This is a genomic window from Synechococcus sp. KORDI-100 (assembly GCF_000737535.1).
GTDB lineage: Bacteria > Cyanobacteriota > Cyanobacteriia > PCC-6307 > Cyanobiaceae > Parasynechococcus.
This window is the reverse complement of record NZ_CP006269.1, coordinates 453,683-511,353: the sequence shown is the minus strand read 5'-3', so window position 1 is coordinate 511,353 and position 57,671 is coordinate 453,683. Positions and strand designations below refer to the sequence as shown.

The following is a 57,671-nucleotide window of genomic DNA, read 5'->3' as shown; positions in this document are numbered from 1 at the left end:
CGGTTCGATCGAGGTGGTGCTCACCTCCTCGATGAAACCGTCATTGCGGTAGAGCAGCTCCCCATGGTCGGCGGAGTACCACTCATGGGCACGGCGATGGATGTGCAGGGTGTGGTTGAGGAAATCAGTCTCCACAAGGCTGGATCGGCAGTGAGCACTCAGGCTGCGGATCTTGCGGTGGCTCATCTTGCTCGCTGTGAGGCTGGCCACGACGCCGTTGCTGAACCCAAGTGTCGCGTTGACATAGTCGATCGGCCCCTCAGCGCTTCGACCGCCGGCAGCCGCAAGCCGTACGACAGGCGCCTGAGCCAGCTCCAGGACGAGGTCGATGTCGTGAATCATGAGATCAAGCACGACGGAAACATCATTGGCCCGGTCGGCATGGGGACTGTGGCGGCGCCCCTCCAACACCACGACCTCCTCGTTGGCCACCACCTTGATGAGCTCTCGGAAGGCTGGATTGAAGCGCTCGATATGGCCGACCTGCAGCAGGCGACCGGCCCGATTTGAGGCGTCAATCAATGCGGCTGCCTCATCCTGGCTCGCGGCGATCGGCTTCTCGATCAGGACATGCAGGCCTGCATCGAGACATTCCATGCCGACCTGATGGTGAAGCAAGGTCGGCACCGCAATGCAGACCGCCTCCACCTCCTGGAGCATCTCCCGGTAACTGGAAAACCAGTGACAACCGAACTGCTCACGGGCGAGGCAGCCCCTCTGCTCATCCGGATCTGCCACGCCCACAAGGTCGGCATCCTTCAGCAGGCTGAGCACACGGGCGTGATGCCAACCCATGTTGCCGATCCCGATCACCCCGACCTTGACTGGAACCATGGGGTCGGGGGACATCAGATCACCATGGTGGATGAGGGCAAGATTAAGGGTGATCAGCCCTGGGGCTCCTCCTCCGCCGGAAGCACGAGACGAACCCGCTCGATGCGTGGCCCCTGCATGGCTGTGATCTCGAACTGAAGGCCGTTGAACCGCAACGCTTCACCGGGGGATGGAATGTGCTGGAGGCGTTCCAGCAGAAAGCCAGCCAGCGTGTGGTGGTCATCCGCTTCCGGCAGGTCGAGATTGAGCTGGCGGTTGAGCTCGAAAATCTCAAAATCACCGTCCACCATCCAGACATCGGCCTGCCCGTCCTCCTGCTCTAGGACAGGCTCATCGGAATCTTCCTGCAACTCATCGCCAACGATCTCCTCTGTGAGATCAGCTGCCGTCACAAGCCCTTCCGTGCCTCCGTGTTCATCAACAACCAGCAGCAGGGGATGACCACTGCGGATCAGTGGCATCAACTCCGCCAACGTGCTGGTTTCCAGAACCCGAACGGCGGGCTGGAGATACGGCTCCAATGGAGAATCGGCACGCAGCCTGCCGAGAGCGATCGGTTCCGCCAACTGGCGAAGGTCCAGGAGGCCGCGGACGTCATCAAGTGACTGGCCGATCACAGGAAAACGAGCGTGACGGGTCTGGTGCACGGCTTCCATCAACTGGGCAAAACGCACATCAACCGGCAAGGTCACCATGCCGGAGCGGGGAACCATCACCTCACGCACCTGGGTGTCCCTCAGAGCGAAGACACCCTCGAGAATGTTGCGCTCATCGGGAAACAAGCCGGTCACACGACCGGATTCAATCAACGTTTCAAGTTCCCCCGCTGACAAGGCAGGCACCAGCGAATCCCACTGCGGTGTCAGTCCCACCAGCTTCAGCAGAAAGGCTGCAAATCCCTCCAGCAGATTGAGCAGGGGACTGAGTGCCCGCATCACGGCCTCCAGAAGCGGAGCGAGACGCAACGCCGCAGGCTCAGGCCGATTCAGCACCCAGGCCTTCGGCATCAGACCCGCCAGCAAGCTGGCAGCCAGCACGATCACAAGAAACAAACCGGTGTCCAGCCAGGCGGCTCCGGGAGTGCCATCAGGCCACAGCTGGCGTCCCAGTCCGCGACTGACCCAACCGATCGCGACCAGGGCCAGCGTGGCTCCCAACTGCGACAGCATCAGTGCCCTGCGCAACCGTCGCTGCAGCCGCTGAACAGCCTGAGCACCATTCAGGCCCTCTTCCACCAGCACCTCGACGCGACTGGGGCGCAATCGCAACAAGGCCACTTCGCCGGCAGCAAAGAAGGCCGGCAAAAGCAGCAGCAAAACCAGCAGCGGCAGCCTCATCGCAGACACGGGATGGGGGTCGCGAGGATCGAACTCGCCTTAGGCGAATTATGAGTTCGCTGCATTCACCAGATTGCTAGACCCCCAGGTCAAAACACAGAAGCGTCGTGTCCCTTCCGAAGTGTTACCACAACGGCTGCAGAGGCGATGGTTCATCGAGATCAAGGATCTCGAAATCAGTTTGCTGCCCCTCCATGGCCAGGCTTGAGTCGAAGCCATTCGGCAGATCCATTGTTCGCCAGGGTTGTACTGGGCTCTGCTCCTCGATCAACGCCTCGATGGTGTTCCCGGCGGCAGTCGCGTCCCAGATGACAGCCTGCTCCGGAAAACCGAAGCCCATCAAACGATTGCCCTCCGGCCCCCCGACCGCGATTCCCATGAGATCGGTGAATTGGTGAACCATGTCGAGACCACGGGCATACGGTGCCCTCCAAGTGAAGAAGCGCCGGTTGATCAACTCACGGGTGGTTTCCACGCTTTCGCAGGTGGTGACCTGCACCGGGGATCGGATCTCCGCTGAGCGATCGGGCGCTTCCAGGGTGGTTGTGCAGATCACAGGGCCTGCGGCGGCAGGCGCAGCAAGCAGCGCAATGGCGAACAGCGTCCTGGGGATCACGGTGCTTGGCCCTTCTGCACGCAAACTAAGAAGGGTTGTTAACCGCCGCCAGCCCCATGCCCACCATGCCGCTCACGCCTGAGGAGCAGCGACAGACGCTGCTGCGGCATTTGGCTCGTGCGGCCTACCGACGGGGCCAGTTCACCCTGGCGTCGGGACGGCAGAGCGAGCACTACGTGAATTGCAAACCGGTCAGCCTCAGCGGCAGCGGTCTTGCGTTGGTGAGTTCCGCCATGCTCCCGCTCGTGGAACAGGAATCGGTTGCGGTGGCAGGGCTCACCCTTGGCGCTGATCCACTGGTCAGTGGTGTTGCGATCACAGCTGCGGCAGCAGGACGATCCCTCGATGCCCTGATCGTGAGAAAGCAGGCCAAGGGCCACGGAACCGGCGCCTGGCTGGAGGGACCGTTGCCGGAATCAGGGGCTCTGGTGACGGTTCTTGAGGATGTGGTGACCACAGGTGGCTCGTCGCTGAAAGCCGTGAATCAGCTCAGGGAAGCCGGCTACAGGGTCCAGCGGGTGGTCACCATCGTGGACCGGGAGGAAGGGGGCGCGACCGCGATGCAAGCGGCGGGTCTTGATCTGGTCAGCCTGTTTCTGCTGTCGGAGGTGGCGGCCTGTGCGATGGAACTGACGTCATGACCACAACGCCTCCCCTGACCACCTTTCGCTGGGACGCCGAATTCCCCCTGCTGCGGCTGGAAGGATCCGGTGCCGAATCGTTCCTTCAGGGACAGACCAGCGCTGACATGAGCAGTTGCAAGGACGATCTGATGCACAGCTGCTGGCTCACGGCCAGTGGACGACTCAGAGCTCTCCTGGAAATCCGCTTCGATGAGAGCGGTGCGGACGTGATGGTGCTGGCCGGTGATGCCGACAGCGTTCGGCAGGGATTTGACCAGGTGATCTTTCCGGCCGACCGGGTTCGCTTGCTGACACGGGAACCGCAACGGCGCCTTCAGGTCCTCTCCAACGCGACGTCCTCCGAGGTGATCTGGCATGACACCTCCGGTTCATTGCCCGAACCCTGGGACCAACGTCCACCAGCGGATGCCGAGGCTCTGGAACGTTGGCGCCTGAAACAGGGTTGGCCCAGCGGCGACGGGGAACTCTCCGGTGAGACCAATCCCTTTGAACTCGGCTTAAGCCACTGGGTGAGCCTCAGCAAAGGCTGCTACCTCGGTCAGGAGACCATGGCCAAACTGGCAAGCACGGGTGGTGTGAAGCAACAGCTCCGCGTCTGGAGCAGCACAAGCTTGCTTGCCAAAGGCACAATGCTCCAGCGCGATGGAGCGCGGGCCGGACAAATCACCTCGGTGTTGCCGAACCGTGATGCACCCGGCTGCATCGGACTGGCACTGGTACGCCGCCAGCACCTGGACACCACGGTCCTGAACGGACCGGAAGGGGAAGATCTGATCCTGCAGCGGCCCTCAGGATTTCAGGATCCACCACTTGCTGTTGCATCCTGATCTGCCAGCCAGGCCGCGACCGCCCAGGTCGCCAGACAGTCGTCGCGGTTGTACTGCAGGATCCAGCGCAAGGCATGACGACTGCCACGACGCTGAGGGCCTTCACCAAGCCACTGGCGCCACCACAGCAGCGCTCTGGCACCGTCGGCACCCTGCAGGGTCCAACGGAAGCCCCGCCAGCTTGCAACAGCTTTGAGTCCGTAACTGCTGAGCGGCAATCGCCAGACACGACGGATGCGGGCATGGACATCGATCAGTCGTCTCTGCAGAAGCCTCAGCTGATCGTCCGGCAACGACTGACGCTGGGCCATCCGTCGCAGAGCCAAGGACTCGGTCTCGCCGTAATGAAGAACAGGCCAGTCCCGGTACCGGGTGAGGAGTCGCTCGAGCCGTCGCCAACAACGCGCCTCGCCGTGGTGCTCCAGCACCAGAATCGGGTGATAGCGCGCCCGATCCAGATCCCAGCGACTATCACTGCAACGCGGCACGCGCACAAAGCCATGCAGGAAATCATGGCGCGCGTCCGGATCCGATTCGATGTCGTAGAGAAGGATCCCCGGTGCCTGGATCAGTTCGGGCAGGGCAGGGCTTGCGGAGAGACGGGTCACTCGGTTGTCCCGCTGGGATCTGGCCTGCAGGACAAGAGCCCGCGCCACCTCGCCGTGCTGGTCGCCGAACCGCTCCATCCGCGATGCCAACCAATCCGGATCAGCTCCCGCAAGATCCGCCAGACCATGGACACCGAGCTCGATCAGCATCTCCCGTCGCTTCGCTCCGATTCCACTGACTTCACTGAGATGGCCCTGTGCAGAGGCCTCGGCACCGCAAACCCCTCGCCAGCAACAGAGCGTGCACTTGCGGCGGTCGGCAGCCAAGGCCGGCGGATTCGGACGCTGCAGGTCGTGGGCGAGCCTGCGCAGGGAATCAGTGAGTTGACGCTTCAACCCCGTCGTGAATGGAACGCGATCACGTTCGAGACGACGCCCACCTCCTCCCACAACAAGGAGTTCAGGGACTGGTGCCTGCTGCTCTGATTCCAGCAGCTGGGCGCTCAGTGCCAGCGGCAGCTGATGCTCACGGGTGAGGCGTCGCCCCTGGCGAGCGAGGACCGGTTGATACGCAAACCGGCCCCAGCGGCTCTGACCCTGCACTTTCAACAACAGCGGTGGATGAGCTTCCAAGGCCTCGCCGGCCGGCCCCTGTCCTTTCAGCCGCAGACCCACAACCCCTGGCGCGCCATCCCGGCAGGCCGCATCACCATGGCCCGGACGTTGGGGCAGCAGGGCTACAAAGCACCGTTGCTGATCATCGAGCTGCAAATTGCGGTGCGCCGTCCATTGGCGATCGGCTGGATCCGCATGACGATCAAGCCATGCCTTGCGTCGACACCGCAGCCAGCTGCGCAGCAACCGATCGTTGAGGACGTTGGCGGCAGGCGGGGTGTCACCCATTGGGCGACCCTAAGGCGACCAGCTGCTAGATCCTGGTCACTGCCAGTGAACCCATGTCCTCGGCCCCATTGTCTCTGGAGCCAACCCCGATTCGTTTCGGCACCGATGGCTGGCGTGGCGTGCTGGGTGTGGACATCACGGTGGAGCGGTTGCTGCCGGTGGCAGCGGCCGCTGCCCAGGAACTGGCCTACAGCGCTCCGGAAGGACTCAACAGCCGCACCGTTGTGATCGGGTACGACCGACGGTTCCTTGCTCCCGAACTCGCTGAAGCGATTGCAGCGGCGGTGCGGGGCTGCGAACTCGATCCTCTTCTGACGGAAACGCCGGTGCCAACACCGGCATGCAGCTGGACGGTGGTGGAACGCAAAGCCCTTGGTGCCCTGGTGATCACAGCGAGCCACAACCCGCCTGAATGGCTTGGGCTCAAGATCAAAGGTCCCTTCGGTGGCTCCGTGGAGGGGGAGTTCACCGCTGCCGTCGAAAAGCGCCTGGCCGCGGGCGGGATCACACCGCCAATGCAGCACCAGGTGGATCTTTTCGATGGACGCGGCGAGCACCTTGATGGTCTGAGACGAAAACTGGATGTTCCAGCTCTGGTGAAGGGCCTGAAGGCCATGAACCTCAAGGTGATCGTCGATCCGATGCATGGATCCGCTGCGGGCTGCGTCACGGAACTGCTCGGTGCAGGCTCGCAAGGGCTGGTGGAGGAGATCCGCAGCGATCGCGATCCAATGTTCGGCGGCCATCCCCCGGAGCCTCTGGAGCGTTATCTGAAGACCTTGATCGACAGCGTCAAGGCGGCCGCCTCTGCGGGACGTCCGGCCGTTGGACTCGTGTTCGATGGCGATGGAGATCGCATCGCCGCCGTGGATGAATCCGGTCGGTTCTGCAGCACCCAGTTGTTGATGCCGCTGCTGATCGATCATCTGGCAGGAGCCCGCGGCCTGCCCGGCTCGGTCGTGAAGACCGTCAGTGGATCAGACCTGATGCGCCTTGTGGCGGAGGGTCATGGGCGTGAGGTGATCGAACTTCCCGTGGGGTTCAAGTACATCGCTGCCGAGATGCTCGCTGGAGACGTGCTGATCGGCGGCGAGGAATCAGGCGGTGTCGGCTTTGGAATGCACCTGCCGGAGCGCGATGCCCTCTTCGCAGCCCTGCTGGTTCTTGAGGCTCTGGTGGAGGGAGGCCAGGCCCTCGGCGCACGACTCGATGCGCTGAAGCAACGCCATGGCGGGGCCAGTCACTACGACCGCCTCGATCTTCGGCTCGCCGATATGGAGGCACGCCGCCGTCTGGAGGGGTTGCTGGCGGATTCGCCACCCGATGAGGTCGCTGGCTTGCCGGTTCAGGAGGTCATCAGCACCGATGGCGTGAAATTGCGCTTGGGGCCGAGTCACTGGCTGATGTTGCGCTTCTCAGGCACGGAACCCCTGCTGCGCCTGTACTGCGAAGGACCGGATCCAGAACGCGTCGCCACGGTGTTGAGCTGGGCTCGCGACCTCGCGGAAACCACATGAGCAAGGACAAACGCATCCTGGTGATCGCCAGCGGAAACCAGGGAAAGATCCGCGAATTCCAGGGGTTGCTCGCCGATCTGCCTGTGACCGTTGAGGCTCAGCCCGATGGTCTTGACGTTGACGAGACTGGCGAGACCTTTCAGGCCAACGCGCGTATCAAAGCGCAAGCTGTCGCCCGTCTCACCGGCCATTGGGCCCTCGCAGACGACTCGGGGTTGAGCGTGACAGCCCTGCAGGGAGCACCTGGAGTGCACTCGTCCCGCTATGCGCCGACCGATGCAGAGCGAATCGCGAAATTGCTGGCGGCCATGGACGGACTTCAGGAGCGATCAGCCGAGTTTCGAGCTGCTCTTTGCATCGCAGCCCCCGATGGAAACGTTCTGCTGGAGGTGGAGGGTTGCTGCGAGGGGCAAATCACCCGAGAACCACGTGGCAACGGCGGTTTCGGGTATGACCCGATCTTTGAAGTCAGCAAGACAAGGAGGACATTTGCGGAGATGCCTCCGGCGGAGAAGAAGCATTACGGCCATCGCGGTCGGGCCTTCGCATTGCTCAAAAACCCCCTGCAGGACCTGATAAAGGCCAGCTGACCCGCTGAAGGTGCTTTCTGTCACGAACCGCTGACTTAACAATCTGTTACGTTCTGGCCTTCCGCTGACGAGGTCCATGGCCATTGCCATGACCACGGGTTACAGCGCGCAGACCGAAGGCGCTCTCCTCTGCATCGAAGCCGCCTCCGACTGGGCCTTGACTTGTGTTGATCACCTAGCTGCTCAGAGCAGTCATCTTCTGATCGATTACGGAGCCGCCGATGGAGGCACCGCTGTGGGGCTCTGGAATCAGGTGCTGGATCGCCTCCACGCCCACCAGCCGAACGCCCATTTGACGCTGATCGGCAACGACCTGCCGAGCAACGACAACGTTGCTCTTGCCGAGAATCTTGCCCTGCAGATCCCGCGGCCACCGCAACCGACTGTGCTGGTGAGTGCCCGTAGTTTTTACGAACCATCGGTGGCACCAAACAGCGTCAGCTTCGGTTTTTCCGCCACGGCGATGCACTGGTTGAGTGCTTCGCCAGGCCCTCTGAACAATCACATCCATGTGCTGGCTTCAGGCAACGCAGAGGCCCTGCAACGCTTTCAGGCCCAGGCCATGCAGGACTGGAACCGAATCCTTGAACTTCGCAGCCGAGAACTGCAGCTAGGCGGACGCCTGCTCACTGTGAATCTTTCCCGAGATGATGCTGGGCGCTATCTCGGCCACAACGGCGGCCAGACACGGCATGTGCTGGACCAATTGCACTTGATCTGGCGCGACCTTGCCGAGGACGGCCTGATCAGTGAAGAGCAATACCGCAACGGCACCGTTCTGAACTTCTACAAGTCGCCTGAAGAATTCATGGCGCCGCTGAAGGACGAAACATCAGCCGCTTATCGCAACGGTCTGCGACTGGTGGATGAACGCACGGTTTACGTGCCATGCCCTTACCGCCAGCGCTGGAACAACAACGGTGATACCGCCAGCTTTGCTGCAGCTCTGATGGCCACGATCCGAAGCTGGAGCCGCCACAGCTTTGCAAGTGCTGCCGGAGATGCGGCTGCGGACATGGTCTTCGCACGGCTGCAGCAGCGCATCGCCGAGGCCCCCAGCGAGTGGAGTCTGGATTACGTCGAACACCACCAGATGATGGAGAAAGTCGCCTGATGACGACAACCATCCATCCCGCGCCGAGCGTTTCGGTGCTGGCCGAACACGTCTCCAAACACCTGTCTGTGTTCATCGTGGGCGAAGAAGCCAGCCCCAAACGGCCGGCGAACGGTGGCCTGCGTTTGCTTGATTACGTGAGCGACTCGGCCTGTCTCGCTGATGGAGAACGACTAGCCGGGCTGATGACCCACAAGCACGATCTTTACGGCACGGGTTTTGCCGGTGGAAAAATCGTGGCGAGAGCCTCGGAGCCAGCAGCTGTGAAGGATGAGCTGATCGGCATCACCGCCGAATTGCTCCAATCTCTTAACGGCGCCATGATCACAGGCTGCGACCTCAACACCAGTGTTGAGGACATGGCAAGACTGACAGCGCTCACTCCCCATGTGCTGGCTGCCGTTGGCAGCTCGGTTGACGCCAGTGCCGCGACAGCTCACGGCACCCTGGGCGCTGTGGAAGCCGTGCTGAAGAGACAGTTGAAGCACGCCAAACCGGGTCGCGCTCTCGTCCATGGCTGCGGTGCGGTCGGCAGCACCGTTGCCAGAAGCCTGGTGGAGCAGGGTTGGACCGTGCTGACCGTGGATTTGAACCATGAACGGGCTGCCATTCCTGGCGCAATACCCCTTGACGACGGTTCCTCCTGGTGGGAGTTGGAGGTCGATCTGCTATTGCCGTGCTCGATTTCCGGTCTGATCACAGCCGAGATGACGAGAGCCATGCGCACATCAGCCGTGGTGCCGGCCGCCAATGCCCCGTTCAAGCACCCGCAACTGGCGGAGGATCTGCGTCAACGCGGGGTCCAAGTCCTGCCTGACCCCCTGGTGAATGCCGGTGCCGTCATCGCCGATTCAATCGAACGGTTCTCGCCGGAGGCCTGGAAGGACGCTGGACCCGACGAGGTGTACGCGTTCGTGCGACGCGAAGTACGTGATAGAGCCATGAACTTCCTGGAGCAGCGGAAACAGGGAATCTCCGTCAGCGAAGCCCTCCTGCTGGTGGCCGCAGAACGATCCAACGACCCGATCGGGCTCAGTTTCGGAGAGCTTCCATGAGCACTCCTTCAAACCTGCCTCGGACAACCTCCCCTCCATCACAGGCCAGCGTTGTCATCGTCGGTGGGGGAATGGCCGGTCTCAGCTGTGCCGCTGCCCTGGCTCGGCATGGCATCAGTGATGTTGTGCTTCTCGAAGCCAAAACCCTCGCCCACGCAGGCGCCAGCAGCTTCGGCGAAACCCGGATGTTCCGGGAGATGTACTCCGATCCCGTGCTCTGCCGTCTGGCTCAGGAGGCCAATCGGCTCTGGGGCGAGGAAGAGGTTCAGGCGGCTGAACCTCTGCGCGAAACCCATGGACTTCTGTTCTACGGCGAGAGCTGGGATGAGGAAACCATCGAGGGGTCGATTCCCGGGGCTCGCCGGGTAATGGACGACCAGGGCATCCCCTATGAAGCACTCCGCTCAGAGGAGATCCGAGCTCGTTTTCCCCTGAAGCCGAAACCAACCTTCACCGGATTATTCGAGCCCACGGCCGGTGCCGTGCGCAGTGACAGAGTGATCGCCCACTGGACACGAACCGCTCGAAACGCAGGCCACCAGCTCATCGAGCACTGCCCTGTGGCCGGCATCGATGCCGATGGAGCCGGTGTCAGTCTCGAGAACGGGCATCACATCAGCGCCGATCAGGTGGTGGTGACCAGTGGCATCTGGAGTCAGCTGTTGCTGGCACCGCTCGGACTGGCCCCGAAACTGGAGGTCTGGCCGATGCTCTGGGCCCACTACACCGTCGATCCAGCGCTGGCTAATCGCTACCCGCAATGGTTCTGCTTCCAGCAGCAACGTGGCGACGACGGCGGCTTGTATTACGGCTTCCCGGTACTCAGCCACACAGACGACGGACGACCGCGAATCAAAGCCGGGATCGACTGGGCGCCGAAAGAGCTCCGTGTTGCCGAGCCCAATGCGATGACGACCGAGCCACCGGCTCGGCTGGTGGAACTGCTTGATGCCTTTCTCTTCAACGAGGTGGACGGCATTCAAGAGCGAGTCGACACCGTGATCAGTCCGTACTCGATGACGAGCGATGTGAATTTCATCCTCGATCGACTGACACCGAATCTGAGCCTGTTTGCCGGCGGTTCCGGTCAGGCCTTCAAGTTCGCCCCCTTGATCGGCGACTCCCTGGCGCGACTCGCCTGCGGAGACCAGCCCGCTGTTGATCTGTCCTGCTGGAGCCACCAACGCGACGCCGTTCGCGCCTGACCCTTCATCCCCCAACCAATGTCTGAGATCCCCGCGAGCCAAGGCTCCTGGTGGCGACAGTCGCCCCTCTGGGTTGGCGCCATTCCCTTACTGATCTTTCTGCTGGTTTCGGCCATCGATCTGGCCCTGGCCAAGCAGTTCACCGACAACGGCAAAGCGGTCGTCAGTGATGCCCTGGGTGGGATCTGGCAGTGGATGGTGGTGCTGCTGTTTCTGATCGCGCTGATCCTGGCCATCAGCCCGCTCGGCAGCCTCCGCCTTGGAGGGGAGAACGCCAAACCGAGCCTCAAATTCTTCGATTGGTGCGCGGTGCTGATCTGCACCCTGCTGGCTGGAGGTGGCGTGTTCTGGTCGGCGGCCGAACCGCTGTATCACTTTCAGACTCCATCACCGGTGTTCGAAGGGGTCGAAGCCAGCACAGCGGCAGCGGTGGATCCCGCCCTGGCGGTGAGTTTTCTGCACTGGGGGTTTCTCGCCTGGGCCCTCGTGGCCACAACGACAACGATCACCTTTTCGATCCTGGAACAACGCGGCGAACCCCTGCGTCCCCGAACCCTGCTGGTCAACATCGTGCCGCGACGCTGGGTGGATGGCCCGCTTGGTGATTTGGCGGATGGATTATCCGTGGTGGCAGCGATCGCCGGCACCGTTGGACCCCTCGGCTTTCTCTCCCTGCAGCTCAGCAACGCCGCGGGACAACTGCCCTGGCTTTCCGACAGTGCCGGCCTGCAATCTCTGGTGGTGGTGCTGCTGACGGCCGTCTTCTCGACGTCCACGGTCAGCGGCATTCAGAAGGGAATCAAGTGGCTCTCCGAGCTCAACGTCTGGCTCACCCTCGCCATGGCCGCGGGCCTGTTGCTGCTGGGCCCGGGCCTGTGGCTGATCCAGCACTTCTTCAGCGGTTTTCTCACGTATCTGATTCATCTGCCGCAGATGGCCCTCACCCCCAATGCAATTCCTGACAACTGGGTGAACGGCTGGACGGTCTTCTACTGGGGATGGTTCCTCGGCTATGCGCCGCTGATGGGGCTCTTCACCGCCGGCGTCAGCCGAGGCCGCAGCATTCGTGAACTGGTGCTGGCCGTGGCGATCCTCTGCCCGATCGTGACCAACCTCTGGTTCACCCTGCTCGGGGGAACAGGCCTGCACCTGGAACTGGCGGGAGGGGGCATCAGTGACGCCCTGGCACAGAACGGAGCCGCCGCCGCACTGCTGGCCATCCTCAGACAATTGCCCCTTGCTGGACTGCTGATCCCCATTGGTTTGGTCCTGGTAGTGCTGTTCATGTGCACCAGCGCCGACTCGATGAGTTACGCCGCGGCGATGGTGGTGAGCGGCCGCAATGAGCCGCCGGCACTGCTGCGGTTGTTCTGGGCGCTGATGATCGGCAGTCTCACTCTGGTGCTGCTGCGCATCGGCACGGGCCTGGGAGACAGCACCTCCATCGATGCATTGCAGGCCTTCATCGTGATTACAGCGGTGCCTGTCACACCCTTGGTGCTGGCAACTCTCTGGACAGCACCGAGGCTGGCCTGGAGCGAATCACGCCGGAACCGAGCCCAACAAAACCCGACAGATTGAGGATTGCCGTTCGCTCATCGATTTCTCAGGATTACGATGAGATCAAAACGCGCAGGAAGCAACAGCTTCGATGCATAGAACGTTTAATAAGCCAATAAAGACATACAACCTTGGACCTGTTCAATCGCTCTCAGATGACATAACGGGAAAAGTCCTGTTTGGCCATCCCCCTAGCTGCCTGTGCTGCCGCACACTTCCGGATGCAGATATCAAGAAACTTGGCGAAGTCGTTGCTGGCAATCAAAACAATGAACGCCTGTCTGCAGGATCTGCAGGCTCCAATGTCACGCTGGCAACCTATCTAAGATCGGGATTTTGGACTGATTTCAGCACCACGTCTAGAAAGTTCAACCTGACATCTACAGGTACATATGCGAAAAATGGCGTTATCACATACAACACATCAGGAAATAACTTTGATGGTAACGGAATATCTTCTGCAAGAGCAGAGCTCGTCGATGAAGCCTTCAAAATTTTCGAAGATGCTTTAAACATTAATTTCCAAAGCACAACAGATACAGACGCTGATTTTCGTTTTGGTGATTGGGCTTCAGGCGCCTATGCATCGTCAAGCCGATCATCTGGGAACATCAATTATGTGAATATCAATGTTTCTTCAAGCTGGCATAGTGGACTCAGTGGTTTTGGCAACTACACGTTTCAGACAATTCTGCATGAAATCGGTCATGGCCTCGGGCTAGGCCATCAAGGCGATTACAACGGCTCCGCCAGTTACAGCAGCGACGCTAAATACGCCAACGACTCATGGCAGACCACCATGATGTCGTACTTCTCACAAAGCGAGAACACATCAATTACTGCAAGTTATGCCTTTCTCAGTTCACCCATGGCGGTGGACTGGATTTCACTCGATGACTTGTATGGGTCGCAGGGTTACAGCATCAGCAATGCCTTCAGTGGCGACACGACTTATGGATACAACACCAACATCAGTTCATCCACAAGTGAAATATTTTCGGAACTGAAAGACTGGATCAGTTCAACAGCTTTCACGATTCTTGATGGCTCCGGAACAGACACGCTTGATTTCAGCGGCTTCAGCAATGACCAGTCGATCGATCTTCGATCAACGGATGAATCAGCATCCAGTCTTTATCCCTCCAACATTGCCGGCGACGTCGGCAACCTCGTCATTGCGGCAGATACGGTCATTGAAAAGGCCATCGGAGGCAGTGGTGCAGACACACTGACGGGTAATTCTGCCAACAACACTCTTGATGGCAGCACCGGCAACGACACCCTCATTGGTGGCGCCGGTGATGACACCTACGTCGTTGATTCCACCTCAGACGTCGTCACCGAATCCTCCTCAGATGGCACTGATCTGATTCAGGCCTCGGTGACCTACACCGCCCCTTCCAACGTTGAACAGCTCACCCTCACGGGCTCCAGCAACATCAACGCCACGGGCAACGCCCTCGACAACACACTTACTGGCAATTCCGGCAACAACTCCATCGATGGCAGCACCGGCGACGACACGCTCATCGGTGGCGCCGGTGATGACACCTACGTCGTTGATTCCACCTCAGACGTTGTCACTGAATCCTCCTCAGAAGGCACCGATCTGATTCAGGCCTCGGTGACCTACACCGCCCCTTCCAACGTCGAACAGCTCACCCTCACGGGCTCCGGCCACATCAACGCCACTGGCAATGCCCTCGCCAACACTCTCATCGGCAACAGCGGCGCCAACCGCCTGATCGGCGGCGATGCCAACGACACGCTCACCGGCGGCACCGGTGCCGATCAGTTCCAGCTCGGTGGCGGCGATGACCTGATCACCGACTTCTCCATTGCAAGCGGCGATGTTGTTGGCATCGAAAACGGCCAGAGTTACTCGATCTCCCAGTCCGGGAGTGATGCGCTGATCAGCGTCGCGTCCGTGGGATCGGTTCTGCTGCAGGGCATCAACGCCGAAGACTTCGATGAGGAGACGCTGATTGTGCGGACCGATGGGTCGGGCAACCCCAGCTCAACCGCGCCAACACTGACATCGGCCACCTACAACGCCTCCTCCGGTGCCCTCGCCGTCACCGGCGCCAATCTCACCGCCAATTCAGGTTCTGATAACGACATCGACGTCTCCAAGCTCACCCTCACTGGAGAAGGCAGCAACACCTACACCCTCACCTCCGCCGACGTTGAACTCACCTCAGCCACCGCCTTCTCCATCACCCTCAACGCCGCTGATCAACTCCAACTCGCTGGTCTGCTCAATAAAGACGGCACCTCCTCCGGCGCCGGCACCACCTACAACATCGCTGCTGCTCTGAACTGGAATCCAGGCGCCAGTTCCTCACCAGCAGACAGCACCGGCAATGCCATCACCGTCTCCAACGTCGCCGCGCCAAGCCTCAGCTCCGCCACCTACGACGATTCCAGCGGTGTTCTTGCCCTCACCGGCAGCAACCTGCCCGCCTACCCCGGCGCAAGCAACGACATCGATGTCTCCAAGCTCACCATCACCGGTGGCTCCGGCAGCACCTACACCCTCACAACTTCCGACGTTGAACTGACATCGGCGACAGCCGCCAGCATCACCCTCAACAGCACCGACCAGAGCAACCTCGATTCCCTGCTCAACAAGAACGGCACCGCCTCAACCCAAGGCACCACCTACAACATCGCCGCTGCTGATGACTGGGCACCAGGCGCTGACAGCAGCACAGACATTGCCGATCTCACCGGTAACGCCATCACCGTCTCCAATAGTCCCGCCCCGACGCCAACGCCCGCTCCGACCCCGGCACCCTCACCCAGTGGTGGCGGTGGCGGCGGCGGTGGCAGTGGTGGTGGTGGTGGAACCCCAACACCGGCACCAAGACCAACACCAGCTCCGGCGCCCACCCAACCGCGAACGCCCCTACCCACGCCGGCACCAGCTCCTGCTCCCACAACAGCTCCGGCTCCCGGGTCCACTCAGCCACCGGGTCCCACCAGGCCACCCACATCCGGGCCCAACACCGACAACAACAACGCAACGGCGAACACCACCAACACCGGCGCGCTCAATCCAAAGCAGATTGCAGCCCTGTCGCTCAATGCCATTGCAAACCTGAGCACTCAGCAGGTGCAAAAGCTGAGCACCGCCAGCATCGGTGCGCTCAAACCAGCGCAGTTATCGAAATTCAAACCCGATGTGATCAGCAGCTTCAGTCAGCAACAGATCGCCAACATCAAACCGAGCACCATCAAGGCTCTCAAGCCCTCTCAGGTCTCAAGCATGGCGACCAGGCTGATCAACGCCATGCAGGGAAAGCAGGTGCGCAAACTGACGCCCAGAACCATCAAAGCCCTGCGACCAAACCAGGTCAGCAAACTCTCCACTCAGTTCGTAGCAGCGATGACCAACAAGCAGCTGCGCAAACTCCCCTCCGACGACCTCACCCCAAAACAGCTCAAAACCTTCCCCACCAAGGCACTCAGCAAACTCACTCCAAAGCAGTTCAAACAGCTCAACATCAAGCAGATCAACGCCTTGCCGGATGACCTTTTAAACAGGCTCAACAACAGGCAACTCAAAGCACTCAATCGTGCCTTGCGTGGAGCCAATGGCTCCAGGCGCCTCACTCAAAACACCCAACGCAGAACGATCGAGCCCCTCGCAGAGCCGATCGTTATCCAAGATCCACGTGAAACCTGGTTCTCAATCACAACAGATCAATCAACACACCAGCGGGATCTGCAGACCAACGATCCTCTCGACCTTCTCGCCCTAAGCAACCCCAACCAGTCCCTTCCCCTCTGATCCATCACTGAGGCAGTAATCCAGCTGCAAACGCAGCGTTTGTGCCCTAGTTACTAACAATTGCTAAACCGTCAGCAAGACTCCCCCAGCGAAAACACGCCAGATGTCGGTGTGATTGAAATGAAAACCTGCTTAGAGTGAATTAAAAGGAAACGTTCTTCTAGTCTTTCGGTGCCCAGAACAAACGACTCGATAGCCACGTCATTGTGGAAATGGAATATCGACCAACTCAATGGAGAAAATATCTTAAGCGAATACAAAAACGCTGCTAATGCTAACGGTTTCCCACCCAATCATTCACCCGCAAGATGTGACTGCTTCTTCTGCCAAAGAGCCAGGGGTGACACACCTGCAAACGAATTCTTCAAAGACCCGCCTCCACGAGATTTAGAGCCCTGGCAATACCCCAACAACAATGACCTGAAGCAATCAGGCAGCAAAATATCAACCAATCCCGCAACGACTAACTTCTACGGAAAAAGCAGCTCAGAGGTTGCAGACTTAACATTCGACAGCCTTGGCTCGCTCAACAGCCCGTACATCGACGGAACATTTGTCGCCGCCAAATGGGGATCGATCGACCCCGATTCAGGAACTACAACGGAGCTTTCCTACTACATCACTCCGGCAGGAGTGACACTGTCAGATGGGAGAACATCTGTTGCGTCAACCGCTGCTGAACGCAGTGCCATCGCCATCGCCAACGCTGCGTTCACGGATGTTGCCAATCTTTCATTTACCGAAACAAGCACTGGCGATACAGATGCGAATTTCAGGTGGAGCTTTGCTACTGGCGGCGGCCTAGGCCGAGCCGACTTTCCTGGCCTTTACGGGAACGTCACGAGCGATGTGATCACCTATAGCAACCAATATTCAGGCGTCTCTGGTGCCATGAATGCTGGTGGGTTTTACTACATCACCCTCCCCCATGAACTCGGCCATGCACTGGGCCTTGCGCACCCTCACAATGGAAGTGGAGCCTGGAATTTCTCCCCTTATAACGGAAACTTTGGCAGCGAACTCTATCCAGGCGTATCAAGCAATGCCTCAACATCAGGTGGAAACAACTACCTGAACTCCACGCCTTACAGCGTGATGACATACAACGATGTGACATCCACACTGGCCACACCAAATTCTCAAAATATTGATAAAAATGTAACGCCGAGATCATATGTGAACTATGGGTACAATGAAGGCTTAGGCCCTTTTGATATTGCCACTCTGCAATATCTGTATGGGCCAAACATCACAAAATCAACAGGGAACACCACTTACTATCTCGATACCAGCACCCTCAACGGCTATAAAACGATTTGGGATAACGGCGGCACAGACACAATCACTGCTGCCAATTCAAGTGCCGCTGTTTATATCGACCTCCGAAGTGCAACCCTGGAGGATGAAGCCGGAGGCGGCGGATATTTATCAAGAGTTGATGATGAATACATCGGATACACCATCGCCTACAACACCACAGGCACCGCAGCTATTGAAAACGCGCTTGGCTCTTCACAAAATGATCGCCTGACAGGAAACAGCAGCGACAACTCCCTATCAGGCGGCACCGGCAACGACACCCTCATTGGTGGCGCCGGTGATGACACCTACGTCGTTGATTCCACCTCAGACGTCGTCACCGAATCCTCCTCAGATGGCACTGATCTGATTCAGGCCTCGGTGACCTACACCGCCCCTTCCAACGTTGAACAGCTCACCCTCACGGGCTCCAGCAACATCAACGCCACGGGCAACGCCCTCGACAACACACTTACTGGCAATTCCGGCAACAACTCCATCGATGGCAGCACCGGCGACGACACGCTCATCGGTGGCGCCGGTGATGACACCTACGTCGTTGATTCCACCTCAGACGTTGTCACTGAATCCTCCTCAGAAGGCACCGATCTGATTCAGGCCTCGGTGACCTACACCGCCCCTTCCAACGTCGAACAGCTCACCCTCACGGGCTCCGGCCACATCAACGCCACTGGCAATGCCCTCGCCAACACTCTCATCGGCAACAGCGGCGCCAACCGCCTGATCGGCGGCGATGCCAACGACACGCTCACCGGCGGCACCGGTGCCGATCAGTTCCAGCTCGGTGGCGGCGATGACCTGATCACCGACTTCTCCATTGCAAGCGGCGATGTTGTTGGCATCGAAAACGGCCAGAGTTACTCGATCTCCCAGTCCGGGAGTGATGCGCTGATCAGCGTCGCGTCCGTGGGATCGGTTCTGCTGCAGGGCATCAACGCCGAAGACTTCGATGAGGAGACGCTGATTGTGCGGACCGATGGGTCGGGCAACCCCAGCTCAACCGCGCCAACACTGACATCGGCCACCTACAACGCCTCCTCCGGTGCCCTCGCCGTCACCGGCGCCAATCTCACCGCCAATTCAGGTTCTGATAACGACATCGACGTCTCCAAGCTCACCCTCACTGGAGAAGGCAGCAACACCTACACCCTCACCTCCGCCGACGTTGAACTCACCTCAGCCACCGCCTTCTCCATCACCCTCAACGCCGCTGATCAACTCCAACTCGCTGGTCTGCTCAATAAAGACGGCACCTCCTCCGGCGCCGGCACCACCTACAACATCGCTGCTGCTCTGAACTGGAATCCAGGCGCCAGTTCCTCACCAGCAGACAGCACCGGCAATGCCATCACCGTCTCCAACGTCGCCGCGCCAAGCCTCAGCTCCGCCACCTACGACGATTCCAGCGGTGTTCTTGCCCTCACCGGCAGCAACCTGCCCGCCTACCCCGGCGCAAGCAACGACATCGATGTCTCCAAGCTCACCATCACCGGTGGCTCCGGCAGCACCTACACCCTCACAACTTCCGACGTTGAACTGACATCGGCGACAGCCGCCAGCATCACCCTCAACAGCACCGACCAGAGCAACCTCGATTCCCTGCTCAACAAGAACGGCACCGCCTCAACCCAAGGCACCACCTACAACATCGCCGCTGCTGATGACTGGGCACCAGGCGCTGACAGCAGCACAGACATTGCCGATCTCACCGGTAACGCCATCACCGTCTCCAATAGTCCCGCCCCGACGCCAACGCCCGCTCCGACCCCGGCACCCTCACCCAGTGGTGGCGGTGGCGGCGGCGGTGGCAGTGGTGGTGGTGGTGGAACCCCAACACCGGCACCAAGACCAACACCAGCTCCGGCGCCCACCCAACCGCGAACGCCCCTACCCACGCCGGCACCAGCTCCTGCTCCCACAACAGCTCCGGCTCCCGGGTCCACTCAGCCACCGGGTCCCACCAGGCCACCCACATCCGGGCCCAACACCGACAACAACAACGCAACGGCGAACACCACCAACACCGGCGCGCTCAATCCAAAGCAGATTGCAGCCCTGTCGCTCAATGCCATTGCAAACCTGAGCACTCAGCAGGTGCAAAAGCTGAGCACCGCCAGCATCGGTGCGCTCAAACCAGCGCAGTTATCGAAATTCAAACCCGATGTGATCAGCAGCTTCAGTCAGCAACAGATCGCCAACATCAAACCGAGCACCATCAAGGCTCTCAAGCCCTCTCAGGTCTCAAGCATGGCGACCAGGCTGATCAACGCCATGCAGGGAAAGCAGGTGCGCAAACTGACGCCCAGAACCATCAAAGCCCTGCGACCAAACCAGGTCAGCAAACTCTCCACTCAGTTCGTAGCAGCGATGACCAACAAGCAGCTGCGCAAACTCCCCTCCGACGACCTCACCCCAAAACAGCTCAAAACCTTCCCCACCAAGGCACTCAGCAAACTCACTCCAAAGCAGTTCAAACAGCTCAACATCAAGCAGATCAACGCCTTGCCGGATGACCTTTTAAACAGGCTCAACAACAGGCAACTCAAAGCACTCAATCGTGCCTTGCGTGGAGCCAATGGCTCCAGGCGCCTCACTCAAAACACCCAACGCAGAACGATCGAGCCCCTCGCAGAGCCGATCGTTATCCAAGATCCACGTGAAACCTGGTTCTCAATCACAACAGATCAATCAACACACCAGCGGGATCTGCAGACCAACGATCCTCTCGACCTTCTCGCCCTAAGCAACCCCAACCAGTCCCTTCCCCTCTGATCCATCACTGAGGCAGTAATCCAGCTGCAAACGCAGCGTTTGCGCAGGTTTTGGTGCTTCTCCGGGTCTGAATCCTGAACGCGCCGTCTCCAGAGGAATCGCACGGGGGCGAACCATCGCATCCGGACGGTTGATCCGCAGCAGACGCACCCGAGACACACCAATCGCTGCAGCCATCGCTTCCGCCTCCGCCGTTCCTCGTCGCAGCGCCGCCACGGTGAGGCGCTGCTGCACAAGCTCGGCATCGCCTGGATCTGCCTGAGAGGTCATTCCCTGAAGACGAACCCCTGCCATACCTCCAACAGCCTCAATCAGCGCGTTGTAATTGCTGCGCTTCACGTCACCGGAGACACCCGTACTGGCTGTGTACCTCCGCTCAGCATCAACCTGGCTGCCTCGCTGATAGGTGGATGGAGCAGGAACAGTCAACGTCCCAACCACCAGGGGCTCCAGGGTGAGGCGCAGACCTTGCAACCGTTTCTGCAGCTGCTGAAGAGCGACTTTTTCACTGGCGCCCTCTGCCATCAGAGCCAGTGAAAACCGAAAACGGACCGCTGGTGTTGTGCTCTGTTCCGCCACCGACAGCTGCAGAACAGTGCCACCACAGGGGGGCTCATCCGCCTGCACCGCTGCAGGAGCAGGCAGGAGAATCGCAGCAATGGAAGCTGTCAGGACAGACAACGCCAAGGCTCGCCGGCGTCGTGACGTTCGAAGGAACAACGCATGGCAGCAGCTGTTTCAGCTGTAGCTCCAGGGAGCTGTCAACTCGCAACTCAGAAATGTCTGAACCCCATTGAGATGTTCACAGATCTGACCAGCTGCCATGCAGACCATGGGGGACCGCCAGAGGGAGCTCAAGCACAGCCACTTCAGAGAGATCGCGGGCGTTGAGGATCACCAGGTCGGACGCATCTCGTGAGCCATTCCAGATCAGATCCAGCACCCAGCCGTCATCCTCAGCATCAGCACCCGGCCTGCGCACCATCAGAGGTTCACTGACGAATCCGCGGGGAGCCGCACTCCAGATCCAGGTTTCACCACTGCTGAGATCCAGCTTCTGGATGGCCTGCAACGGGTCATTACCGGTTTCCCGTTCCGCCACCGCCATCCAGGCATAACGAGCGCTGAGGCCCTGCCGCTCGGGATTCACCATGGCGAACTCGCAAGTGCGCTCGCTGATGCGCTCGCTGTTGACGATCTCGCGGCTGAGATCGAGTCGGCAGCGATGCAGGATTCCTTCAGGGACCTTGTCAAAGTCCACCTCAGCGAAATCCTCATCCGGACCGATCGAGGGAAAGTCGTCGTAGACGATGCTCTCAACGACGACGTGATCGCCATCCTCGAAGGCATTGAGGTGATGGAAGACAAAACCATCGGGAGCCTCAAGGATGCGCGGCTTCTGCCCGGCAAAGCGACCGGAATCGCGCGGAACCAACCAGAACCGACCCTTGCCACCAGGCTGTGAGGCCAGACATTGAGCAGCACCTTTCTCGCCGGTGACGTATGGAATCGGGTTGAAGGCGATGGCGTTCTGCAGGAACACCGCCCAGTTGGGTGTGATGGCGAAGTCGTGCAGAAAGGCAAAGCCGGGAAAGCTGTCGGAGCGGTCATGCAGCAGACGACCGGCCTCCGGACCATCAGTGGCGAACTCCATCAGACGGATCGTGCTGCGGGGCCCGGTCTTGACGCCGAAGGTCACCATGCGAGGACTGCCGTGATGACCAGGGTCGAAGCGGGGATGGGCACTGAAGGCCTCCCCTTTCTTCAAAACGCCATCAAGCCTGGACAGGCCATGGGTTTCCAGGGTGATGGGATCGAGCGCATGGGGTTCAGCGGCCTCCCAGAGCGCCAGAAGCTGATCACCAAGACGCACCACATTGGTGTTGGCGATGTTCTTCAGCCTGAGATCGAAGGCATTGGCCAGTCGACCACCGGGTTTCTGACTGCCGAACACACCTCGGTACAGCACCTTGCCGGCGGCTTCTTCAGCCAGCCAACCGGAGGTGCGCACATAGCGATTGGTGAGGCAGGCACGGCCGGCTTCAAACCGCATGGCCGCGATCATTCCGTCACCATCAAAGGGGTGATGCACGCGCTGGCCCCCTCGCTCAAGGCGTCCTGGACCATTGCGATAGAAGATACCGTTCAGCTCAGCCGGCACGGTGCCGCGAACCGCCGCGAGTGGCACATCCGTGAGCTCCTTCTCCACATTCTGGAAGGCACTGGCCCAGTCGCGACGGTCATAGGAGCGGGCGGGAGCGACGGTCACGGGACAACGATCAACGTCACTCCATCCTCTCGTAACGGACTGTGAAGCGCGCCCCGGTCACCGGAATCAGTTGGCCCCGGCCTGTTCCAGCACGCCCTTGCTGCTTGGGATCGCCCCAGAACGCCTGGGATCGATCTCCGTGGCCATCCTCAGAGCTCTAGAGAAAGCCTTGAAGCAGGCCTCCACGATGTGATGGGAATTCACCCCATCCAGCTGACGGATGTGCAAAGTCAGGCCGCTGTTGTTGACCACAGCAACAAAGAACTCCTTCACCAGCTCAGTGTCGTAGGTGCCGATTTTCTGGGCTGGGATCTTCAGGCCGTAACTGAGATGCGGTCGACCAGAGCAGTCGAGCGCCACCTGCACCAGGGCCTCATCCAACGGCGCGACGAAATGGCCGAAACGATGAATGCCCCGCCGGTCTCCCAGAGCCTGAGCAAGGGCCTGACCAACGGCAATTCCCACATCCTCATTGGTGTGGTGGTCGTCGATAAAGGTATCACCAACGGCCTGAATCTCCAGATCCAGCAGACCGTGACTGCTGATCTGATGAAGCATGTGATCGAGGAACGGCACGCCGGTTGAGGCCTGACAACGGCCGCTGCCATCGAGATCGAGGCGCACCTTCACATCGGTTTCACCGGTGACCCGATGCACGGTTCCACTGCGCATGTCCGTGACTCCGATGACACCACTCAACACATCAATCATCGCGAAACGGGGGAGTGCCGCCAAGCTCTTCGGGTTCTCCTTAAGGGCCTAGGTCACCACCGGGCCGGCATGAGTCCTCTGACTCTGTGCCAGTGGATGATCATCGCCCAGCAGATTGGCCGTGATCAGCTGACAGATCCGATCGAGGGGCAGCGCAAACCTCGGGTCACGGAACGGGTTTTCCAGGAACATGCCGATCCGCTCGGCCATCAACAGCGTCAGGAACGCCAGCCAACCCACAACGGCAGCACTCAGCAGGCCCAGCGCATCCAGCTTGAGAAACACGAGATAGCCATAGACCCAGGTGAGAGCACGGATGCAGATCGTCGATGAGGCCGGCAAGGGCTGACTGCGAATGCGCTCGAGGCCGCCAATGGCTCGGGTCAGCTCCTGCTGCACATGGATGAGGTCGGCTCGTTCGATCGTGTTCAGCTCTTGCTGCTCGACAAGCTCTCGCTGCCGCGAAGCCATGGTCTGCATCACCTGCTGCACCGATGGATCACGCATGCCCAGGGACTCAGCCAGGCTCTGAACGGCTGAAGGAAGGCGCTCGAGACGGCCGTCGCCTGACCGCAGGTTGACATTCACACACCAGATCAGCAGCACCTCCAACTGCAGCAATCGCTGCCGCATCGCGAACGACGAACGTCGCGGCAGCACAGTGGTGAGCAGATCGCGCCAGTTGCGGCTCTCATTCACGAGGGCTCCCCAGAGAATCCTGGCTTCCCACCAGCGGTTGTAGGCCTGGCTGTAGCGGAAACCGAGAAAGAAAGCGAGCAGAAATCCCAGAACCTGCAGCAGGTCCTCCGGCAGCAGCACAGCCGCAATGGTGTCGTGAACAGGAAGGGTCACCAGGCAGACGACGGTGGCAATCAGCAGGGAACGTCGCTCATGGCGCAGCATCTACCAGATCAGCCTGAGAGCGTCCTTGGGGCCTCGAGGCTGAATCACATGCCGGTGATGCAGTAACCGGCATCCACGTAAATCGTTTGTCCGGAAATGCCGCTGGCCAGATCGCTGAGCAGAAAGGCCGCGGTACCGCCCACTTCCATCTGGGTAACGGTGCGACGCAGGGGAGCCTTCTCCTCCACGTTGTGGATCATCTCCAGAATTCCGCCGATGGCGGAACTCGCCAGGGTGCGGATCGGGCCGGCGCTGATGGCGTTCACACGCACCTGCTTCTCCGGGCCGAGCTCAGCAGCGAGGTAACGCACCGATGCCTCAAGCGCTGCTTTGGCCACACCCATCACGTTGTAGTTGGGAATGGCCCGATCGGCTCCCAGATAAGAGAGCGTGATCACACCGGCCTTCTCGCTGAACAACGGCTTGGCATGGGCACAGAGCGGTGCCAGGGAATAGGCGCTGATGTCGAGGGATCGGGAGAAGCCTTCCGCAGTGGTGGCGCTGTAATCGCCGATCAGCTCTTCCTTACCGGCGAATGCCAGACAGTGGACAAGGCCATCGAGAACGCCCCACGTCTCCTTGATCTCCGCGAACACCCCGGCCATCTGCTCGGCGTCCTGGACATTCAGCGGCAGAAACAGGCTGGGCTCGAGCGGCGCAGTGAGCTCACGCACCTTGGCCTCGAAGCGCCCCTTCTCATCCGGTAGGTAGGTGATGCCGAGCTCAGCACCAGCGGCCTTGAGTTGCTGAGCGATGCCCCAGGCGATCGAACGGTTGTTGGCGATGCCGGTGACGAGGATCTTCTTGCCGGTGAGATCGAGCAGCATCAGGCGGACCGAAACGGGTGGGAATCGCGCGATTCTCCCCCATCACTCGCCAAGATCTCGGCACCGTTGCTGCCGAAAGCCGGTGACCACCGCCCCATCAACCCCGATCAGCGGCGATCTGCCTCGAAAGTTCGCCTCACGCGACAACCTCGATCAGCTGCTGGCAGACGTTTTCCCTGAGGCTGAAGGACGCATCAGCCACATCCAGGGTGGACGTCAAGCCGCAGACAAGGCGCTCAAGCGTGTGGATGCCAAGCGCTACGCCAGAAGCCGGAACCACCTCAATGGTGCTGTGACGGGGCTGTCTCCCTACATCCGCCACGGCGTGCTGACGCTGGCTGAGGTGCGAGACGCCGTGTTCCATCGCATCCGCAGCCGTGAAGAGGGCGGCAAATTGATCAACGAACTGGGCTGGCGGGATTTCTGGCAGCGGATGTGGCATGACCTGGGGGATCGCATCCATGAGGACCAGGAAGACTTCAAAACAGGGCATGACGGCGCCAGCTACGCGAGGGAGCTTCCCTCAGACGTTCGTGATGGCTGCACCGGATTGGCCTGCATGGATGGCTTCCGCGACGAACTGGTGAACACCGGCTGGCTGCACAATCACGCCCGCATGTGGCTGGCGGCCTGGTTGGTGCACTGGCGCCGGGTGCACTGGACAGCAGGGGCGAACTGGTTCCTTGAACACCTGCTGGATGGTGATCCCGCCAGCAACCACCTCAGCTGGCAATGGGTCGCTAGCACCTTCAGCCACAAGCCTTATTTCTTCAACAGAGACAACCTGGAGCGGTACAGCGACGGACGCTTCTGCAAGACCTGCCCCAGCGCTGACCACTGCCCCCTTGAGGGAAGCTACGCGCAACTGGAGAACCAGCTGTTTGCGGTGCAAACGAGCGTGCGTGATGTTCCGATGAGACGCTCCGGCAACCGCAGCAGCAGGGCAAAGAGCCACAACAACCGGACGCGAGGCCAGCGATGAATCTCAGTCATCCCATCGTGTGGGTGCACGAGGAAGCTCTTGGCCCCGGCAATCCCGCTCTCGAGGACTGGCCCGACAGCCCGGCTGTGTTCGTGTTCGATCAGGCCTGGATCAAAAATGAACGGATCAGCCGCAAGCGGCTCGGCTTTCTTTACGAGTGTTGTCTGGAGTTGCCCGTCACCATCCGCAAAGGTGATGTAGTGGAGGAAGTGCTGGCCTTTGCCCAGCGCCACGGCGCTGATGGCGTCGTCACCAGTGGAGCTGTTGATCCACGCCTGAATCGAATCGCCGCCGCCATCGATCGGACTGTGCCCCTCTGGATCCTTGATGGCGAGCCCTTTGTCGACTTGCCTCGGCCGCCACGGCTCGGCCGTTTCAGCCGCTACTGGCGCGAGGCGGAACCGGTTGTCTGGGCAGCCTTCTGCAGCTAGGGCTCGGCCTGGCCATCCGTATTGGTGTTCTCCCCCAGCAAGGCTTTCTGGCGTTTCAGTTCCTCGTTTGGATTGGTGAGAAGTTCTGCTCCCTCAAGTGCGGGCAGCTGAACGGGATCCACTTCGGCCTCAGACTTCGGTGGATCGAGCCATTGCCAGCGAGCCTCCGGCGCCCGGGCCGCACACAGCAGCTCAAGCTCCTTCTCCGCTGCCTCCAGAATATTTTGCCGCCGCATCGCCTCGAAAAATTCCTGGCGCGATGCCAGCCCTGAACTGAATGGAGCTGTGCCACGACCATTGAAGAGTCGAGCCGGATCAGGAATCCAACGCGGCTTGCACACCTCGGGATCTGCGGTGTCGGTCTCCAGAAAAATGTGCAGGCCATAGCCATCCGGCTGGCTCACCACGGCCAGTCCGTCATGGGGTGCACTGCGCGGCAGAGGGAACACGCTCCAGGGAGCCGGACTGGGCGTTTTTGCCGCGCAACCGCCGATGAACAGCAACGCCACGAACGCCCAGGCTGACGGTGACTGCCCTGGCATCGGCATGGACATCTCGATCGCTTGCCTGCACGGCCATCCTGATAGGGACTTCCCGTTCCTGCATCGGAACCATGGCGCTGACTCCCTCCACGATGCTTCCGCTGGAGACGGCTCTGCCTGTCTTCTCCCTGCCCACAGCAACAGGTGGTCACCTGGCCAGCAGCGAACTGGATGATCGGCCGGTTCTTCTGATGGTGATCTGCTCACACTGCCCGTTTGTGAAACACATCGAAGCGGAGCTCACACGCCTCGAACAGGACCATGGAAAGACCATTCAGATGGTGGCCTTGAGCAGCAACAGCCTGATCACGCACCCCCAGGATGGTGCCGATCAACTGGCGGATCAGGCCGAACGTCATGGCTGGCGGTTTCCATACCTGATGGATCAGGAGCAGACCCTGGCCAAAGCGCTTCAGGCCGCCTGCACACCAGAGTTTTATCTGTTCTCTCAAGACAAGAACCGTCAGCACGTCCTGCGCTATCGGGGCCAGCTCGATGGCAGCCGACCCGGCAACGACCAACCCCTGAATGGCGCTGACCTGCGCCACGCGATCGACGCCGTCCTCAACGATCGCCACGTCAATCCTCAGCAGATCGCCTCAGTGGGATGCAACGTGAAATGGCATCCCGGCCGGGAGCCGAGCTGGTTCGGCTGAACGACACCGAATGGATCGGATTAAGGTGGCGGCCATGCAGGTGCCTCCTTTCAGCCTCAGCCAGCAGATCAACGATCTGGGCTCAGACCTTGAGCAGGCCGTTTTAGACGTGTTGCGCAGCGGGCAATACATCGGCGGAGCCAAAATTCAGAGTTTTGAGCAAGCGTTTGCCGACAACGTCGGGACCCGTCACGCCGTGGGCTGTAACAGCGGCACCGACGCTCTGATCCTCGCGCTGCGTGCACTCGGCATCGGACCAGGCGATCAAGTGATCACCTGTGCCTTCAGTTTCTTCGCCACTGCGGAAGCGATCAGCTCTGTCGGCGCCGAGCCGGTCTTTGTTGATGCGGACCCCGACACCTACCTGATCAATCTCGATCAGATCGAAGCAGCGATCACGCCAGCCACCAAGGCTCTGATCCCGGTGCACCTGTTCGGTCGACCTGTCGACATGACCAGGGTGATGGCCATCGCTTCCGCCCATGGGCTGCGGGTGATCGAGGACTGTGCCCAGGCCACCGGAGCCACATGGCGGGACCAGGCCGTCGGCAGCTTCGGCGATGTGGGGTGTTTCAGCTTTTTTCCCACCAAGAACCTCGGAGCCGCAGGGGACGCCGGAGCGATCACCACCGATGACGATGGCTTGGCACAGACCATGCGCGAATTGGCCGTGCATGGAATGCCCCAGCGATACCTGCACACTGCACTGGGCTACAACAGCCGCCTCGACGCTCTTCAGGCTGCTGTTCTTAATGTCAAGCTGCCGCTGCTCGGCGAATGGATCGATCAACGCAGAGCACTGGCTGAGCGCTACATGGAGCTCCTGGCGAACCTGCCGGGCATCACCCTCCCCTCCGATGAAGACGGGCACAGCTGGAACCAGTTCGTGGTTCGTGTCAGCAGCTGCACCAAAGGCGAGTCGCTCTGCCAGTCACAATGCAGTACCTCAGCGATCAGCAGCCGTCATGGACTGCCGGACAGCTGTTGCCGCGACTGGTTGAAACAGTGCCTGCAAGATCAGGGTGTCAGCACGATCATCTACTACCCGATTCCCATTCACCGTCAACCCGCTTACGCGCATCTCAACCTTGAAGCGGGATCAATGCCAACGACCGAACGCCTTTGCACCCAGGTGCTGAGTTTGCCGATCTTCCCCGAGTTGAGCGAGCTCGAACAACAGCATGTCGCGTCCGCCCTCCAGCAGTTGCTGAGCGGCAGTGTCCAGGCCACTCAGGCAACGATGGCGGCATAAGGGTCCGGAACTCACTGCCACAACCAGCGGCGCATGGACGTTACGGAGTTGCACGCTGGCATGGTCGACAATCAATCAACACGCTCAGATGTGTTGATTAAAGAAATTCGATTCCAGCATTCCTGAACAGGACGAAGAACCTCATCAAGCTGGACTCACCAGTCACTCATCAAAGATCACTCTGAAAAGTGCAAAGAGTCCGACGAAAGGGACTGTGTTGCGGGACGGCTCATCGGATTCGAACCCACGATTCCAGTGCTCTGAGAGACCGGCTGTCTGTGAGAAATTCATGAACTGATCATGAGAAAGATTCAGCTGTTTAAGGGTTAAACCCTAGACAATCATCACCCGAAAGAAGAGAAAACAACAAGGCACATCAAAAAGACTGGGGGCAAGATATAAAACAATCAAATGTCTTCTTTTGAGAAGCATGCATCGTCATTGATGCATGTCGGCTCACTGAGCGACGCTGTACTCAATGCAAGCCAGACTGCCAACAGAAACATCATCAATAATGACGACGAAACTCAATTAACGGCTGACAGTTCAGAGCTTCGATATCACATCAAAACCTGCGGCTGCCTGGCTTGCCAGAACAAAATCTCGGCCAAGGAGCCCTGGCTCGTAAGCGGGACGACATATCCCAGAGGGAATAAACAATCAGCATCGATCGACCCCTCACTGTTGATCAGCAGCGCTTTCGGAGACATCACAAAGGGATATTTAAACGGCCAGGAAACGTTCAACTATTACATCTTTAACGTGTCAACAAATATTCAGTATCTTGACCAAGAACTTCAGACGATCCAACATCAAGACGATTCGATCCAGTTTATCAATAACATTTTCACTCAGCTTGATCCTCTGATAGACCTTGACTTCAAGGCCACATCCAATCCGGAGGAATCTGATCTCATGATCATCTCCGTTGACGATTGGAAAGCATGGTCAAGCGACACTGTTGGGCAAGTCGTCAACGTCAGCTCTGGATGGCATCTCCTGTGGAAAGACATCGCACAGGATTCCTTGAAGGGGAACGCATCTGGATCGAATGACAGTTTCGATGCCAATACGATCACCCATGAAATTGGTCATGCACTGGGTTTATCCCATCCCAATGAAGATCCTTTCAACAGTCGATGGACAACGGACGATAGCGTCATGTCGTACAACATCAGTCCCGATGGCTGGGACTTTTTCTTCTCAGACGCAGACATTGAAGCCCTTCAAAGAATCTGGGGAAGGGAAGATGACAACTTGCCAACCAATGCACCACCTGCACAAACGGGGAAGAGAGCGATTCTTTCGGAAGGACAGGAAGATTCTGCCTACATCCTGACTGAAGCTGAGTTACTGCAGGGATACTCAGACCCCAACGGAGACGACCTCTCTATTTCAAACCTCTCAGCATCCAATGGAGTGCTGTCAGACAACCGCAATCAATCCTGGACATTCAAACCCGCAAAAAATGTCAATGGAACTGTGAGCCTTTCCTATTCCGTTGAGGATGGCTTTGGGGGTTCTTTAGACGCCAGTCAATCCTTTACGGTTGCTCCTGTCAACGACAAGCCATCGTTAACTGGTAATCGAGCATCTCTCACGGATGGGAAAGAGAACTCGTCAACCATCATCAGAGAAGATGCATTGCTTCAGGGATATTCCGATCCCGATGGGGACCAACTCTTCATCACCAATCTCTCAGTATCAAGCGGTGCGATCGAGCAGACCGGCAATCGGTCGTGGATCTTCACTCCTGACGTCACATTCAACGGCACCATCAGGCTGACTTATGCCGTTGCAGATGGCTACGGAGGATCCATCAACGCCACCAATCGATTCAAGGTTACGCCAATCAAAAAGTCCCCCGCTCGGCGACCGGAAGCACAACTTGCTGGAGGGGCTGATCAGATGGCAAGCCATCATCAAAGTCAACCCATCAAAACCCTTGGATCATTGAATCTGGACAACAGAACAATCATCCAATCAAAAGGCAAGCAATCCAACAGAATCAAAGGAACGAAGAAGAATGATCTGATCTGGGCAGGGAAAGGTTCTGACGTTCTCACAGGAGGAAAAGGAGCAGATCACTTTCTGTTCGCTCAAAAGGATCCATTCGGCAAGCGAGGGGCTGACACAATCAAAGACTTCGACATCAATGAAGGAGACCGACTCTGGCTTGGAGCCAAACGACTTAAGGGGCTTGATTCAGATCCAACATTCGCTACTGCCTCCAAGAAAAAACAACTCAAAAAGCTTGCCAGACAGGACAATGACGTGATCTATTTCGAACCACAAGGACAGCTTATTTACAACCAAAACGGTGAGAACCCTCGATTTGGAAACGGTGGGATGTTTGCCATTCTGGAGAACAAACCCGAGCTGTCGTCAGAAGCCATTCATTTCATCACCGCATAACACTCTTACGAAGACCACCTGCTTTTTCATCATTCAACTGATATTTATGATCCGACCGACAATCATCGTAGATTTGTGAAACAACATTTAAAAAGCTCGAATCTTTGAAAAGAAATCAACCGCTACTGGCGGCGCCAAGGCTCGTGGGCAACGCATGCTGATTGGCCACAGGCTCAGCGAACTCGCTTTACAGCGCGTGAGGCCGAGTCCGCAGCAGCGATCCCTGGGCAGCGTGAAGCGAACAAACCAACCATAGATAGTGTCGTAGAACACCGAAAATAGAATCAAGAATGAGCGGGTTGCGTCCGATTGGTTGATCGATGCGCTCCTGGACACATTGAGGCTAAAAATTTCCGACAATAGACTACGAATCAGCAATCAATTGCCTTTCAGCATCAGTGGAGCTTGCCTCGTACAAGCTGAATATCGCCAGGCATCACTGCCTGCAGAGTTGCAGACAACGCATGGCGACTGAAGTCGAGATGAGATTCCGAAGCCGATAAGCATCGCAGACATCCCCATGTCATTTCCACAACGCGCAGGAGGATCTAATCGCACGCAGGCTTTCTCCATCGATCTATTCGATGACGGAAGTTCGTTGTTATGTGGGATGTTTTTTGGAACCGCGAACTTTGGCGACTCAATCAGCCTTGACTCAACGAACGATGCCGATGGCTTCACAGCAAAACTAAATGCGGACGGTAGCTTTGCCTGGGCAACAAAAGTAGGAGGTAGCAGCTCCGTTCGAGTTTCAGACGTCAATGTCTTGTCTGATGGCAGTTCCATCATGACGGGACTGTGGAGCGGAACGGCCACGTTTGGAGGCACCTCGCTTACGACCAATCCAACGAATTACAACGACGCCTTTGTTGCGAAGCTTGATTCAAACGGAAATTACCTGTGGGTGACACAAGCGGGTGGAACACAGAGTGACGAGCCTGCAGCCATTACAACATTAAGCGATGGCAGCAGCATCATTACAGGTAGCTTCAGCGGAACGGCAACATTCGGCTCTACATCTCTAACATCGACAGGCAATAGAGAGATCTTTATTGCCAAATTAGATGCAGACGGTGATTACGTTTGGGCCACAAAAGCTGGTGGAGGTGGTCACGACCATAGCAAAGACATTATTGCACTATCCGATGGAAGTTCCATCATTACCGGTGATTTTGCTTCAGGAGCAACCTTTGGTTCAGACACACTTCAGGAGCGTGGCAGCAGCAGTGCATTCATTGCCAAGCTCGATGCAGATGGTGATTTTGTCTGGGCAACAAAAGCTGGTGAACAAAATTGTTGTAGCGCCGACAGCGTCTATGGATATGGCGTTGGTGCATTGAGCGATGGCAGTTCACTGATCACGGGTAAGTTCAAAGGTAGTGTCAATTTCGGAAGTAATGCACTCACTAGCGAGGGATCGTCTGATGACATTTTTGTCGCCAAAATCGATGCTAACGGTGATTTTGTCTGGGTTAGCCAAGCCAGTGGCACCAGTGCTGAACTCGGTCAGAGCATAACGACCCTCAGTGATGGCAGCTCCCTGATAAGCGGCCGGTTTCAGGGAACCGCAACGTTTGGAAGTACAACGCTCAGCAGTGCTGGATCAAATGACATTTTTGTTGCCAAATTAGATGCAGATGGTACGTTCTTGTGGGCTACAAAAGCTGGTGGCACTAGTAGTGATTATAGCATCAAATTGGACGCCAAACTTGACGGAAGTTCCATCATCGCTGGTGACATTAATGGAACCGCAAGTTTTGGAAGTTCTGATCTAACAAGTCCAGGGAATAGTGACGCCTTTGTAGCCGCGATGGGTGCCAATGGCAGCTGGACATCATCTCTCGTTTCTCAACCATCACTCACATCGGCTACCTACGACGCCTCCTCCGGTGCCCTCGCCGTCACCGGCGCCAATCTCGCCGCTAATTCAGGTTCTGATAACGACATCGACGTCTCCAAGCTCACCCTCACTGGAGAAGGCAGCAACACCTACACCCTCACCTCAGATGACGTTGAACTCACCTCAGCCACCGCCTTCTCCATCACCCTCAATGCCGCTGATCAACTCCAACTCGCTGGTCTGCTCAATAAAGACGGCACCTCCTCCGGCGCCGGCACCACCTACAACATCGCTGCTGCTCTGAACTGGAATCCAGGCGCCAGTTCCTCACCAGCAGACAGCACCGGCAATGCCATCACCGTCTCCAACGTCGCCGCGCCAAGCCTCAGCTCCGCTACCTACGACGATTCCAGCGGTGTTCTTGCCCTCACCGGCAGCAACCTGCCCGCCTACCCCGGCGCAAGCAACGACATCGATGTCTCCAAGCTCACCATCACCGGTGGCTCCGGCAGCACCTACACCCTCACAACTTCCGACGTTGAACTGACATCGGCGACAGCCGCCAGCATCACCCTCAACAGCACCGACCAGAGCAACCTCGATTCCCTGCTCAACAAGAACGGCACCGCCTCAACCCAAGGCACCACCTACAACATCGCCGCTGCTGATGACTGGGCACCAGGCGCTGACAGCAGCACCGACATCGCCGATCTCACCGGTAATGCCATCACCGTCTCCAATGTTCCGGCGCCATCACCATCGCCATCGCCATCGCCGGGGCCGTCACCGTTTCCAGACCCCTCACCGTCTCCTGTCGCAACTCCAGCTGCAACGCCAACCCCCAAGCCAGCTCCTACGCCAACTCCAACTCCCACTCCATCAGCATCCGCCCAACAGCCGCCAACATCGACGCCGTCGACATCGAAAAATGGCGTCAATCAATTTGAACTAAATACAACCGATAGTGAAAACATTGTTATCAAATCTTCTACGAAGAAGAAACCTAATTCTGAAATATCATCACTTGTCATCACCAACACATCGACAAGCCAGCCTGGTATTGCAACGATTCTACAAAGCTTTAACAATAATACGATTGTCACAGCAACGCTTCCTCCCTCTGTAAGCGTTACTTCTGAGGGGCCTGCGTCGTCACAGTCCCCTAACAATGCAATCTTCACCATCACCAGCTCCACAACAGAGCGCGCCGATCAACCAATGTCCGTGAATTTAAAAGCCGTGGAATCTTACTTGAGCAAGCTACCAGAGACGACAAGATTAAACATTCGAACCATTACTCCACAAAGCAAGTCTGAAGAACTTAATCAACCTATCATTATCACGGGAAATATTGCAGATGATGATGATCCTGAATCTGAAGCTCTTATTCTTGACATGCGTTTACTGCCAACCGGGAACAAGCTACAAATCAAAAACATCGCATTTTCCGTGATCCTTGGAGAGACTTCAATATCAGCTGGCCGAAGGAGCAATTATATAATTGCTGACGAACAAAAACAACAATTTAATCTTGGCAAGGGAGATGACACATTGATCGGAGGAGGCGATGATGACACCATTCGTGGCAACAGTGGCTTCGACGTGCTTGTCGGAGATCCCGGCAACGATTTGATATTTGGTGGATTTCAAAATGACACCCTTAATGGCGGGCTGGGTGCCGACAACCTAAAAGGAGGTTCAGGCGACGATAAACTGAATGGAAAGAAAGGAAAAGATACTCTGATTGGACAAAAAGGTGACGATACGATCAGAGGCAGGCGCGGTAATGACTTACTTTTGGCTAAGGCAAATACTCAATCAACTAGCCCCATTTATGGGAACAATCTTCTCAAAGGTGGTACAGGCGACGATACGCTAAAAGGCGGTAATGGAAACGACAGACTCGGCGGAGGCAGCGGAGACGATGTGTTGATTGCAAGCCAAGGAAATAATACACTTCGGGGACATTCGGGAGCCGATGAATTTATACTTTCAACAGGGAATAATACAGTTTTAGACTTCCGCATCCGCGAGGAAGATCACTTACATATCGAATCTCCTTCTAATATTTTGATTACTCAACACAACAATGATCTGTTGATTTCAACGGAAAATAGCGACCTAAACAGCATCATAAAAAATTTAAAACTTCCCGATCTTTTTTCGTATCAACCTGAATTGTTCAGCTGAGTTCCTATGGATTGCTATCACTTCATCTAATCAATGCGTACAGCTCCTTGAATTTCGCCTGCTGACGCTTGTGATCAATCAAAGGCTCGGGGTAACCACGACGTTCCAGAGCACCGATGTCACCGCTGAGGAGATCCTTCGTGTTCACGTGCTTCAACTCAGGGACCCAGCGGCGGATGTAGTCCCCTTCGGCATCAAATTTGGAGGCCTGGGTGGCAGGGTTGAAAATTCGCAGAGGTTTGGGATCCATGCCGCTGCTCGCGCTCCACTGCCAGCCACCGTTGTTTGCGGCCAAGTCGCCATCCACTTCCAGTTCCATAAAGGCACGCTCGCCCCAGCGCCAGTCGCAGATCAGATCCTTCACCAGGAACGACGCCACGATCATTCGGCAACGGTTGTGCATCCAGCCGCTCTGATTCAGCTGACGCATGGCGGCATCAATGATCGGCATCCCGGTCTGCCCTTCTTTCCAGAAGGCAAACCACTCTTCGTTGTTCTCCCAGGGAAAACGTCGCCACTGTTCGCGGTAAGGACCCTCCGCCAGCTCGGGGAAATGAAAAAGCGCCTGCTGGTAGAACTCACGCCAACCCAGCTCCTGCTCCCAGACCCCGATCGCTGACAACTGCTCATCACTGCGCGCTTGTTCACGGGCCTCACGGGCGGCCACCCAGGCCTGGCGTGGGCTCAGTGTGCCGACGCTTAAAGCCGCACTCAGATACGACGTCCCCACAACGCCTGGAAAGTTGCGATCGGGCTCATAGCGAGAGAGAGCAGCATCGGAGAACGTCTGCAGTTGTTGGGCCGCAGCTGCCTCGCCGGGACGACAGGGGCAGAGATCGGTGCCTTGAAAACCATGGGACTCGCGCAGCGCGACCAGAGGATCGCCCGAGGGCACATGCTCCGGATCCAAATCCAACAGGCCGGAGGGAGCATCAGCGCAGATTGGTTGCCTGGACTGCACCTGAGCGCGCCAGTTCCGCAGGAATGGGCCGTACACCCGGTATGGATCGCCGCCACCGGTCTTGAGCAATTCCGGCGCAATCAGCAACTGGTCCCAGTCCACAACGACCTGGCGACCGTCGGCTTGAAGACGTTTGGCCACCTGGCGATCCCTCTCGCGGGCGTAGGGCTCCACATCGCGGTTCCACAACACTGCTTCCGCGCCGATGCGCTCTGCCACCTTCGGCAACACCGCCACCGGATCACCTTCAAGAATCAGCAGACGACTGCCGGCCTCGCGCCAGCGCTGCCGAAGCTCGATCAGGCTTTCAACCAGAAACCACAGGCGAGCCGGTGCCATTGGCGGCAGATGCTCAGGCGGGGTGATGACCTGAGGATCCAACACGTAAACGCCGGTGACTGCAGGGCTGATGTCCACTGCAGCCGCAAGACCAAGGTTGTCCGCCAGACGCAGATCACGGCGGTGCCAGAACAGAACACGGGGCGTCGTCATGCCAGACCCAGCAGCTGTTTGGCGCGGTACCAGGCCGTGATGCTCTTGCCATCCAGCCATTCATCGCCAGACGCCAGACATGCGTCGAGATCCTCTGGGGTCATCAGCAACACCTCGAGGTCTTCATCGTCATCTCCCGCCGGCGGGTTCTCCAGGGGGGTGAGTTTGCGCGCCAGGAAGCAGTGGATCACCTCATCGGAATACCCAGGGCAGGGCAGCATTGGACCAAGAGCATCCCAACGGGCAGCGCTGTAGCCCGCTTCCTCTCCGAGCTCGCGCTTCATCGAATCCAAAGGGTCCTCACCCTCCTCAAGGGTGCCCGCAGGGAATTCGAGCAACCGCGCCTGCACGGCGAAACGGTATTGGCGCAGCACCACCACCTGGCCGTCATCGGTGATCGGCACAGCCAGGGATGCCCCTGGATGGCGAATGATCCCGAAGGTGCCTTCAACGCCCATCGGCAACTTGATCCGGTTGCGCTCGAAGCGAATCTTGCCCGCATCAAGCGCATCAACGGCATCCAGCAACGCGTAGGGCTCCTGTGACGGCAGCGGCGCCATGGGGAACAGGCTGAAGGGCTACCAGCATGGCGGGTGAGGCCCTTGCATCGCCTCCAACAACGGTTCCAGGACAAAAGTTCTCAGGTGCAACCTCGGATGGGGCAAGACCAGTCGAGCGGTCTCCAACCGCAATTCCCCCCAGAACAGCAGGTCGAGATCCAGGGTTCGTGGCCCCCAGCGCTGTTCCCGCTCACGATCACGGCCGAATTGACGCTCCAGCGCGTGGAGACGCTCCAGAAGCTGTAACGCCCACGCTTCTGAAGGCTGTCTGGCGATGTTGTTCACCAACACCACACCATTGAGATAACAAGGCTGATCCACAGGCCCAACCGGGTCGGTGGTCAGCAATGTTGACCAGTGGAACTGCAACGGCTGATCAGCCCAGGCGATCAGTTGCTCCTCCAGACGTGGACGTACAGCGGCAAGCGTCTCCCGCGGCTCACCAGCTGCACTGGCCTGGTTGGCCCCCAGAGCCACCGCCAACGGTTCCTGCAACGCTGCATCGTCTGCAAGGGGCATCGGCGAGACTGACCGGCACAGTCGGGCTGAACGCGTCCATGGTGGCAAGCGGTGTAGCGGCAACGGACGACCGGGCAACCCGTGCTTTCCCGCTGGCCGCGATCACCGGCCACGGCACCTTGAAACTCGCCCTCCTCCTGGCCGCCGTCGACCCAGGCCTCGGCGGGGTGGTGATCGCCGGTGGGCGCGGGACCGGCAAGTCCGTCCTCGCTCGTGGTCTGCACGCCTTGCTGCCACCGATCGACATCCTGGATGTGACCAGCAGCGTGGGACGCAATCTCGATCCCCAGACGCCCGAGGAATGGGACCCGGCCACCCGTGCACAGATCAGCGGGGAAGCCCCCTCCAAGGTCATCCCGGCGCCCTTTGTTCAGATCCCTCTCGGCAGCACAGAGGATCGCCTGGTGGGCGCCGTTGATGTGGCCGCCTCACTGGCCAGCGGCAGTTCGGTCTTCCAACCGGGCCTGCTGGCCGATGCCCACCGTGGCGTGCTCTATGTCGATGAGCTCAACCTGCTTGACGACGGCATCGTCAACCTGATGCTCGCAGCTGTGGGAAGCGGCGAAAACCGGGTGGAACGGGAGGGACTCAGCCTCAGCCATCCCTGTCGCCCCTTGCTGATTGCGACGTACAACCCGGAGGAAGGCAACGTGCGCGATCACCTCCTCGATCGCTTCGCCATCGCCCTCTCCGCCAACCAGTTGGTAACAACCGAGCAGCGCGTGGAGATCACCAATGCCGTGTTGAACCATGGCCAGTGCAGCCGCACCTTCGCGGAGACCTGGGCGGAGGAGACCGACGCCCTGGCCACCCAGTTGCTGCTCGCGCGCCAATGGCTGCCGGATGTGAAGATCAGTCGCGAGCAGATCCAGTACCTCGTCAACGAAGCCATCCGTGGTGGCGTGGAAGGTCACCGCTCGGAGCTCTACGCCGTGCGGGTCGCTCGCGCCAATGCCGCGCTCAGCGGCCGTGATCGAGTCGAAGCTGACGACCTCCAGGTCGCTGTGGCCCTGGTGATCGCTCCCCGCGCTTCCCAGCTGCCACCTCCGGATCAGCAGATGGAGCCACCCCCACCGCAGGATCAGGAACCCCCTCCACCGCCGGAAGGCGAAACGCCGCCGGAGGACGAGCAGGAGCCGCCGGAGGACCGTGATGACAGCGATGACGAGCCGGACAACGATGAGGAGGACACCCCTGAAGACCAGTCGCCTCCTTCGATCCCGGAGGAATTCATGCTCGACCCCGAGGCCGTGGCCATCGACCCGGACCTGTTGCTGTTCAACGCTGCAAAAAGCAAGAGCGGAAGCAGCGGCAGCCGATCGATGGTGATGAGCGACAGCCGCGGCCGTTACGTCAAACCGATGCTGCCCCGAGGGCCCGTCAGGCGCATTGCCGTGGACGCCACACTGCGGGCCGCCGCACCACACCAGAAGGTGCGCCGCGAACGGCAACCGGAACGGACGGTGATCGTGGAGGAGAGTGACCTGCGAGCGAAGTTGCTGCAGCGCAAGGCCGGAGCGCTGGTGGTGTTCCTGGTGGATGCCAGCGGATCGATGGCACTGAATCGAATGCAAAGCGCCAAGGGTGCTGTGATCCGTCTGCTTACGGAGGCCTACGAAAACAGGGACGAGGTGGCCCTGATCCCGTTCCGCGGTGATCAGGCCGAGGTGCTGCTGCCTCCCACGCGCTCGATCACCGCCGCCCGCAGGCGCCTGGAGTCGATGCCCTGTGGTGGCGGCTCACCGCTGGCCCATGGCCTGACCCAGGCGGCCCGCGTCGGCGCCAATGCACTGGCCACAGGAGATCTCAGCCAGGTGGTTGTCGTGGCGATCACCGATGGGCGCGGCAACGTTCCACTCAGCACCTCCCTGGGTCAGCCGGAGCTGGAGGGCGAGGACAAACCCGACCTCAAGCAGGAAGTTCTGGATGTCGCGAGGCGCTACCGCATGCTGGGCATCAAATTGCTGGTGATTGACACAGAGCGGAAATTCATCGGCAGCGGTATGGGCAAGGATCTGGCTGAGGCCGCCGGCGGAAGATACGTACAACTTCCCAAAGCCAGCGATCAGGCCATTGCAGCCGTGGCGATGGACGCCATCAGCATGATTTGATGAGGAATTTGAATCAGTAACGGCCCTAATTGGTCTCGGCGGGATAAATCTCCGAAAACAACTCACCAAGTCCGATGGTGACGTTGCGCAAACCCTTCATGAATTCCGGGTCTGAGGTCAACTTCTCGACATCGCCGCCAACTGCATCGATCTTGGCAGTGAGCTGGCTGGCGTTGTAAGCGGTCTGACGTAACTCATTCAAGGTGGCCGGGTTGTCCAGAGACGCCACGATGTTGTTCACGTGGGCCGATGCCTTCACAGCATTGGTCGTGGCGGCATTGAGATTGGAAATCATCGGCTCAGCTTTTGCAATCTCCGTCTGAAGTTGCTTCACGAGCACATCAATTTCCTTGGTCGTGAGGTCGGCATTGGCCAGAAACTCTGAAGCGTCCTTCGCCGTGTCTTCAAACTGGCGGGTGGATTGGGCCAGAGCTGGCACCAACCTGGCCTTTTCGGCTTCAGATAGCAGCTGCTGAAGCGTTCTGGTCACGGTGGCGATGCTGGGGGCCTGCAAGCCACGGATCGTGCCACCGTCGCAAAGCTGTTTTGCTGGGTTGCACTGTCCAGAACGTGGCATCGGAGCATCCTTCGGCAGCGCTGCACCCTCGCTCACCAAAGACACCTGAGCATCCCCGCCCAACAGTGAACCCGGAGCAACCGTGGCGGTCACGGGCATCGGCAACCTGAGATCTCCCTGGCTGATCTCCAGGTCAGCCACCACGGCGCCGGGGGTCACACGGATCGACTTCACCGATCCGACAAGGATCCCCCTGTAGGTGACCGGTGAGCGCTCGGCCAGTCCGGATGCATCGGAGAACTGGGCCGTGATTTTCCACTCACTCGCACCAAGACGAACGCCCCGCATCCAGGCCACCGTTGCCGCGAAGCCAACGATGGCGCCGATGACTGAGAAACCGACGATGGCATCACGGACACTGCGTCTCATCGGCAATCAGTGCGCAGGCTGCATCGGTCCGCGCAGGCTACCGGTCCTGAACTGTTCAACAAACGGGTTGTCCGAACTGCGGAACTCCTCCACCGAGCCCTGCCACTGGAAGTGACCTCCATAAACCATCACCACCCGCTCAGCCGAGCGCTCGATTGTGCTGCGCACATGGCTGACTACCACAGAGCAGCCCCTGGCCACGGTGGTGGTTTTCACAATCAGATCCTCAATTCTAGTGGACGCCACGGGGTCCAGTCCGGCCGTGGGTTCGTCGTACAGCAACAACGGCATGGTCTGATCGCTGCGCTGCGGATCGTCGATCAGAGCCCGGGCAAAACTCACACGTTTCTGCATCCCGCCACTCAGCTCCCCCGGATACTGATCCGCCACATCAAAAAGGCCCACTTCCTCCAGGCAGGCCTCGACGCGTTCAGCGATCTCCTGATCGGACAATCCACCCTTTTTGCGGAGCAGAAAACCAACGTTTTCACCGACCGTGAGCGACGCCAGCAAGGCGGGGTTCTGAAACACCAGGCGCACGTCGGGGGGATTGTCCTGGTCAAGGCGCAGATAACTCTGACGCTTTCCAAACAGGCGCAGTTCTCCCTCCGTGGGCATCTGCAGCCCGGCCAGCAGTCTCAGCACCGTGGATTTTCCGGCTCCAGATGGCCCCACCACCGCCAGTCGCTCTCCGGGCTGCATCGCCAGGTTGACGGCGTCCAGAACACGCCGCGACCCCCACTGCATCGTTAGGTCGCACATCTCGACCACCGGTTGGGACTCGGTCACAGCGGGACGCGTCATTTGGGCCACATCCTGGCTCGAGTCGACAATCTCCGTACAGTTCAGGCGACGCCCTGCCTTCACGCTTCTTGGCGCCTGTGACCACGCAGAGCAGAAAACGACAAGCCAAGGCGCTGAGAGACCAGCGGCGGCGCGATCTGCTGACGCGCTCCCGCCGCGCCGTGCGCTGGCTGCAGCCCGGTCTCGTGGTGAAGCGCTGGGTACTCACCTCAGGCCTTGGCCTGCTCATGGCCCTGCTTGGAGCAGCGGTCTGGGCAGATCTGAAGCCCATCTACTGGATCCTGGAAACCCTGAGCTGGTTTCTCAGCTTCATCACCGCGGTGCTGCCAAGGGAGATCACCGGTCCCCTTGTGGTGCTGTTGGGCATCGGTCTTCTGCTCTGGGGCCAGAGCCGCAGCTTCGGGTCGATTCAGCGCGCCCTTGTCCCAGACAAGGACACGATCCTGGTGGACGCGCTGCGCGCCAAGAGCCGTCTCAACCGCGGACCCAGCATTGTCGCGATCGGCGGCGGCACAGGTCTGTCGACCCTGCTGAGCGGGCTGAAGCGGTACAGCAGTCACATCACCGCGATCGTCACCGTGGCCGATGACGGCGGCAGCAGCGGGGTGCTTCGCAGAGAGTTGGGCGTACTGCCGCCGGGAGACATCCGCAACTGCCTCGCCGCTCTTTCGACGGAAGAACCCCTGCTGACGCGCCTGTTTCAGTACCGCTTCTCCGCTGGCAGTGGTCTCGAGGGACACAGCTTTGGAAACCTGTTCCTCTCCGCCCTGACGGCGATCACCGGCAACCTGGAAACGGCCATTACTGCCTCCAGTCGAGTGCTGGCGGTTCAAGGCCAGGTTGTTCCCGCCACCAACGTTGATGTGCGCCTCTGGGCGGAACTGGAAAACGGAGATCGCATCGAGGGCGAAAGCAATATCGGCAAGGCCCCGAGCCCGATCGTGCGCCTTGGCTGCCTGCCGGAGCGTCCACCAGCCCTTCCGAGAGCTCTCGAAGCCATCGCCAATGCCGATCTGATCCTGCTCGGGCCGGGCAGTCTGTACACCTCCCTGCTGCCCAACCTTCTGGTTCCAGAGCTTGTGTCAGCCATCCAGGCCAGTCGCGCCCCGAGGCTCTACATCTGCAATCTGATGACCCAACCGGGAGAGACGGACGGCCTTGATGTCAGCGGACATCTGCGGGCGATCGAGGCTCAACTCGCCAGCATCGGCATCAGCCGCCGTTTGTTCACGGCTGTTCTGGCTCAGGATGATCTCGGATCATCACCCCTGGTGGACCACTACCGATCCCGGGGCGCTGACCCGGTGATCTGCAATCTCGACAGCCTGCGTCAGGATGGGTACGACGTCATGCAGGCACCGTTGCAGGGAGCGAGACCCACAGCAACGCTTCGCCATGACCCACGAAGCCTGGCCTTGGCTGTGATGCGTTTTTACCGAAAACATCGTCGCGATGCGAGCGGGCGCGATCAGTAGGCGTCCTGAAGCTCGTAAAAGTCCGGTTGGATGTAATCCTTGCGCAGTGGCCATCCCTTCCAGTCTTCCGGCATCAGGAGGCGCTTTGGATGTGGATGACCCTCGAACTGGATGCCGTACATGTCGAACGTCTCACGTTCCTGCCAGTCCGCACCACGGAACAGACCATAAATGGATGGAAGGGTTGGTTTGCCTTCTCGGTCGAGGAACACCTTCAGACGAACTTCGCGGAGCTTGACGTCAGAGGACTTCGCCAAAGCATCAACCTGCTCAGCCATGGCCAGGAAGTGGTAGAAGCAGACAAGCTGTTTGCCTGGACCTTCGTCGTATCCACCCTGCACCTGCAGATAGTCGAAGCCATTGGCTTTCAGTGCCGCCGCAATGATGGGCAACATCGGAGCGTCCACACCGACCTGCTCCACGCCGACGTGATCTGAGTCGAGCGAAGCATGCTCGAAGCCCTGCTGACTCAGCCACTGGCTCACCGCACCAGGCTCGGAGGCAACGACAGCACTGGAGTCGTTGTCTGGATCAGGGGTCTTTGCTGGGGATTCAGTCATGACTCAACTGGTTCAGCAGCAGGGGTGAGAACGGCCGCATCCGTCTTCAGAGCCTGGCCGGGAGCTGCAGCCAGAGCCTCGCGTTGTGAATCCGCCCGCAGGTACTCGCCGGTCACAGCTGGCTCGACCCGTTTCATCTGGTGCGACACCGTGAAGTAACGATGCGTCTGCTGATGCTGATAACGCTCGGCGATGGAATCGTTGCCCACTTTCTTGCGGAGCTTGATCACGGCATCGAAGATCGACTCAGGCCTGGGTGGGCATCCCGGCAGGTATAGATCAACAGGGATCAATTTGTCGACTCCCCGCACCGCTGTTGTTGAGTCGGCACTGAACATGCCACCGGTGATCGTGCATGCACCCATGGCGATCACGTATTTCGGCTCTGGCATCTGCTCGTAGAGACGCACGAGGGCAGGGGCCATTTTCATGGTGACCGTGCCTGCCACGATCAGCAGATCAGCCTGTCTCGGTGAGCTTCTGGGCACCAATCCAAACCGGTCGAAATCGAAGCGGGAACCAATCAGGGCTGCAAACTCAATGAAGCAACAGGCCGTTCCGTAAAGCAGCGGCCAGAGGCTGCTCAGACGGGCCCAGTTGTGCAGATCATCCAGACTCGTGAGGATGACGTTCTCGCTGAGATCTGTTGTGACCTGCGGGGCACCGACAGGACCACAGGTCGTTTCCCGCAGATCGCGGACTGCTGTGATGGAAGGGGTTGAAGGTTCAGTCATGGCTCAGCTCCACTCGAGGGCACCCTTGCGCCAGGCGTAGGCCAGAGCCACTAGCAGGATGGCGATGAAAATCAGCGCTTCGATGAAGGCCAGAAGCCCCAATCGATGAAACGCGACGGCCCATGGATAGAGAAAAACGGTCTCCACGTCAAAGATGACGAAGACCAGGGCAAACATGTAGTAGCGGATGTTGAACTGAATCCAGGCCCCACCGATCGGTTCCATGCCTGATTCGTACGTGAGCTGACGCTCACCGGCTCGGCTCCTGGGAGCCAGCAGTTTGTTGGTGATCAGCGCCAGCGCCGGAACGGCAGCGGCGATTAGAAGAAAGCCAAGAAAGGCGTCGTAACCGGGCAGGGCGAACATGGGCGTCCCCATCATCGTTGGGCAGTCTGGCACTCACTGACTGCAGGTGACGCCGATAGAGTCATTTGGCATGACATCACTGCGGTGAGCGACGAGATTCAGTCCGTTGAGGACACGAGCGCCTCGCCCGAGATCGCAGCGGAGGCAGCTGCCGCAGCGGAACCCGAGAGCGATCCACGCACCCACCGTTATGAGTGCCGCAGTTGCGGCTACGTCTACGACCCCGATGAAGGTGTCAAAAAGGTCGGAATCGCTGCCGGCACGGCTTTTGAGGACCTTGATCCCCTGAGCTTCCGCTGCCCGGTTTGTCGCAGCAGGGTTCCGGCCTTTCGCGATATCGGTCCCCGTGCCAAAGCCAGTGGCTTTGAGGAGAACCTCAATTACGGCCTCGGCGTGAACCGGCTGACACCGGGTCAGAAGAACGTTCTGATTTTCGGAAGTCTGGCTCTGGCCTTTGCCTTCTTCCTGTCGCTTTATTCCCTCCGTTGACCAGCTCAGCCATGAACAGACTGCTGTCCTCGATCGTCAATCTGGTGCTCGTGATGGTGCTCGGCGTCAGCCTCAGCGGCTGCGTCACCACGAAACTGCCCATCGCCGCCGCCAGTCCCTGGGAGGCCCAGATCCTGAAGACCCAGGCCAATCCTCTGGATGTGGCTTTCACTGATGCGAACCACGGCTTTCTGGTCGGCAGCAACCGGATGATTCAGGAAACTGATGACGCAGGCCGGAGCTGGAACGAACGCAGCCTCGACCTACCGGACGAAGAAAACTTTCGGCTCATCAGCATTGATTTCAAGGGTCAGGAAGGGTGGATCGCTGGACAACCCGGCCTGCTGATGCACAGCACCGATGGCGGTCAGAACTGGACTCGTCTGTTCCTCGACACGAAGCTGCCCGGTGAGCCGTATCTGATCACTGCCCTGAGCTCCAACACCGCAGAACTGGCTACCAATGTCGGAGCTGTCTACGAGACCCATGACGGGGGTGGAAGCTGGGAGGCGAGGGTGACCGATGCCGCTGGAGCCGTGCGTGATCTGCGCCGCAGCGAAGACGGCAGCTACGTGAGTGTGAGCAGCCTCGGCAATTTCTATGCCACCTGGGAACCTGGCGATGCTGTGTGGCAGGTGCATCAACGCGTCAGCAGCCAGCGACTGCAGAGCATTGGATACCAACCTGACGGAAATCTCTGGATGGTGGCTCGTGGTGCTCAGATCCGTTTCAACGATGATCCCGGCGATCTTGAAAGCTGGAGCAAGCCCATCATTCCGATCACCAATGGTTACGGCTATTTGGACATGGCATGGGATGAAAAAGGGGACATCTGGGCCGGCGGAGGCAACGGCACCCTTCTGGTCAGTCATGACGACGGCGACAACTGGGAGATCGACCCAGTCGGAGACCGCCAACCGAGCAATTTCACCCGCATCGTTCTGGAAGGGGAGCACGCCTTCGTCCTCGGCGAGCGAGGCAATCTGCTGCGTTGGATCGGCAACGCTGTGTAACTGGAGAGGACCCGCTCCGACGACCACCCTGGACAGCCCTTTAAGATCTCCGGGCTGATACGCCCGAGGCCATGGCTGCAGGCTCTACAGGAGAACGCCCGTTCTTCGAAATCATCACGAGCATCCGCTACTGGGTGATTCACGCCGTGACTCTTCCGGCAATTTTTTTGGCTGGATTCCTGTTTGTGTCCACGGGCCTTGCCTATGACGCATTCGGCACTCCTCGTCCTGACGCTTACTTCCAGGCGACTGAAAGCAAGGCTCCTGTTGTGAGCCAGCGTTATGAGGGCAAATCTCAACTTGATGTTCGCTTGAAATAAGCCATGACACAGGCCCCCATGTCCACCACGCCGCGCAACTACCCGATTTTCACGGTGCGCTGGCTTGCCGTACACACCCTTGGTGTTCCAACGGTCTTCTTCCTCGGCGCCCTCGCCGCGATGCAGTTCATCCGACGCTGATCCACACCAATGGAACGCAATCCCAACCCGAACAATCTTCCGGTTGAGCTGAACCGCACAAGTCTCTTCCTGGGGCTGCTTTTTGTGTTCACAACCGGAGTTCTGTTCTCCAGCTACTTCTTTAACTGAGGTCTGAGTTCATGAGCGGAAAGAAATCTCCCTTCCCCGACGGTCGCATCCCTGATCGTTTACCGGATGGTCGCCCTGCTGTTCCATGGCGCTCCCGCTGGACCGAAGGCGTTCTTCCTCTGTGGCTTGTCGCTACAGCAGGTGGAATGGCCGTTCTGTTTGTGGTTGGCCTGTTCTTCTACGGCTCCTACACCGGTGTCGGTTCGGCCTGATCAGAGCTCGATCACATTTGTTCGATTGGCTGATGGTCGGTTGACAATCAGCTCATGGTTTCCAAATCGGCCATGGGGCCGATTTTTTTATGCAATGACGGAAGGTTTGCGCGCCGAGGTTGCCGATCACCGATTAATGAACCATCGATCAGACCGCATAAAAGTCCCGATACCAGCGAGCAAAACGCGCAACGCCAACCTCAATCGATGTTGATGGTCGGAAGCCCACCCAGTCCTCCAGCGCCTGTGTATCGGCGGCCGTCGCCACCACATCCCCTGGCTGCATGGGCTGAAAGGTCTTGATCGCCTCACGCCCCAACGCCTTTTCCATCACTTCAATGAATCGCAGCAGGGGAGTTGGTTGGCTGTTGCCGATGTTGAACACCCGATGGGGAGCTGCAGCTGTTGCCGGGTCGGGATTCAGCGGATCAAACAGGGGGTCGGCGGTTGCGGGTTTGTCGCAGCAGCGAAGCACCCCCTCCACGATGTCGTCGATATAGGTGAAGTCCCGCTGCATCCGACCGTGATTGAACACCTTGATCGGCTCGCCGGCGAGGATGGCCCGTGCGAACAACATCGGCGCCATATCCGGGCGTCCCCATGGGCCATACACCGTGAAGAAGCGCAGACCGGTGGCCGGCAAGCCATAAAGGTGGCTGTAGGTGTGCGCCATCAGTTCATTGGCCTTTTTGCTGGCCGCGTAAAGACTGACGGGATGATTCACGGGCTGCCGCTCATGAAACGGGAGATTGCGGTTGCCCCCGTACACCGAACTGCTTGAGGCGTACACCAAGTGCCGCACGCCATGGTGGCGGCACCCTTCAAGAACGTGCCCGAAACCGACAAGGTTGCTCTGGATGTAAGCGGCTGGGTTCTCAAGCGAGTAGCGAACACCCGCCTGAGCCGCCAGATTCACGACCACCTGCGGTGACTCCTCAGCGAACAACGCCATCAGGGCCTCGCCCTCCTCAAGGGCCATGGACTCAAATCGCCAGGATTGCTCCGAAGCCATCGCCTGGATCTGATCCAGTCGTGCCTGTTTCAGCGAGGGGTCGTAATAACTGTTGAGGTTGTCAAGACCAACAACGCGATCGCCCTGCTGAAGCAGTCGTTGCGTCAAGGCAGCCCCAATGAAGCCAGCGGCTCCGGTGACGACAACCGTACGGCTCACTGAGCGCCGTCACCCACGCGCCAGTAGGTCAGCCCGGCGGACTGAACCTCAGCCCGATCGACAACGGAACGGGCATCAAAGACCCAGGCGGGACGCCGCATGCGTTGGGCCAGATCCTTCCAGTCCAGATGGCGGTAGAGAGTCCACTCGGTGAGGATCAGCACCGCATCGGCCCCAGCCACGGCCTGTTCGACACTTCCAGCGGTCCACCAGCTTCCCTGGCCACTCAAGGCCTGGGATGTGGTTCCCGTCTCTGGATCGGGCACCACCGATTCGAGTCGAAGATCGCGGGAAATCTGAGAGGGTTCCACCTTGGGATCATGGATCGCCAGCTGCGCACCTTCCTCAAGAAGATCGCGGGAAATTCGAATGGCAGGCGCCTCGCGAGTGTCATTCGTATCCGCTTTGAAAGCGAAACCCAGAATCGCCAAGCGCTTTCCGGTCACCGTGCCGAACAACCGCTGAACGACCAAACGCGAGATCCGGTGCTGCTGCCAGGTATTGAGATGGACCACGCTTTCCCAGTAATCAGCGACTTCAGGCAGTCCGAAATGGCGGCAGAGATACACCAGGTTGAGGATGTCCTTCTGGAAACAACTCCCCCCAAATCCCGGACCGGACTGAAGAAATTTCGGACCAATGCGACTGTCCGTACCGATGGCGCGCGCAACCTCCCGCACATCAGCACCAGTGGACTCACAGAGGGCTGCCACCGAATTGATCGAGCTGATCCGCTGGGCCAGAAAGGCGTTGGCGGTGAGTTTGGAGAGTTCACTGCTCCAGAGATTGGTGCGCAGAATGCGATCGTCCGGAACCCATTGCCCATAGACCGCTGCCAAGGACTGGATGGATCGTTCGTCCTCCCCGCCGATCAAGACCCGATCCGGCGTCTCAAGATCCCTGATCGCTGTGCCCTCGGCCAGGAACTCGGGATTGGAGAGTACGGAGAAGGTGCGCGGCACATCACCGTTGCCAGGTGGATCCTGAGCCGCTTCCAGAATTGTTTTGATGGCTTCGGCGGTGCGGACCGGCAATGTGCTCTTTTCCACGACGATCGTGTGGCCTGTGGCTGCCTTGGCCACCTGACGGGCACAAGCCTCAACCCAGCGCAGATCACTGGCCTGGCCTGCCCCTAAACCCTTCACCTTGGTGGGTGTGTTGACGGAGATGAACACCATGTCCGCCTCCCCAATCGCCCCATCCACGTCCGTGGAAAAGAAAAGGTTGCGCCCACGGGCACGACCCACCACCGCATCGAGGCCAGGCTCATAGACAGGCAAACGACCGAGGTCCGCGTCATTCCAGGCCGCGATGCGCTGATCATTGAGGTCCACCACGATGACCTGGACATCAGGACAACGATCGGCAATCACGGCCATGGTCGGTCCACCGACGTAACCGGCTCCAATGCAGCAGATCCGCCGAATCGTCATGCCGTCACTCCGGAGTCCACGTCGTTCTGAACGGAGAGGACCTTACGGAACCATTCGATCGTCGGGCCCAGTCCCTGCTCCAGAGAAACAGTCGGCTGCCAGTCAAGTTCACGACGGGCAAGGTCAATCACCGGCTGGCGCTGCAACGGATCATCCGCTGGCAAGGGCTTTTCAATCAGTGGAAGATCCGAGTTCACGCGATCGCGGATCAACTCCGCCAGCTGCCGGATCGTGAACTCTCCTGGATTACCGATATTCATCGGACCGGTGTGGGAGCCCTTCATCAGGCGGATCATTCCCTCGACGAGGTCGCTCACGTAGCAGAACGAGCGCGTTTGACTGCCATCTCCGTACAACGTCAGAGGCTCTCCCTTGAGTGCTTGAACGATGAAATTGCTCACCACCCGGCCATCGTCAGGGAGCATGCGAGGTCCATAGGTATTGAAGATCCGCATGACACGAATTTCAGTGCCATGCATCCGCTGGTAGTCGAAACAAAGTGTCTCTGCGATCCGCTTTCCCTCGTCATAACAACTGCGTAGTCCGATCGTATTCACACAACCTCGATAACTTTCTGGCTGGGGATGAATTTCAGGATCGCCATACACTTCGCTGGTACTTGCAAGAAGCAAGCGGGCACCAACCCGTCTGGCAAGACCCAACATGTTGTAGGTACCGAGGAAACTTGTTTTCGCCGTCTTGATTGGATTGAACTGATAGTGAACCGGTGACGCAGGGCAGGCAAGATGCCAGATGCGATCACATTCGAGCCGAATGGGATCAGTCACATCGTGGCGGATCAATTCAAAGCGTGGATGAGCCATCCACTGGGAAATATTCTTCTTACGGCCTGTGAAATAGTTATCAAGACAGATCACTTCCTCGCCGGCCTGCATCAGGCGATCAATCAAATGGGAACCGACGAAACCGGCTCCACCCGTCACCAGATTGATCAAAAACTTCCGGAAATTTTCAAAAAAGTACCACGCATGATCCGGTGGATGACCTGATCTCTAGGGATCCATCAGAGCCTGGACCACAGCACGATGGTCTCCTAAAGGCAAGCAACGTTCCTCACCCTCCGTCTGCAGTGGCTTGAGGCGAACCTCACCACGGCAGGCCTCGTCATCGCCCAGCACCAGAACCCAACGGGCTCCGCTGCGATCTGCCCGCTTGAACTGCTTGGCGAAGCCCGCGCCACTGCCATCCAAGTCCACTGACAATCCAGCCAGTCGCAGGGATCTGACCAGACCCAAAGCTGCCGCCTCAGCCTGCTCTCCCCGATTCACCACGAAAAGATCCGGCACTTGCGATGCCGTGAGCCTGGCGGCCAGGCCACCGGGATCCTGGGAAGCCGCCGACTCAAGGACCAGGATGAGCCGTTCCAATCCCAGGGCCCAGCCAATGGCAGGGGTTGCAGGCCCCCCCAGCTGCTCCACCAAACCGTTGTACCGACCACCACCGCAGACCGTGGCTTGCGCACCGAGCTGGTCACTGGTGATCTCGAAGGCGGTGTGCCCGTAGTAGTCGAGGCCACGCACCAGGCGCGGATTCAGGCGAAAGGGGATGCCGAGGGCCTGAAGTCCCTGCTGCACATGCTCAAATCGCTCACGACTTTCGGATCCAAGAGCGTCAATCAACCGCGGGGCCGACTCCAGTAACCCCTGGGTATCGAGATTCTTGGAATCCAGAATCCGCAGCGGATTGCTCTCCAGACGCGACCTGGAATCGTCGTCCAGAGCATCGCGACGATCCTGCAACCAACCCACCAGCGCTGACCGATAAGCCTGTCGATCCTCCACGGAGCCGAGGCTGTTGAGCTCGAGCTCAAGGCCGCCAACACCCAGCTGAGCAAGCAGATCCCAGGCCAGGGCAATCACCTCGACATCACTGCGAGGGCTGGCAGCCCCCAACCACTCAACCCCGATCTGATGAAACTGGCGTTGACGTCCGGCCTGCGGACGCTCGTAGCGAAACATGGGGCCGCAGTACCAGAGCCGCTGGGGGCCCTGGCTCAACAGACCATGCTCGAGCGCAGCTCGAACAACGGAAGCCGTGCCCTCCGGCCGCAGGGTGCAGGAGCGATCTCCACGATCCTGAAACGTGTACATCTCCTTGCCGACAACATCGGTGGCCTCTCCGATGCCGCGGCAGAACAACTCCGTGGTCTCCAGCATTGGCGTCCGGATTTCACCGAAACCGGAGCGACGAAAATGCTCCCGTGCAACAGCCTCAACCGCTTGCCATCGCTGCAGAGCGTCCGGCAGAAGATCCACCATGCCCCGGAGGCTCTTCAGTTGCGTCAAGACGGACGATCGCAATCAGCGCTCCAGTTTGCCGCTTCAGGCTCCGATCGAACCGCTGGCCACCAGATTGATCAGGGCCAGATGGCGAGACACGCAGGCATTCAGCTCATAGGTCTGCTGAACCGTCTGTCGTGCAGCCTCGCCAAAGACACGGGCACGCTCTCGATCGTTGAGCAACTCGGTCACAGCGGTTGCGAGGTCTCCGGGTGAGAAGAAATCAACCAGCAAACCGTTGTGCCCATGGCGGATTGCCTCACGCACTGGAGCCGTATCGGAGCCCACAACGGCGCAACCGCAGGCCATCGCTTCGAGAAGACTCCAACTCATCACGAAGGGATAGGTGAGATACACGTGGCAAGCACTCAACTGCAGCAGGGGGATGAAGCTCTCGTAGGGGAGTGTGCCGGTGAAACAAACTTTGGAGGGGTCATAGCGGCCATCGATTTCAGCCAGAAAACGGTCCCCCCATTCGCCCTCGTCGCAGGCAGCGCCGTAGCTCACCCCCTTGGTGTCGCCAACGATCACGATGCGGGCCTCCGGGCATTGCTCCTGAAGAAGAGGAATCGCTCTGATGAAGGTGTGACAGCCCCGGTAGGGCTCAAGGCGGCGGTTGACGAACGTGACGACCGGCTGCCCCGTCTCCAGAACAGTCCCATCCGGCAGGGTCAGGGGATCCGGGCTGGGATCCGGCTTGGCCCGTTCGGTATCCACTCCGTCGTGGATCACGCTGATGCGCTGGCGCCAGAACGAAGGAAAACTGCTGGCCTGAAAATGTGTCGGGGAAACATTCCACGTGGATTGCTCCAGGGCCAGGTGTAGATAGGCATTTTTCATAATCAACTTCGACTGGGCATACCACGACCTCTCTTCGTGGAATTCCGGATCAAAATTGGAATCGAACCCATGTTCGTTGTAAAAGAATTCCTGATAGCAAAGCAATGGAGAATTGGGCCAAATCGTCCTCAGGAAAAGTGGCTCACCCCAGCCAGGATGAGCCAAAATGACATCTGGATTAAATCCCTTTTTTTGAAGCTGTTCCGCTGCTCTCGTACAACCTTCAGCACGAATCACTTTGGTTTCAGTTTCCATCACCAAGGGATGGATTCCACGTGTATTCCCTCGGTCAAGTTTATAGCGGAAGTAATTTAATTCCTCAGGAAGAGGTCGATGCTTATCCAGCTCATTAACACCAAGCGCAACTAATTGATGCCCACCAAACCGAGCCAGTCTCTGAACAATATGCAGATATTGACCAGGAAAGTTCTGGTGGATGAACAGAATCCGCATCAACCTCAGAGTCTCTGCAAAGACTCAGCCTTGTCCTGGAACTCACCCAGCAGAAGCTGCAGATAGGAGACCTTACGCAACTTGATGTTGGCCGTGAGACTCATGCCCACACCAAGCCGTAGATCAGCCCCGCTTTTCAGCTTCAACTGCTGGCTGGCCAACGCGATCGTGACTGGAAAGGCCAGCTCCTGACGTTGCTCCTGAGGGTCAGGAGGCAGGGAATCAGAGCCAACCTTGCTCACTTCACCTTGAAGAACGCCGAAGTCAGTTGATGGATAGGAGTCAATGCTGATGTCCGACTCCATCCCGGTGCGCACAAAACCGATCTTGTTGCTGGGGACCTCAACCCTGGCCTCCAGGGCCCCATAGTCTTCCTGGCCTCCGGGCCCATCCTGGCGGTACGGAACAATCTTCATCACGGTTTCGGTGCTCTGCGCCGTGTAACCGGGGGAGGTGGGCTGCATGTCAAAGACCAGGCCACGAACAGGTGACTTCAGCTCCTGATAACGAAGCGTCACGGTGGCCTCGGTGAGCTTCGCCTTCAGATCCGCCTGCTGAAGCTTGAGCTGTTGCACCGATTGCTGCAGTTGATTGATGTTCTGTTCCAGCTGCTGAATGCCCTGGTTCAGAACCGCTGTCTGGCGTTGTTGATCAAGCTCACTCTGCATCAAGTTGCCCCTGGTTTCTTCCACCCTGTTCTTCTGACTCAGAAACTGAAGCTCTGATTCAGCTCCTTCCAACGCCAACTTTTCGTACCTCGTGAGAATCTCCGAATCCAGCTGGAGTTTGTTCTTCAGCATGGACACCTCTTCCTGGGTCATCTCAATCGTGCGGGCCAGCTCCGTTTTCTTGAGATCAAGCTCCAGAAACTCGAGCTTCAGCTCCTGTTGCTTGAGGGCCAGGGTTTCTTCAATGGCCTTGAGCTGGGTTTCGAATGAGATTTTCTGCTCGTTGCTGGTCTCCGTATCCAGCTTGATCAACACCTGGCCAGCCTGAACCTCCTGGCCGTCCTTCACCAGGATCTGCTGGACAACACCGCCGACAGGCATCTGAATCTTTTTCACTGAGCCAATCGGCTCGAGCTTCCCAGTCGCCACGACGATTTCCTCCGTGCGGGCCAGTGCCAGCCAGGCCACACCGAAGACCGTGGTGCCGATCAGGGTCCAGGTGACCGTCCGCATCCAGAAACGGCTCTGCTGCAGAACGGACTCGTCGTACTTGGTGATTGAAACGGTCGAACCAGTGACGTCCTCAACCTCCGGCTGCTGTGCCAGGGAACCGCCCCGAAAACGCTTGAAGGGATTCAACTTCATGGTCAGGCGTCCCCCTGTTGGCGATAGAGGGCGTAGTAACGCCCGCGATGGTTCATCAGATCGTCATGGGTGCCGACTTCGACGATGGCGCCCTTGTCGAGCATCACGATCATGTCTGCGTTGCGGATGGTGGACAGACGGTGGGTGATGAAGAAAACCGTGCGATCGTTCAGATTTTCAAGCAGGTTGTCGCAGACCTTGCGCTCGGTTTCGTAGTCGAGAGCGCTTGTTGCCTCATCCATCACAAGCAGTTTCGGATTGCTCAGCAGGGTTCTGGCGATGGCGACCCGCTGACGCTGACCGCCACTCAGAGCAGCACCCCGTTCACCGACCGGAGTGCTGTAGCCGCTTGTCAGATCCATGATGAAGTCGTGGGCATTGGCCAGTCGGGCCGCCCGGACGATCTCCTCGCTGGACGCCTCTGGATTCGTCAGAGCGATGTTCTCACTCACGGTGCCGCTGAACAACAAGGGATCCTGGGGAACGATCCCGATCTGACGGCGCAGCGAGTAGAGCTCCACCTTGCCGATGTCGTAGCCGTCAATGAGGATGCGCCCCTCGCCAGGGTCATAGAGGCGCGGCAGGAGTTTCATCAACGTGCTTTTGCCGCTGCCGCTCTGGCCGACGATGCCGACAAAGGTTCCTGACGGGACTTCCAGATTCACATCCTTGAGAACCTCCGGCTGACCGGGGCGGAAACGGAAGGACAGATCTTCGAAGCGAACCTGGCCTTGCAGAGGAGGCAGCATCACCTTCGACTTGTCGACCTCATCCGATTCCTCGGGCGTGTCAATCACATCGGCGAGGCGCTCGAAGCTGACTCGCAGCTCCTGGATGTTCTGCCAGATCGTCGACAACCTCAGCAGTGGTTGCGTCACGTATCCGGAGATGATCCGGAATGCGATCAACTGGCCGAGGGTCAGATCACCGCTGAGCACCATCGAGGCGCCGATCCAGAGCACCATCAGCTGGGAGATCTTCTGAAGAACCTGACTGGTCTGGTTCAGCGCCGTCCCGGTGATCGTTTTTTCGAAGGTGCGGGCGATGTACTGGGAATAAAACTCCTGCCACCGCCAACGACTCACCATCTCGACGTTCTGAGCCTTCACCGTCTGAATGCCGGTGAGCACCTCCACGAGGTGGCTCTGGGTCTTGGCGTTTTCTTCAGCAGCAGCCCGGAACTGCCGTCGGAACAACGGCGCCCCCAGCAGCGTGAGACCGATCTGAATCGGCAGCACGGACAGGGCAATCAGCGTCAGCAGCCAGCTGTAGACCACCATCACGGCGATGTAGATCAACGAAAAGGCGGCATCCAGAATCGTGGTGAGAGCCTGGCCTGTGAGGAAGTTGCGGATCTTCTCAAGCTCAGCGACACGGGTCCCCAGTTCACCGACCGGTCGACGATCGAAGTATCCGAGCGGCAGGCGCAGCAGATGATCGATCACTTCCGCACCCAACCGCTGATCGATACGGTTCGTGGTTTCCGCAAACAAAAAAGTCTTGAGGCTGCCGAGCACACCTTCAAGGATCGTCACCACCACGAGAGCGATCCCGAGCACCTGTAGGGTGTCGAGGCTTCGCTGGCTGATCACCTTGTCGATGATCACCTGAATCAGCAGAGGGTTGGCCAGCGTGAACAGCTGGACGACAAAACTGGCCGCCAACACCTGGATCAGCACACCCCGGTAACGCTTCAGCGCCGGCCAGAACCAGCCGGGCCCGAACTTCTGATCCGGTGTTGCATTGGATCGCTCCATCAAGAGCAATTCGATCCCTTCAGGGAAGTTCTCCTCGAGGTCGTCCGGTAGCAGCGTGACCATCCCATGCTTCGGGGAGGCCAGCTTCAGAGCCCCTTCATGGCTAGCCACCACGAGAGCGAATCCGTTGTTCCAGGGCACCAGCGATGGAACCTGGAGGCGTGTTCCGGCAGCAGCGGGCACCCGCGCAGCCATCACGTGCAGCCCAAGGCTGGCCGCCAGCTGGCCGCAAAGCTGAAGGTTGGGAGTCAGTCCTCGGCGCAGGTTGTCCTGGAGAACCTTTTCGATCGAATCCCGCCGGAATGGCAGCTTCATCAGCTGCGCCAGCATCTGGAAACAGGCCAGGGTCTCCTGCAGGGGCCCATCCGCGCGAATCAAGCGCAGGCTGTCGACCACATTGCGTTCCGGGCTATAGCGACTGACCGGAGGCAGCGTTTCTCCCGCCTCGGAATCCTCGAAAGGAATCAGGTCACCACCGATGCTGTCCCCGTCCGTCTCCTGATCGGCAGGAGCGAGCGTCTGCGACAGGCGTTGCTCAAAGTCTTCGGGCAACCCGACAAGACGTGGACGGAAGCGCCCGCTGGATTCAAGGTCACTGATGGAATGGACAGCCTTGCCGATCTCATCAGCACCCCAGTGGGAGGAGAGAAAGAGCCGCTGCCCCTCGGCGAGGGCCGCATCGATCGCAGCAGCCTCCGCCGCACAACGCTTGGACAGTTTCAGACCATCCTCAAGCAGCTCAAGCGCCGTGTCCTCAACACTGGCGGAACGTTCGGCGAGAATCTCCAGGAGCTGCAGCAGTTCCTGGGGCCAGATCTGACGATTACACCACGTCTGGAAGGCCGTTTCCGAGCTGTACAGATCACTCCAGAGCTCATCACTGATGGAACAGGCCACCACCTCCTGGGAAGCGACGATG

50 protein-coding genes and 1 tRNA gene (2 of these 51 running past the window's edge) are annotated in these 57,671 nt (G+C 58.9%); 25 read left to right on the top strand and 26 right to left on the bottom strand.

Going from position 1 to position 57,671, the window contains the following annotated elements:
- From KR100_RS02390 to KR100_RS02380, 4 genes are all read right to left on the bottom strand, one after another.
- On the bottom strand, positions 1-849 hold the 5' portion of the coding sequence (locus tag KR100_RS02390; protein ID WP_038542889.1) for a Gfo/Idh/MocA family protein. 159 nt of this gene lie to the left of the window's left edge; the window shows 849 of its 1,008 coding nt (coding positions 1-849); the start codon lies at positions 847-849; its stop codon lies off the left edge, out of view.
- Positions 850-887: 38 nt separating this feature from the next.
- The gene (locus KR100_RS02385; RefSeq protein WP_038542888.1) at positions 888-2,171 is read right to left on the bottom strand and encodes a hemolysin family protein; all 1,284 of its coding nucleotides are present in this window, start codon (positions 2,169-2,171) and stop codon (positions 888-890) included.
- A 13-nt stretch (positions 2,172-2,184) separates the two neighbouring features.
- Positions 2,185-2,257 (bottom strand) — tRNA-Ile (locus KR100_RS15570).
- A 38-nt stretch (positions 2,258-2,295) separates the two neighbouring features.
- The gene (locus tag KR100_RS02380) at positions 2,296-2,787 is read right to left on the bottom strand and encodes an occludin/ELL family protein (protein ID WP_239420381.1); all 492 of its coding nucleotides are present in this window, start codon (positions 2,785-2,787) and stop codon (positions 2,296-2,298) included.
- A 56-nt stretch (positions 2,788-2,843) separates the two neighbouring features.
- Between KR100_RS02380 and pyrE the strand changes: the two genes are divergently transcribed.
- On the top strand, positions 2,844-3,428 hold the full coding sequence (gene pyrE, locus KR100_RS02375; RefSeq protein ID WP_051847284.1) for an orotate phosphoribosyltransferase: 585 nt from the start codon (positions 2,844-2,846) through the stop codon (positions 3,426-3,428).
- A complete protein-coding gene (locus KR100_RS02370; protein ID WP_204207762.1) occupies positions 3,425-4,258 on the top strand; it encodes a folate-binding protein YgfZ in 834 nt (277 codons plus the stop codon). Before pyrE ends, KR100_RS02370 begins: the two co-directional genes overlap by 4 nt.
- On the opposite strand, the gene KR100_RS02365 is transcribed toward KR100_RS02370, so the two are convergent.
- A complete protein-coding gene (locus tag KR100_RS02365; protein ID WP_038542887.1) occupies positions 4,228-5,709 on the bottom strand; it encodes a TM0106 family RecB-like putative nuclease in 1,482 nt (493 codons plus the stop codon). The genes KR100_RS02370 and KR100_RS02365 overlap by 31 nt on opposite strands.
- Before the next feature lie 53 nt (positions 5,710-5,762).
- On the opposite strand from KR100_RS02365, the gene KR100_RS02360 reads away from it, so the two are divergent.
- The 8 genes from KR100_RS02360 (at position 5,763) to KR100_RS16970 (ending at position 20,635) form a co-directional block, all read left to right on the top strand.
- Positions 5,763-7,226, top strand: coding sequence for a phosphoglucomutase/phosphomannomutase family protein (locus KR100_RS02360; protein ID WP_038542886.1), 1,464 nt, complete (start codon positions 5,763-5,765; stop codon positions 7,224-7,226).
- On the top strand, positions 7,223-7,816 hold the full coding sequence (gene rdgB, locus KR100_RS02355; RefSeq protein WP_038542885.1) for an RdgB/HAM1 family non-canonical purine NTP pyrophosphatase: 594 nt from the start codon (positions 7,223-7,225) through the stop codon (positions 7,814-7,816). The genes KR100_RS02360 and rdgB overlap by 4 nt, the downstream gene beginning before the upstream one ends.
- 76 nt (positions 7,817-7,892) lie before the next feature.
- Positions 7,893-8,930, top strand: coding sequence for an SAM-dependent methyltransferase (locus KR100_RS02350; protein ID WP_038542883.1), 1,038 nt, complete (start codon positions 7,893-7,895; stop codon positions 8,928-8,930).
- Positions 8,930-9,985, top strand: a complete 1,056-nt coding sequence (locus tag KR100_RS02345; RefSeq protein ID WP_038542881.1) for a Glu/Leu/Phe/Val dehydrogenase dimerization domain-containing protein — start codon at positions 8,930-8,932, stop codon at positions 9,983-9,985. The genes KR100_RS02350 and KR100_RS02345 overlap by 1 nt, the downstream gene beginning before the upstream one ends.
- On the top strand, positions 9,982-11,190 hold the full coding sequence (locus KR100_RS02340) for an FAD-dependent oxidoreductase (protein ID WP_038542879.1): 1,209 nt from the start codon (positions 9,982-9,984) through the stop codon (positions 11,188-11,190). The genes KR100_RS02345 and KR100_RS02340 overlap by 4 nt, the downstream gene beginning before the upstream one ends.
- Positions 11,191-11,208: 18 nt before the next feature.
- Positions 11,209-12,771, top strand: a complete 1,563-nt coding sequence (locus KR100_RS02335) for a BCCT family transporter (protein ID WP_038542877.1) — start codon at positions 11,209-11,211, stop codon at positions 12,769-12,771.
- Positions 12,772-13,369: 598 nt separating this feature from the next.
- Positions 13,370-16,543 carry a M10 family metallopeptidase C-terminal domain-containing protein gene (locus KR100_RS16975; protein WP_162176469.1) on the top strand — a complete coding sequence of 1,058 codons (3,174 nt, stop codon included), beginning with the start codon at positions 13,370-13,372 and terminating at the stop codon, positions 16,541-16,543.
- Between the two features lie 1,176 nt (positions 16,544-17,719).
- Complete coding sequence (locus KR100_RS16970; RefSeq protein WP_051847282.1) at positions 17,720-20,635, top strand: S-layer family protein; 2,916 nt, start codon at positions 17,720-17,722, stop codon at positions 20,633-20,635.
- Here KR100_RS16970 and KR100_RS02320 read toward each other — a convergent pair.
- The 5 genes from KR100_RS02320 to fabI all read right to left on the bottom strand — a co-directional run bounded on the left by KR100_RS02320 (position 20,603) and on the right by fabI (position 25,345).
- On the bottom strand, positions 20,603-21,316 hold the full coding sequence (locus KR100_RS02320) for an SIMPL domain-containing protein (protein WP_051847281.1): 714 nt from the start codon (positions 21,314-21,316) through the stop codon (positions 20,603-20,605). The two genes, KR100_RS16970 and KR100_RS02320, sit on opposite strands and share 33 nt — an antisense overlap.
- Before the next feature lie 121 nt (positions 21,317-21,437).
- Positions 21,438-22,904: a carotenoid oxygenase family protein gene (locus KR100_RS02315; RefSeq protein WP_038542875.1), complete on the bottom strand. Its 1,467-nt coding sequence runs from the start codon at positions 22,902-22,904 to the stop codon at positions 21,438-21,440.
- Positions 22,905-22,970: 66 nt separating this feature from the next.
- Entirely contained in the window at positions 22,971-23,576 is a 606-nt protein-coding gene (hisB, locus tag KR100_RS02310) for an imidazoleglycerol-phosphate dehydratase HisB (protein WP_038547691.1), read from the bottom strand.
- 87 nt (positions 23,577-23,663) lie between these two features.
- A complete protein-coding gene (locus KR100_RS02305) occupies positions 23,664-24,518 on the bottom strand; it encodes a bestrophin family ion channel (protein WP_239420380.1) in 855 nt (284 codons plus the stop codon).
- 44 nt (positions 24,519-24,562) lie between these two features.
- Positions 24,563-25,345 (bottom strand): enoyl-ACP reductase FabI, encoded by a 783-nt coding sequence (fabI, locus tag KR100_RS02300; protein ID WP_038542874.1) that lies wholly within the window; start codon positions 25,343-25,345, stop codon positions 24,563-24,565.
- A gap of 82 nt (positions 25,346-25,427) precedes the next feature.
- Here fabI and KR100_RS02295 point away from each other — a divergent pair, with 82 nt between their 5' ends.
- Complete coding sequence (locus KR100_RS02295; protein WP_038542872.1) at positions 25,428-26,327, top strand: FAD-binding domain-containing protein; 900 nt, start codon at positions 25,428-25,430, stop codon at positions 26,325-26,327.
- On the top strand, positions 26,324-26,758 hold the full coding sequence (locus KR100_RS02290) for a DNA polymerase (RefSeq protein ID WP_038542870.1): 435 nt from the start codon (positions 26,324-26,326) through the stop codon (positions 26,756-26,758). Before KR100_RS02295 ends, KR100_RS02290 begins: the two co-directional genes overlap by 4 nt.
- On the opposite strand, the gene KR100_RS02285 is transcribed toward KR100_RS02290, so the two are convergent.
- Complete coding sequence (locus tag KR100_RS02285) at positions 26,755-27,306, bottom strand: hypothetical protein (RefSeq protein WP_051847591.1); 552 nt, start codon at positions 27,304-27,306, stop codon at positions 26,755-26,757. The genes KR100_RS02290 and KR100_RS02285 overlap by 4 nt on opposite strands.
- Positions 27,307-27,371: 65 nt before the next feature.
- Here KR100_RS02285 and KR100_RS02280 point away from each other — a divergent pair, with 65 nt between their 5' ends.
- The 4 genes from KR100_RS02280 (at position 27,372) to KR100_RS15560 (ending at position 35,653) form a co-directional block, all read left to right on the top strand.
- Complete coding sequence (locus KR100_RS02280) at positions 27,372-27,956, top strand: thioredoxin family protein (RefSeq protein WP_051847280.1); 585 nt, start codon at positions 27,372-27,374, stop codon at positions 27,954-27,956.
- A 34-nt stretch (positions 27,957-27,990) separates the two neighbouring features.
- Positions 27,991-29,208 carry a DegT/DnrJ/EryC1/StrS aminotransferase family protein gene (locus tag KR100_RS02275; protein ID WP_038547679.1) on the top strand — a complete coding sequence of 406 codons (1,218 nt, stop codon included), beginning with the start codon at positions 27,991-27,993 and terminating at the stop codon, positions 29,206-29,208.
- A gap of 411 nt (positions 29,209-29,619) precedes the next feature.
- Positions 29,620-31,623, top strand: a complete 2,004-nt coding sequence (locus KR100_RS02270) for a cadherin-like domain-containing protein (protein WP_081858844.1) — start codon at positions 29,620-29,622, stop codon at positions 31,621-31,623.
- Between the two features lie 520 nt (positions 31,624-32,143).
- Entirely contained in the window at positions 32,144-35,653 is a 3,510-nt protein-coding gene (locus tag KR100_RS15560) for a calcium-binding protein (RefSeq protein WP_156097879.1), read from the top strand.
- Positions 35,654-35,675: 22 nt separating this feature from the next.
- Here KR100_RS15560 and KR100_RS02260 read toward each other — a convergent pair whose 3' ends face one another.
- From KR100_RS02260 to folK, 3 genes are read right to left on the bottom strand one after another with little or no spacing between them, the layout of a single operon-like run.
- A complete protein-coding gene (locus tag KR100_RS02260) occupies positions 35,676-37,106 on the bottom strand; it encodes an FAD-binding domain-containing protein (protein WP_038542864.1) in 1,431 nt (476 codons plus the stop codon).
- Positions 37,103-37,666 carry an NUDIX hydrolase gene (locus KR100_RS02255; RefSeq protein WP_038542862.1) on the bottom strand — a complete coding sequence of 188 codons (564 nt, stop codon included), beginning with the start codon at positions 37,664-37,666 and terminating at the stop codon, positions 37,103-37,105. Before KR100_RS02255 ends, KR100_RS02260 begins: the two co-directional genes overlap by 4 nt.
- 18 nt (positions 37,667-37,684) lie before the next feature.
- Positions 37,685-38,185 carry a 2-amino-4-hydroxy-6-hydroxymethyldihydropteridine diphosphokinase gene (folK, locus tag KR100_RS02250; protein ID WP_038542860.1) on the bottom strand — a complete coding sequence of 167 codons (501 nt, stop codon included), beginning with the start codon at positions 38,183-38,185 and terminating at the stop codon, positions 37,685-37,687.
- 38 nt (positions 38,186-38,223) lie between these two features.
- Here folK and KR100_RS02245 point away from each other — a divergent pair, with 38 nt between their 5' ends.
- Positions 38,224-40,296, top strand: a complete 2,073-nt coding sequence (locus tag KR100_RS02245) for a putative cobaltochelatase (RefSeq protein ID WP_038542858.1) — start codon at positions 38,224-38,226, stop codon at positions 40,294-40,296.
- Between the two features lie 25 nt (positions 40,297-40,321).
- Here KR100_RS02245 and KR100_RS02240 read toward each other — a convergent pair whose 3' ends face one another.
- Positions 40,322-41,242, bottom strand: a complete 921-nt coding sequence (locus tag KR100_RS02240) for an MlaD family protein (protein WP_204207761.1) — start codon at positions 41,240-41,242, stop codon at positions 40,322-40,324.
- A gap of 6 nt (positions 41,243-41,248) precedes the next feature.
- Positions 41,249-42,046 carry an ABC transporter ATP-binding protein gene (locus KR100_RS02235; RefSeq protein ID WP_239420378.1) on the bottom strand — a complete coding sequence of 266 codons (798 nt, stop codon included), beginning with the start codon at positions 42,044-42,046 and terminating at the stop codon, positions 41,249-41,251.
- A gap of 77 nt (positions 42,047-42,123) precedes the next feature.
- On the opposite strand from KR100_RS02235, the gene yvcK reads away from it, so the two are divergent.
- On the top strand, positions 42,124-43,521 hold the full coding sequence (gene yvcK, locus KR100_RS02230) for a gluconeogenesis factor YvcK family protein (protein WP_239420436.1): 1,398 nt from the start codon (positions 42,124-42,126) through the stop codon (positions 43,519-43,521).
- Here yvcK and KR100_RS02225 read toward each other — a convergent pair.
- From KR100_RS02225 to KR100_RS02215, 3 genes are read right to left on the bottom strand one after another with little or no spacing between them, the layout of a single operon-like run.
- Complete coding sequence (locus KR100_RS02225; protein ID WP_038542855.1) at positions 43,515-44,081, bottom strand: NAD(P)H-quinone oxidoreductase subunit J; 567 nt, start codon at positions 44,079-44,081, stop codon at positions 43,515-43,517. The genes yvcK and KR100_RS02225 overlap by 7 nt on opposite strands.
- On the bottom strand, positions 44,078-44,815 hold the full coding sequence (gene nuoB / locus KR100_RS02220; RefSeq protein WP_038542853.1) for an NADH-quinone oxidoreductase subunit NuoB: 738 nt from the start codon (positions 44,813-44,815) through the stop codon (positions 44,078-44,080). The genes KR100_RS02225 and nuoB overlap by 4 nt, the downstream gene beginning before the upstream one ends.
- Before the next feature lie 3 nt (positions 44,816-44,818).
- Positions 44,819-45,181: an NAD(P)H-quinone oxidoreductase subunit 3 gene (locus tag KR100_RS02215; protein WP_038542851.1), complete on the bottom strand. Its 363-nt coding sequence runs from the start codon at positions 45,179-45,181 to the stop codon at positions 44,819-44,821.
- Between the two features lie 84 nt (positions 45,182-45,265).
- Between KR100_RS02215 and KR100_RS02210 the strand changes: the two genes are divergently transcribed.
- The 6 genes from KR100_RS02210 (at position 45,266) to KR100_RS02185 (ending at position 47,485) form a co-directional block, all read left to right on the top strand.
- Positions 45,266-45,670 (top strand): rubredoxin, encoded by a 405-nt coding sequence (locus KR100_RS02210; RefSeq protein ID WP_038542849.1) that lies wholly within the window; start codon positions 45,266-45,268, stop codon positions 45,668-45,670.
- 11 nt (positions 45,671-45,681) lie between these two features.
- The gene (locus KR100_RS02205) at positions 45,682-46,683 is read left to right on the top strand and encodes a photosynthesis system II assembly factor Ycf48 (RefSeq protein WP_038542847.1); all 1,002 of its coding nucleotides are present in this window, start codon (positions 45,682-45,684) and stop codon (positions 46,681-46,683) included.
- A 71-nt stretch (positions 46,684-46,754) separates the two neighbouring features.
- Complete coding sequence (gene psbE / locus KR100_RS02200; protein WP_038542845.1) at positions 46,755-47,003, top strand: cytochrome b559 subunit alpha; 249 nt, start codon at positions 46,755-46,757, stop codon at positions 47,001-47,003.
- A gap of 3 nt (positions 47,004-47,006) precedes the next feature.
- A complete protein-coding gene (gene psbF, locus KR100_RS02195) occupies positions 47,007-47,144 on the top strand; it encodes a cytochrome b559 subunit beta (RefSeq protein WP_028953443.1) in 138 nt (45 codons plus the stop codon).
- Positions 47,145-47,153: 9 nt separating this feature from the next.
- Entirely contained in the window at positions 47,154-47,273 is a 120-nt protein-coding gene (locus KR100_RS02190; RefSeq protein ID WP_028953442.1) for a photosystem II reaction center protein L, read from the top strand.
- Between the two features lie 11 nt (positions 47,274-47,284).
- Positions 47,285-47,485, top strand: a complete 201-nt coding sequence (locus KR100_RS02185) for a photosystem II reaction center protein J (protein ID WP_028953441.1) — start codon at positions 47,285-47,287, stop codon at positions 47,483-47,485.
- A gap of 148 nt (positions 47,486-47,633) precedes the next feature.
- Here KR100_RS02185 and KR100_RS02180 read toward each other — a convergent pair whose 3' ends face one another.
- Genes KR100_RS02180 through KR100_RS02170 form a run of 3 tightly spaced genes read right to left on the bottom strand, consistent with a single transcriptional unit; the run spans position 47,634 to position 50,985 of the window.
- Positions 47,634-48,656, bottom strand: a complete 1,023-nt coding sequence (locus tag KR100_RS02180) for an NAD-dependent epimerase (RefSeq protein ID WP_038542842.1) — start codon at positions 48,654-48,656, stop codon at positions 47,634-47,636.
- A complete protein-coding gene (locus KR100_RS02175; protein WP_038542840.1) occupies positions 48,653-50,089 on the bottom strand; it encodes a nucleotide sugar dehydrogenase in 1,437 nt (478 codons plus the stop codon). Before KR100_RS02175 ends, KR100_RS02180 begins: the two co-directional genes overlap by 4 nt.
- Positions 50,086-50,985 carry a UDP-glucuronic acid decarboxylase family protein gene (locus tag KR100_RS02170; protein WP_239420434.1) on the bottom strand — a complete coding sequence of 300 codons (900 nt, stop codon included), beginning with the start codon at positions 50,983-50,985 and terminating at the stop codon, positions 50,086-50,088. Before KR100_RS02170 ends, KR100_RS02175 begins: the two co-directional genes overlap by 4 nt.
- On the opposite strand from KR100_RS02170, the gene KR100_RS16665 reads away from it, so the two are divergent.
- Positions 50,881-51,099 (top strand): hypothetical protein, encoded by a 219-nt coding sequence (locus tag KR100_RS16665; RefSeq protein WP_239420472.1) that lies wholly within the window; start codon positions 50,881-50,883, stop codon positions 51,097-51,099. The two genes, KR100_RS02170 and KR100_RS16665, sit on opposite strands and share 105 nt — an antisense overlap.
- A 3-nt stretch (positions 51,100-51,102) precedes the next feature.
- On the opposite strand, the gene hisS is transcribed toward KR100_RS16665, so the two are convergent.
- The 4 genes in view from hisS to KR100_RS02150 are tightly spaced (at most 36 nt apart) and all read right to left on the bottom strand, a layout consistent with a single transcriptional unit that may run on beyond the window.
- The gene (gene hisS / locus KR100_RS02165) at positions 51,103-52,395 is read right to left on the bottom strand and encodes a histidine--tRNA ligase (protein WP_038542836.1); all 1,293 of its coding nucleotides are present in this window, start codon (positions 52,393-52,395) and stop codon (positions 51,103-51,105) included.
- A gap of 36 nt (positions 52,396-52,431) precedes the next feature.
- On the bottom strand, positions 52,432-53,682 hold the full coding sequence (locus KR100_RS02160; protein ID WP_038542834.1) for a glycosyltransferase family 4 protein: 1,251 nt from the start codon (positions 53,680-53,682) through the stop codon (positions 52,432-52,434).
- Positions 53,683-53,687: 5 nt separating this feature from the next.
- Complete coding sequence (locus tag KR100_RS02155; RefSeq protein WP_038542832.1) at positions 53,688-54,995, bottom strand: HlyD family efflux transporter periplasmic adaptor subunit; 1,308 nt, start codon at positions 54,993-54,995, stop codon at positions 53,688-53,690.
- Positions 54,996-54,997: 2 nt separating this feature from the next.
- Positions 54,998-57,671, bottom strand: partial view of a type I secretion system permease/ATPase gene (locus KR100_RS02150; protein ID WP_038542830.1) — the 3' portion only. It continues 281 nt past the right edge of the window; 2,674 of the gene's 2,955 nt are visible here — the last part of the coding sequence; the start codon falls outside the window, past its right edge — the gene reads right to left on this strand; it ends in the stop codon at positions 54,998-55,000.

Excerpts from the sequence above, each read along its gene's own strand:
- KR100_RS02385 (WP_038542888.1), bottom strand. The coding sequence starts at position 2,171 with ATGAGGCTGCCGCTGCTGGTTTTGCTGCTGCTTTTGCCGGCCTTCTTT.
- KR100_RS02205 (WP_038542847.1), top strand. The coding sequence starts at position 45,682 with ATGAACAGACTGCTGTCCTCGATCGTCAATCTGGTGCTCGTGATGGTG.
- KR100_RS02350 (WP_038542883.1), top strand. The coding sequence starts at position 7,893 with ATGGCCATTGCCATGACCACGGGTTACAGCGCGCAGACCGAAGGCGCT.
- KR100_RS02275 (WP_038547679.1), top strand. The coding sequence starts at position 27,991 with ATGCAGGTGCCTCCTTTCAGCCTCAGCCAGCAGATCAACGATCTGGGC.
- psbF (WP_028953443.1), top strand. The coding sequence starts at position 47,007 with ATGACACAGGCCCCCATGTCCACCACGCCGCGCAACTACCCGATTTTC.
- KR100_RS02260 (WP_038542864.1), bottom strand. The coding sequence starts at position 37,106 with ATGACGACGCCCCGTGTTCTGTTCTGGCACCGCCGTGATCTGCGTCTG.
- hisB (WP_038547691.1), bottom strand. The coding sequence starts at position 23,576 with ATGCGCAGTGGAACCGTGCATCGGGTCACCGGTGAAACCGATGTGAAG.
- rdgB (WP_038542885.1), top strand. The coding sequence starts at position 7,223 with ATGAGCAAGGACAAACGCATCCTGGTGATCGCCAGCGGAAACCAGGGA.
- KR100_RS02175 (WP_038542840.1), bottom strand. The coding sequence starts at position 50,089 with ATGACGATTCGGCGGATCTGCTGCATTGGAGCCGGTTACGTCGGTGGA.
- KR100_RS02270 (WP_081858844.1), top strand. The coding sequence starts at position 29,620 with ATGTCTTCTTTTGAGAAGCATGCATCGTCATTGATGCATGTCGGCTCA.
- psbE (WP_038542845.1), top strand. The coding sequence starts at position 46,755 with ATGGCTGCAGGCTCTACAGGAGAACGCCCGTTCTTCGAAATCATCACG.
- KR100_RS02365 (WP_038542887.1), bottom strand. The coding sequence starts at position 5,709 with ATGGGTGACACCCCGCCTGCCGCCAACGTCCTCAACGATCGGTTGCTG.
- nuoB (WP_038542853.1), bottom strand. The coding sequence starts at position 44,815 with ATGACTGAACCTTCAACCCCTTCCATCACAGCAGTCCGCGATCTGCGG.
- KR100_RS02280 (WP_051847280.1), top strand. The coding sequence starts at position 27,372 with ATGGCGCTGACTCCCTCCACGATGCTTCCGCTGGAGACGGCTCTGCCT.
- KR100_RS02255 (WP_038542862.1), bottom strand. The coding sequence starts at position 37,666 with ATGGCGCCGCTGCCGTCACAGGAGCCCTACGCGTTGCTGGATGCCGTT.
- KR100_RS02235 (WP_239420378.1), bottom strand. The coding sequence starts at position 42,046 with ATGACGCGTCCCGCTGTGACCGAGTCCCAACCGGTGGTCGAGATGTGC.
- fabI (WP_038542874.1), bottom strand. The coding sequence starts at position 25,345 with ATGCTGCTCGATCTCACCGGCAAGAAGATCCTCGTCACCGGCATCGCC.
- KR100_RS02360 (WP_038542886.1), top strand. The coding sequence starts at position 5,763 with ATGTCCTCGGCCCCATTGTCTCTGGAGCCAACCCCGATTCGTTTCGGC.
- KR100_RS02370 (WP_204207762.1), top strand. The coding sequence starts at position 3,425 with ATGACCACAACGCCTCCCCTGACCACCTTTCGCTGGGACGCCGAATTC.
- KR100_RS02185 (WP_028953441.1), top strand. The coding sequence starts at position 47,285 with ATGAGCGGAAAGAAATCTCCCTTCCCCGACGGTCGCATCCCTGATCGT.
- KR100_RS02340 (WP_038542879.1), top strand. The coding sequence starts at position 9,982 with ATGAGCACTCCTTCAAACCTGCCTCGGACAACCTCCCCTCCATCACAG.
- KR100_RS02225 (WP_038542855.1), bottom strand. The coding sequence starts at position 44,081 with ATGACTGAATCCCCAGCAAAGACCCCTGATCCAGACAACGACTCCAGT.
- folK (WP_038542860.1), bottom strand. The coding sequence starts at position 38,185 with ATGCCCCTTGCAGACGATGCAGCGTTGCAGGAACCGTTGGCGGTGGCT.
- KR100_RS02245 (WP_038542858.1), top strand. The coding sequence starts at position 38,224 with ATGGTGGCAAGCGGTGTAGCGGCAACGGACGACCGGGCAACCCGTGCT.
- KR100_RS02215 (WP_038542851.1), bottom strand. The coding sequence starts at position 45,181 with ATGTTCGCCCTGCCCGGTTACGACGCCTTTCTTGGCTTTCTTCTAATC.
- KR100_RS02285 (WP_051847591.1), bottom strand. The coding sequence starts at position 27,306 with ATGCCGATGCCAGGGCAGTCACCGTCAGCCTGGGCGTTCGTGGCGTTG.
- KR100_RS02290 (WP_038542870.1), top strand. The coding sequence starts at position 26,324 with ATGAATCTCAGTCATCCCATCGTGTGGGTGCACGAGGAAGCTCTTGGC.
- pyrE (WP_051847284.1), top strand. The coding sequence starts at position 2,844 with ATGCCCACCATGCCGCTCACGCCTGAGGAGCAGCGACAGACGCTGCTG.
- KR100_RS02240 (WP_204207761.1), bottom strand. The coding sequence starts at position 41,242 with ATGAGACGCAGTGTCCGTGATGCCATCGTCGGTTTCTCAGTCATCGGC.
- KR100_RS02190 (WP_028953442.1), top strand. The coding sequence starts at position 47,154 with ATGGAACGCAATCCCAACCCGAACAATCTTCCGGTTGAGCTGAACCGC.
- KR100_RS02170 (WP_239420434.1), bottom strand. The coding sequence starts at position 50,985 with ATGCAGGCCGGCGAGGAAGTGATCTGTCTTGATAACTATTTCACAGGC.
- KR100_RS02155 (WP_038542832.1), bottom strand. The coding sequence starts at position 54,995 with ATGAAGTTGAATCCCTTCAAGCGTTTTCGGGGCGGTTCCCTGGCACAG.
- KR100_RS15560 (WP_156097879.1), top strand. The coding sequence starts at position 32,144 with ATGTCATTTCCACAACGCGCAGGAGGATCTAATCGCACGCAGGCTTTC.
- KR100_RS02335 (WP_038542877.1), top strand. The coding sequence starts at position 11,209 with ATGTCTGAGATCCCCGCGAGCCAAGGCTCCTGGTGGCGACAGTCGCCC.
- KR100_RS02305 (WP_239420380.1), bottom strand. The coding sequence starts at position 24,518 with ATGCTGCGCCATGAGCGACGTTCCCTGCTGATTGCCACCGTCGTCTGC.
- KR100_RS02345 (WP_038542881.1), top strand. The coding sequence starts at position 8,930 with ATGACGACAACCATCCATCCCGCGCCGAGCGTTTCGGTGCTGGCCGAA.
- KR100_RS02160 (WP_038542834.1), bottom strand. The coding sequence starts at position 53,682 with ATGCGGATTCTGTTCATCCACCAGAACTTTCCTGGTCAATATCTGCAT.